Source organism: Aequorivita sp. CRS11, from assembly GCF_059693805.1.
Window position 1 is genome coordinate 288,357 of record NZ_JCATIG010000003.1, and the last position, 57,671, is coordinate 346,027.

The 57,671-nt window shown below is 37.2% G+C and carries 55 protein-coding genes and 1 tRNA gene (2 of these 56 cut by a window edge); 26 read left to right on the forward strand and 30 right to left on the reverse strand.

The features are described 5' to 3' along the window. A protein-coding gene (locus AC58DT_RS07290; RefSeq protein WP_497216210.1) for a DUF3871 family protein crosses the window boundary here: on the forward strand, positions 1-558 show its 3' portion. The gene continues 378 nt to the left of window position 1, outside the view; 558 of the gene's 936 nt are visible here — the last part of the coding sequence; its start codon lies off the left edge, out of view; the stop codon is at positions 556-558. Positions 559-591: 33 nt separating this feature from the next. Here the strand turns inward: AC58DT_RS07290 and AC58DT_RS07295 are convergent, their stop codons facing one another. The 7 genes from AC58DT_RS07295 to AC58DT_RS07325 form a co-directional block, all read right to left on the reverse strand. Continuing rightward, positions 592-1,731, reverse strand: a complete 1,140-nt coding sequence (locus AC58DT_RS07295) for a hypothetical protein (protein WP_497216211.1) — start codon at positions 1,729-1,731, stop codon at positions 592-594. A gap of 1 nt (position 1,732) precedes the next feature. Continuing rightward, a complete protein-coding gene (gapS4a, locus tag AC58DT_RS07300; RefSeq protein ID WP_497216212.1) occupies positions 1,733-2,671 on the reverse strand; it encodes a GapS4a family protein in 939 nt (312 codons plus the stop codon). Between the two features lie 70 nt (positions 2,672-2,741). Beyond that, positions 2,742-3,950: a GIY-YIG nuclease family protein gene (locus tag AC58DT_RS07305; protein ID WP_497216213.1), complete on the reverse strand. Its 1,209-nt coding sequence runs from the start codon at positions 3,948-3,950 to the stop codon at positions 2,742-2,744. Continuing rightward, positions 3,943-5,898, reverse strand: coding sequence for a DEAD/DEAH box helicase (locus AC58DT_RS07310; protein WP_497216214.1), 1,956 nt, complete (start codon positions 5,896-5,898; stop codon positions 3,943-3,945). Before AC58DT_RS07310 ends, AC58DT_RS07305 begins: the two co-directional genes overlap by 8 nt. A 2-nt stretch (positions 5,899-5,900) precedes the next feature. After that, positions 5,901-6,254 (reverse strand): hypothetical protein, encoded by a 354-nt coding sequence (locus AC58DT_RS07315; protein ID WP_497216215.1) that lies wholly within the window; start codon positions 6,252-6,254, stop codon positions 5,901-5,903. Then, positions 6,255-6,962: a hypothetical protein gene (locus AC58DT_RS07320; RefSeq protein WP_497216216.1), complete on the reverse strand. Its 708-nt coding sequence runs from the start codon at positions 6,960-6,962 to the stop codon at positions 6,255-6,257. Between the two features lies 1 nt (position 6,963). Then, positions 6,964-9,666, reverse strand: a complete 2,703-nt coding sequence (locus tag AC58DT_RS07325) for a class I SAM-dependent DNA methyltransferase (RefSeq protein WP_497216217.1) — start codon at positions 9,664-9,666, stop codon at positions 6,964-6,966. Positions 9,667-10,166: 500 nt separating this feature from the next. Between AC58DT_RS07325 and AC58DT_RS07330 the strand changes: the two genes are divergently transcribed. The 3 genes from AC58DT_RS07330 (at position 10,167) to AC58DT_RS07340 (ending at position 12,245) form a co-directional block, all read left to right on the forward strand. Further along, a complete protein-coding gene (locus tag AC58DT_RS07330; RefSeq protein WP_497216218.1) occupies positions 10,167-10,565 on the forward strand; it encodes a hypothetical protein in 399 nt (132 codons plus the stop codon). A gap of 76 nt (positions 10,566-10,641) precedes the next feature. Next, positions 10,642-11,076 (forward strand): JAB domain-containing protein, encoded by a 435-nt coding sequence (locus tag AC58DT_RS07335; protein ID WP_497216219.1) that lies wholly within the window; start codon positions 10,642-10,644, stop codon positions 11,074-11,076. 245 nt (positions 11,077-11,321) lie between these two features. After that, positions 11,322-12,245, forward strand: a complete 924-nt coding sequence (locus AC58DT_RS07340) for a hypothetical protein (RefSeq protein WP_497216220.1) — start codon at positions 11,322-11,324, stop codon at positions 12,243-12,245. On the opposite strand, the gene AC58DT_RS07345 is transcribed toward AC58DT_RS07340, so the two are convergent. Continuing rightward, complete coding sequence (locus AC58DT_RS07345) at positions 12,242-12,466, reverse strand: helix-turn-helix domain-containing protein (protein ID WP_497216221.1); 225 nt, start codon at positions 12,464-12,466, stop codon at positions 12,242-12,244. The genes AC58DT_RS07340 and AC58DT_RS07345 overlap by 4 nt on opposite strands. 83 nt (positions 12,467-12,549) lie before the next feature. On the opposite strand from AC58DT_RS07345, the gene AC58DT_RS07350 reads away from it, so the two are divergent. The 7 genes from AC58DT_RS07350 to AC58DT_RS07380 all read left to right on the forward strand — a co-directional run bounded on the left by AC58DT_RS07350 (position 12,550) and on the right by AC58DT_RS07380 (position 16,973). Then, positions 12,550-12,726, forward strand: a complete 177-nt coding sequence (locus AC58DT_RS07350) for a hypothetical protein (protein ID WP_497216222.1) — start codon at positions 12,550-12,552, stop codon at positions 12,724-12,726. Continuing rightward, a complete protein-coding gene (locus tag AC58DT_RS07355; protein WP_497216223.1) occupies positions 12,723-13,127 on the forward strand; it encodes a hypothetical protein in 405 nt (134 codons plus the stop codon). Before AC58DT_RS07350 ends, AC58DT_RS07355 begins: the two co-directional genes overlap by 4 nt. A 13-nt stretch (positions 13,128-13,140) precedes the next feature. Further along, positions 13,141-13,584 carry a hypothetical protein gene (locus AC58DT_RS07360; RefSeq protein WP_497216224.1) on the forward strand — a complete coding sequence of 148 codons (444 nt, stop codon included), beginning with the start codon at positions 13,141-13,143 and terminating at the stop codon, positions 13,582-13,584. 65 nt (positions 13,585-13,649) lie between these two features. Further along, positions 13,650-13,949, forward strand: coding sequence for a hypothetical protein (locus AC58DT_RS07365; RefSeq protein WP_497216225.1), 300 nt, complete (start codon positions 13,650-13,652; stop codon positions 13,947-13,949). A gap of 907 nt (positions 13,950-14,856) precedes the next feature. Then, complete coding sequence (locus AC58DT_RS07370) at positions 14,857-15,840, forward strand: DNA topoisomerase IB (RefSeq protein ID WP_497216226.1); 984 nt, start codon at positions 14,857-14,859, stop codon at positions 15,838-15,840. Positions 15,841-15,915: 75 nt separating this feature from the next. Further along, positions 15,916-15,987: transfer RNA gene (locus tag AC58DT_RS07375), tRNA-Arg, on the forward strand. Positions 15,988-16,097: 110 nt separating this feature from the next. Further along, positions 16,098-16,973 (forward strand): SdiA-regulated domain-containing protein, encoded by an 876-nt coding sequence (locus AC58DT_RS07380; protein WP_497216227.1) that lies wholly within the window; start codon positions 16,098-16,100, stop codon positions 16,971-16,973. 2 nt (positions 16,974-16,975) lie between these two features. Here AC58DT_RS07380 and AC58DT_RS07385 read toward each other — a convergent pair whose 3' ends face one another. Then, a complete protein-coding gene (locus tag AC58DT_RS07385) occupies positions 16,976-17,923 on the reverse strand; it encodes an NAD-dependent epimerase/dehydratase family protein (protein WP_497216228.1) in 948 nt (315 codons plus the stop codon). A gap of 142 nt (positions 17,924-18,065) precedes the next feature. On the opposite strand from AC58DT_RS07385, the gene AC58DT_RS07390 reads away from it, so the two are divergent. Next, on the forward strand, positions 18,066-18,632 hold the full coding sequence (locus AC58DT_RS07390) for a hypothetical protein (RefSeq protein WP_497216229.1): 567 nt from the start codon (positions 18,066-18,068) through the stop codon (positions 18,630-18,632). A gap of 75 nt (positions 18,633-18,707) precedes the next feature. Further along, positions 18,708-20,774 (forward strand): M13 family metallopeptidase, encoded by a 2,067-nt coding sequence (locus tag AC58DT_RS07395; protein WP_497216230.1) that lies wholly within the window; start codon positions 18,708-18,710, stop codon positions 20,772-20,774. Positions 20,775-20,823: 49 nt separating this feature from the next. On the opposite strand, the gene AC58DT_RS07400 is transcribed toward AC58DT_RS07395, so the two are convergent. Together AC58DT_RS07400 and AC58DT_RS07405 are read right to left on the reverse strand one after the other, a co-directional pair. Further along, on the reverse strand, positions 20,824-21,630 hold the full coding sequence (locus tag AC58DT_RS07400) for an NAD(P)H-binding protein (protein ID WP_497216231.1): 807 nt from the start codon (positions 21,628-21,630) through the stop codon (positions 20,824-20,826). Beyond that, a complete protein-coding gene (locus tag AC58DT_RS07405; RefSeq protein WP_497216232.1) occupies positions 21,623-23,989 on the reverse strand; it encodes a M28 family peptidase in 2,367 nt (788 codons plus the stop codon). Before AC58DT_RS07405 ends, AC58DT_RS07400 begins: the two co-directional genes overlap by 8 nt. A gap of 122 nt (positions 23,990-24,111) precedes the next feature. On the opposite strand from AC58DT_RS07405, the gene AC58DT_RS07410 reads away from it, so the two are divergent. Further along, positions 24,112-24,573 (forward strand): CBS domain-containing protein, encoded by a 462-nt coding sequence (locus tag AC58DT_RS07410; protein WP_497216233.1) that lies wholly within the window; start codon positions 24,112-24,114, stop codon positions 24,571-24,573. On the opposite strand, the gene AC58DT_RS07415 is transcribed toward AC58DT_RS07410, so the two are convergent. After that, the gene (locus tag AC58DT_RS07415; RefSeq protein WP_497216234.1) at positions 24,574-25,155 is read right to left on the reverse strand and encodes a TMEM175 family protein; all 582 of its coding nucleotides are present in this window, start codon (positions 25,153-25,155) and stop codon (positions 24,574-24,576) included. It lies immediately after the preceding gene. Positions 25,156-25,395: 240 nt separating this feature from the next. On the opposite strand from AC58DT_RS07415, the gene AC58DT_RS07420 reads away from it, so the two are divergent. The 4 genes from AC58DT_RS07420 to AC58DT_RS07435 all read left to right on the forward strand — a co-directional run bounded on the left by AC58DT_RS07420 (position 25,396) and on the right by AC58DT_RS07435 (position 29,501). Next, complete coding sequence (locus tag AC58DT_RS07420; RefSeq protein WP_497216235.1) at positions 25,396-25,734, forward strand: single-stranded DNA-binding protein; 339 nt, start codon at positions 25,396-25,398, stop codon at positions 25,732-25,734. Between the two features lie 74 nt (positions 25,735-25,808). Then, the gene (gene recQ / locus AC58DT_RS07425; RefSeq protein WP_497216236.1) at positions 25,809-27,893 is read left to right on the forward strand and encodes a DNA helicase RecQ; all 2,085 of its coding nucleotides are present in this window, start codon (positions 25,809-25,811) and stop codon (positions 27,891-27,893) included. A gap of 134 nt (positions 27,894-28,027) precedes the next feature. Continuing rightward, positions 28,028-29,269, forward strand: coding sequence for a peptidase U32 family protein (locus AC58DT_RS07430; protein WP_497216237.1), 1,242 nt, complete (start codon positions 28,028-28,030; stop codon positions 29,267-29,269). A 1-nt stretch (position 29,270) separates the two neighbouring features. Next, positions 29,271-29,501 (forward strand): ferredoxin, encoded by a 231-nt coding sequence (locus AC58DT_RS07435; protein ID WP_497216238.1) that lies wholly within the window; start codon positions 29,271-29,273, stop codon positions 29,499-29,501. Between the two features lie 4 nt (positions 29,502-29,505). Here the strand turns inward: AC58DT_RS07435 and AC58DT_RS07440 are convergent, their stop codons facing one another. The 3 genes from AC58DT_RS07440 to metG all read right to left on the reverse strand — a co-directional run bounded on the left by AC58DT_RS07440 (position 29,506) and on the right by metG (position 34,777). Beyond that, positions 29,506-30,399, reverse strand: coding sequence for a DMT family transporter (locus AC58DT_RS07440; protein ID WP_497216239.1), 894 nt, complete (start codon positions 30,397-30,399; stop codon positions 29,506-29,508). Positions 30,400-30,489: 90 nt separating this feature from the next. Then, positions 30,490-32,628 (reverse strand): Tex family protein, encoded by a 2,139-nt coding sequence (locus tag AC58DT_RS07445; RefSeq protein ID WP_497216240.1) that lies wholly within the window; start codon positions 32,626-32,628, stop codon positions 30,490-30,492. Between the two features lie 58 nt (positions 32,629-32,686). Next, the gene (gene metG, locus AC58DT_RS07450) at positions 32,687-34,777 is read right to left on the reverse strand and encodes a methionine--tRNA ligase (RefSeq protein ID WP_497216241.1); all 2,091 of its coding nucleotides are present in this window, start codon (positions 34,775-34,777) and stop codon (positions 32,687-32,689) included. A gap of 62 nt (positions 34,778-34,839) precedes the next feature. Here metG and AC58DT_RS07455 point away from each other — a divergent pair, with 62 nt between their 5' ends. After that, on the forward strand, positions 34,840-35,736 hold the full coding sequence (locus AC58DT_RS07455; protein ID WP_497216242.1) for a S66 peptidase family protein: 897 nt from the start codon (positions 34,840-34,842) through the stop codon (positions 35,734-35,736). 86 nt (positions 35,737-35,822) lie between these two features. Further along, positions 35,823-36,185, forward strand: a complete 363-nt coding sequence (locus AC58DT_RS07460; protein ID WP_497216243.1) for a YraN family protein — start codon at positions 35,823-35,825, stop codon at positions 36,183-36,185. Here the strand turns inward: AC58DT_RS07460 and AC58DT_RS07465 are convergent. Both AC58DT_RS07465 and mfd read right to left on the reverse strand, forming a co-directional pair. After that, on the reverse strand, positions 36,182-37,000 hold the full coding sequence (locus AC58DT_RS07465; protein ID WP_497216244.1) for a helix-turn-helix domain-containing protein: 819 nt from the start codon (positions 36,998-37,000) through the stop codon (positions 36,182-36,184). The two genes, AC58DT_RS07460 and AC58DT_RS07465, sit on opposite strands and share 4 nt — an antisense overlap. A 106-nt stretch (positions 37,001-37,106) precedes the next feature. Then, entirely contained in the window at positions 37,107-40,463 is a 3,357-nt protein-coding gene (mfd, locus tag AC58DT_RS07470) for a transcription-repair coupling factor (protein ID WP_497216245.1), read from the reverse strand. Between the two features lie 61 nt (positions 40,464-40,524). Here mfd and AC58DT_RS07475 point away from each other — a divergent pair, with 61 nt between their 5' ends. After that, positions 40,525-41,919, forward strand: coding sequence for a dihydrolipoyl dehydrogenase family protein (locus tag AC58DT_RS07475; protein WP_497216246.1), 1,395 nt, complete (start codon positions 40,525-40,527; stop codon positions 41,917-41,919). A gap of 30 nt (positions 41,920-41,949) precedes the next feature. On the opposite strand, the gene AC58DT_RS07480 is transcribed toward AC58DT_RS07475, so the two are convergent. The 5 genes from AC58DT_RS07480 to AC58DT_RS07500 are packed head-to-tail and all read right to left on the reverse strand — an operon-like array spanning position 41,950 to position 48,468. Continuing rightward, positions 41,950-42,753 carry a TspO-related membrane protein gene (locus AC58DT_RS07480; RefSeq protein ID WP_497216247.1) on the reverse strand — a complete coding sequence of 268 codons (804 nt, stop codon included), beginning with the start codon at positions 42,751-42,753 and terminating at the stop codon, positions 41,950-41,952. Positions 42,754-42,759: 6 nt separating this feature from the next. After that, on the reverse strand, positions 42,760-43,401 hold the full coding sequence (pdeM, locus tag AC58DT_RS07485) for a ligase-associated DNA damage response endonuclease PdeM (RefSeq protein ID WP_497216248.1): 642 nt from the start codon (positions 43,399-43,401) through the stop codon (positions 42,760-42,762). Beyond that, positions 43,398-45,857, reverse strand: coding sequence for a ligase-associated DNA damage response DEXH box helicase (locus AC58DT_RS07490; protein WP_497216249.1), 2,460 nt, complete (start codon positions 45,855-45,857; stop codon positions 43,398-43,400). Before AC58DT_RS07490 ends, pdeM begins: the two co-directional genes overlap by 4 nt. Continuing rightward, positions 45,854-47,446, reverse strand: a complete 1,593-nt coding sequence (locus tag AC58DT_RS07495; protein WP_497216250.1) for an ATP-dependent DNA ligase — start codon at positions 47,444-47,446, stop codon at positions 45,854-45,856. Before AC58DT_RS07495 ends, AC58DT_RS07490 begins: the two co-directional genes overlap by 4 nt. Continuing rightward, complete coding sequence (locus AC58DT_RS07500; protein ID WP_497216251.1) at positions 47,443-48,468, reverse strand: ligase-associated DNA damage response exonuclease; 1,026 nt, start codon at positions 48,466-48,468, stop codon at positions 47,443-47,445. Before AC58DT_RS07500 ends, AC58DT_RS07495 begins: the two co-directional genes overlap by 4 nt. A 176-nt stretch (positions 48,469-48,644) precedes the next feature. Between AC58DT_RS07500 and AC58DT_RS07505 the strand changes: the two genes are divergently transcribed. Then, positions 48,645-49,073 (forward strand): tellurite resistance TerB family protein, encoded by a 429-nt coding sequence (locus tag AC58DT_RS07505; protein ID WP_497216252.1) that lies wholly within the window; start codon positions 48,645-48,647, stop codon positions 49,071-49,073. 48 nt (positions 49,074-49,121) lie between these two features. Here the strand turns inward: AC58DT_RS07505 and fbp are convergent, their stop codons facing one another. Further along, positions 49,122-50,129: a class 1 fructose-bisphosphatase gene (gene fbp, locus AC58DT_RS07510; protein ID WP_497216253.1), complete on the reverse strand. Its 1,008-nt coding sequence runs from the start codon at positions 50,127-50,129 to the stop codon at positions 49,122-49,124. 89 nt (positions 50,130-50,218) lie between these two features. On the opposite strand from fbp, the gene AC58DT_RS07515 reads away from it, so the two are divergent. The 4 genes from AC58DT_RS07515 to AC58DT_RS07530 are packed head-to-tail and all read left to right on the forward strand — an operon-like array spanning position 50,219 to position 54,630. Further along, positions 50,219-50,689 carry a GNAT family N-acetyltransferase gene (locus AC58DT_RS07515; RefSeq protein ID WP_497216254.1) on the forward strand — a complete coding sequence of 157 codons (471 nt, stop codon included), beginning with the start codon at positions 50,219-50,221 and terminating at the stop codon, positions 50,687-50,689. 12 nt (positions 50,690-50,701) lie between these two features. Further along, a complete protein-coding gene (locus AC58DT_RS07520) occupies positions 50,702-51,958 on the forward strand; it encodes an aspartate kinase (protein WP_497216255.1) in 1,257 nt (418 codons plus the stop codon). 50 nt (positions 51,959-52,008) lie between these two features. Continuing rightward, entirely contained in the window at positions 52,009-53,859 is a 1,851-nt protein-coding gene (locus AC58DT_RS07525; protein ID WP_497216256.1) for a GNAT family N-acyltransferase, read from the forward strand. A 21-nt stretch (positions 53,860-53,880) separates the two neighbouring features. Further along, positions 53,881-54,630, forward strand: a complete 750-nt coding sequence (locus AC58DT_RS07530) for a DUF5995 family protein (protein ID WP_497216257.1) — start codon at positions 53,881-53,883, stop codon at positions 54,628-54,630. Positions 54,631-54,670: 40 nt separating this feature from the next. Here AC58DT_RS07530 and AC58DT_RS07535 read toward each other — a convergent pair whose 3' ends face one another. The 7 genes in view from AC58DT_RS07535 to AC58DT_RS07565 are tightly spaced (at most 58 nt apart) and all read right to left on the reverse strand, a layout consistent with a single transcriptional unit that may run on beyond the window. After that, on the reverse strand, positions 54,671-55,093 hold the full coding sequence (locus AC58DT_RS07535; protein WP_497216258.1) for a hypothetical protein: 423 nt from the start codon (positions 55,091-55,093) through the stop codon (positions 54,671-54,673). Positions 55,094-55,112: 19 nt separating this feature from the next. Further along, positions 55,113-55,529 carry a VOC family protein gene (locus tag AC58DT_RS07540; protein ID WP_497216259.1) on the reverse strand — a complete coding sequence of 139 codons (417 nt, stop codon included), beginning with the start codon at positions 55,527-55,529 and terminating at the stop codon, positions 55,113-55,115. A 58-nt stretch (positions 55,530-55,587) separates the two neighbouring features. Beyond that, positions 55,588-55,914, reverse strand: a complete 327-nt coding sequence (locus AC58DT_RS07545; protein ID WP_497216260.1) for a TM2 domain-containing protein — start codon at positions 55,912-55,914, stop codon at positions 55,588-55,590. Positions 55,915-55,958: 44 nt separating this feature from the next. Then, a complete protein-coding gene (locus AC58DT_RS07550) occupies positions 55,959-56,345 on the reverse strand; it encodes a VOC family protein (RefSeq protein WP_497216261.1) in 387 nt (128 codons plus the stop codon). Positions 56,346-56,352: 7 nt separating this feature from the next. Beyond that, positions 56,353-57,291, reverse strand: a complete 939-nt coding sequence (locus AC58DT_RS07555) for a 2-hydroxyacid dehydrogenase (RefSeq protein ID WP_497216262.1) — start codon at positions 57,289-57,291, stop codon at positions 56,353-56,355. A 3-nt stretch (positions 57,292-57,294) separates the two neighbouring features. Next, complete coding sequence (locus tag AC58DT_RS07560) at positions 57,295-57,660, reverse strand: cupin domain-containing protein (protein ID WP_497216263.1); 366 nt, start codon at positions 57,658-57,660, stop codon at positions 57,295-57,297. A gap of 2 nt (positions 57,661-57,662) precedes the next feature. Next, on the reverse strand, positions 57,663-57,671 hold the 3' end of the coding sequence (locus AC58DT_RS07565) for a hypothetical protein (RefSeq protein ID WP_497216264.1). It continues 504 nt past the right edge of the window; 9 of the gene's 513 nt are visible here — the last part of the coding sequence; its start codon lies off the right edge, out of view — the gene reads right to left on this strand; the stop codon is at positions 57,663-57,665.

The following is a 57,671-nucleotide window of genomic DNA, read 5'->3' on the forward strand; positions in this document are numbered from 1 at the left end:
CGTGCATACAATCAGGAGAATCTTTACAATAAAAAGTCTGTAGAGAAATTCAAGGTGTTCATTGGGTTCCAAAATATGGTATGCTGTAATCTGTGCATTAGTACAGATGGGTACTCTGCTGAAATGAGGGTAGGAAGTATGCAGGAATTGGCAGGAAAGGTTATGGAGCTAATCCAGAACTATGATGCTGGCAAGCATTTAAGAGAGATGGAAGAGCTAACCCAATATAACCTGACTGAAAGCCAATTTGCACAGTTAATTGGAAAATCAAGGTTGTATAACTATTTGCCCAAGGAACAAAAGGCTGAGGTTCCTCCATTACTTCTTAATGATGGGCAGGTGACAACCATTGCAAAGGACTATTATCAAGATGAAAGATTTTGTAAAAATACAGAAGGTAACATTAACCTTTGGAATGTTTATAATCTATTCACCTCAGCTAATAAGAGCAGTTATATTGACACCTTCAGTGATAGAAATGTAAATGCTTTTGAATTTGCAAATGGATTGGCACAAACTCTCAATGGTGATTCTAACTACCATTGGTTTTTGAGTTGAGTGAGGCCACCCTACTTAATTGTGGGGTGGTTTCTAATCTTTTTTTAAGGAATTGTATTGGAATGTTTTATGATTATCCACCTCTTGAAATATAGACTTTTCAATTTTAGTTTTCTTTGCAAATGCCCTGTAATTTCTATCTACAGAAATTTTCCCAATATAAAATTGAAATTCAGCATTTTCACTTTCATTAGAATTAAAATCAGGAAAAGCAAATTCAAGTTCGCAAATACCATTGCCTTCACTGTGAACAAATTCATACTGAACAATGATTGATAATAACCATATAGAATCTCTATATTTTTGTTTTGATAAAAGCATATGCTTTTGTAAGGACTTTCCTTTCAAATTTAAATTTTCAATATTCTTTAAGAATTCTCTTGCATCTTCGGGAATTTCCTCCTCTGGATCAGGGGATACAGTAATATCAACAATTTTTTTAAATTTTAGGAAACCTATATCATCCATAAATTTCATAAAAAATATAAATCTATTTATATTACTGAAGTGACCAAACATTATTCTTTCATAGCTGTCTTCTTTGTTTACTGTACCTATTTCTTTAAAATGTTTTTCTAATTTTAATTCTAACGAGTTAACTAGGTCTTGCGTTCCTTTAGAAGTATAAGTTTTGGTGCTACGCAAATGTAAATGACCATCATCTTTAAGCTCAATAATTAAACTGCCCTCATATTGCTTTTTTTTACTATTTATAGTTTCAATATTCGAATGTTCTTCAATTTTAAATTTAAGTTCTACTTTGTCAGTTCTACTATCAATTGGAACAAAACTTGGCACCCCAATTAGCTCAAATCCTGGGTTATATTTATATCTTTCATTAAGAATTTTATGAAGGTCTATTTCAGGTAAGTTTGCTAAAATATTTTTACTTCCTTGCCAAGGTATCTGGGTGGTCCTATATTTAAATCTTTCAATTTTAAATTTCTGTAATTCTCTAATTTCATCATATTCTTTAGGGCTTAGAAGACTTCTCATTAATGGTGGAATAGTATCTTCCTTGGTATATTTAGATAGAAAAATACCCTTAGATTTTATTACAGCTTTTAAATTATAATCTGTTAGTTCAGGCTTTACTAACATTGTCCTTAGAATTTCACCATTTGGCAGGTGAAACTCATAGTCTTTACTTGGCTTGTTTATTTCTTTTGTCATATTATAAATTTCTAAAATCTGCTTCTTGTCCTTCAATACTTATTAGTTTTGTAAAAATCTGGTCATCAAAATATGATTTAACTTTAGAAACTATATCTTGGTGGTCTTGATAATTATAATCAGGAAAAGTAATTGTTATCTGTTGTGAAGCTTGCAGTTTATCAAAATTTTTAGCTAAGCTCATAACTTGAATTAAAGCCTCTTCAGAAATACCTTCCCTACAAGCTAAATGGAATATTGTCGAGCCGTTCTTTTCATATCTTAATGGCAATATTCCATATGCGAAAAATTCCATAGGCATAATTTTTCCAAAATTCTCATTATGTTGAGCATTATAATTTAATCCAGTAGAAGGATAAACAAACTGATATGAATCGTCACTTAATAATTTTATTCTCTCTAAACTTTGAAGGATAAACTGTAGCCTCGCACTATCCACAATAATAATTTCATCAAATTGTAATTGTAATGATTCAAGTTGGGATTTGGAAAGCTCATCTAAAATGTCACTTGTTTTTGAATCATTATGGCTGGAAAACCAAAATAGAACCCCAATTATTCTGGTTCTTTTTACATTTTTAGCATTACTTTGTATTTCAGTGATAATTGGTGAAAATTTGAAACATTCGATGCCTGTAGCTATGTCGATAAAATATTTTTTGAATGTTCCTCGAGGGTATTTTGGATATGGATTTTTTGAATGTTTTACTGATATGAAGCCAAACTCTAAAGTTTCTTCATCCAAAGGTGTTCTATAATGTACCAGACCATCTATACCGTGAGTACTGGGATTGTTATCTCTTAATACATGGTGCTCCTCTTTATTTATACAATTAATATTGATATTCTCTCTGTAATTAGGAAACCCCAAAAAGTCTTTAAATAAGGTATCTATAATTTTTTCCCCATCTTTTCCAATTTTACTTGATAATTCCCCCATTTAATTTTTTTTTAATATTATAATAATAAATGTAAATTTTCTGAAATCTTTTTTGTCATCTAAAATAAAACTATTTCAAAGCTATAGTTTTACTATTAGTATCATATTTATAATTCAATATATTTTCATTTAGGATTAACTGAACAGCTTCCTCTATTACTTTAAAAGGAACAACAAACCATTCTCTAGGGTTAATTCTTTGCCCTTGGACATTAGTGAACTCAATATCTAAACAGGCACTTGCAAAGAATCTATGCAAGAGCATTTCTAACCTATCTGCATTTCTATTATAAACTTTGTAAGTGGCTACCTTATGTACATCAGAGAAAAAGTAAGTAGCTTCATTTTTAGCATTTTTTATTCTATCATCAACAGATGCACTAGAAAAACCTATTTTGTATAAATCTTTTATTTTTGAAATTTCTGAATGTGTAGATTTGGATTTCAGAATATAAATCCAACCAGTTTGAACATCTTCTTCTTTAACTAACCCGGTATTAACAAATAATTCATTTTCACTCTCCTCAATAGTGTTAGTTACTAGCTTCCCGCTTTTTTGTATTTGTTTACCTAAAGACCTATAAAGCATATTGCTATATGTACCATTCTCAAAAATTGTTTTAGTTCTCCCTTCTAGCCTAACTCTATTTCCAGATTTTAGTTCCACTTCAGATTCTTCAAGACTTGCAGCCTCTAAATAAAGAAGAATGCCATCCATAATATAATAGTTTCCTATATGAAGATTTTTTTCAATGTTTTTAAATGGTTTAATAGTTCTTTTACCTTCTTTAATTTCTTTATGCACCTTTTGAAACATTGCTTCATAAGGCTTAAAGTCTTTCTCTTTTAAGGGTTTTCTTTGAGCAACAAAGTCTGTCTCTGCTCTATTTTCTTTATTAGGAATATGTTTATATTTAAAAATAGAAAGGTCCTTATCAGTATCTAACAAGCCTAAATCATCATCATTCAATATTTCATCTAAGCTTAGCTTATCCATTTCTACATACCCTAGCAAATTATGTCTATCAAAAGGCTTAACTACTTTTTTCTTTGTCTCATCCTGCCTAAAATTTTTAAGTTTTGCCAATAAGCCATATTCTGTCATAGTTGAGGTGCTAGGCTCTCTGTGGTTTTTGTCAAAAAAAGTATTTATCTCTTCAAATGAATCAATAAGCCTATCCTCTTCAGATTTTATATTTGAAGTTTTTGCTTTTGAATCTAACAATCCAAATTCATCATCATTAAAGATGTCATCTAATGTTGGCTTCTTTTTACTCATTTAACATTTTTTGACGTTTCAATTCTCTTAAATATACAATGGCTTCTGCCATCCTTTTTTCTTTATAATCAAAAGCTTGTAGGTTTGGCTGTTCACCAGTTTTAGCAATAAACTCTTTTATCTTTGGCCATAACAAAATAGCCTCTTCCTCTGTCATTTCAATTTTGATAGATTGTATATGTTCATCAATCAATCTAAGGGTTTGAGCAGTAACAGATTTAGATAATATTTCAAAAGCTTTTTGAAATGGATTTACTGCATCAATAAGGTCAATATGAATATCATCTATATTAATAAAGCTATTCGCAGTTCTTATAAATTTTTTCCCTCCTTGTTCTTCTATGGTGCTGTTTTTTATTACAGAATCTACTACTACATGTTGTCTTACAGCCTCAACATCATCCTCATCTAAATCTGGATAAACCTCCCTGATTATTTTTGGAATGAGTATGGTATTTATAGTTTCTGGGTCTAGATTTCCAGGCATTGCTTTAAGCATTTGGTCATCTTGTAATATTCTAGCCTTTAAGTCATTTAAATCAGTTTCAATAATATCTTTAGCTCTTTTAGAAGTGGGTAATTTAAACCCTCTTATTCTAATAGTGTTCTCATCATCCTCACTTTCATCTTCATCGTCTCTTTTCAATTTAAAATTAAAGTTTGGAGCTAAAACCTGTTCCATTAACAAAGAAGCTGTAATAGCTTTTAGCATATTATTCACCGCTACCTTTACATCATCATTTTCTGCCTCTGGTTCTGCTACTAAATTGGTAAATTGAGCGTGGGTTTTATTATTGCTATCTCTGGTTGCTCTACCAATAATTTGTATAATTTCAGTCAATGAACCTCTATAACCAATAGTTAAAGCGTGCTCACAGTATGGCCAGTCAAAACCTTCCTTTGCCATACCTAGAGCAATTATAATATCTATATCATCAGGAGATTTAATCTCTCTTAAATAACTCGCTATTTTCTCTCTGGATTTTGGGTCATCGTTTACTAAATCTGCTACTTTAAGTATCTTATTAGCTTTTTTACTTTTTATATATAAAACACCAGTTTTTTCATCTTGATATTCAATTGTTCCAATAGCATCAATAATATGTCCAACCTCTTCATACTTTTCTTTTGAAGATTCTGCCGAATTAACGCTAGGTATATGGATTATTGTTTTTTTATCTAGGTCTAGAATTTCTTCTAAAGCAGAAATATCTTTGTCAAATGGTTTTTTAAAATATCTGCCTGTATAAAAATGATAGCCAATACCTAAAGATTTTAAAAATTCATAACCATTTAGCTGTTGATAATAATTGTAGGTTATTTTAGTGAATTTCGCTTCATCTTCTGGCATTAATACAGGAATATTATCACCTCTAAAATAAGAGCCTGTCATAGCAATGATATGTGCATTGGATTTAGCCATAATACTTTTCAAGACCTCTCCCAATCTATTATCCAATTCAGCAGAAACGTGATGAAATTCATCTATAGCTATTAAAGTATTGTCCAACTTCTTTTCATCCAATCCTTGAAAAGCAAAACGTAAAGTAGCGTGAGTGCATATTAAAATCTTTTCATCTGAATCTAAAAATTCTAAAAAGGCAGTTACTTTACTTTTTTCTGGACCAGGTGTACATAGATTATATCTAGGATTGGGATTCCAATCTGTATAAAAGCCATATTTTTTTAATTTTGTAGTTCCAAAGGAAGCACCAATAGCCTTTTCTGGAACAGCTACAATTACTTTTTTGATGCCTTGTTTATTTAGTTTTTCTAAAGCAATAAACATTAAGGCTCTGGATTTACCAGAAGCTGGTGGAGCTTTGATTAATAAATACTGTGCAGTATTGGCAGCAAATGCTTTTTCTTGCATTTCACGCATACCTAAAGCATTTGTTTTTTTGCTGTTTCCAGTTTGTTGATATTGTACATTTACTAAATCTGGCATAATTAATCTTTAAATTCCTTTACTAATTTCAATTCTATAATACAGGTATAAATTTCTCCATCTTCAACCCACTTGCCTATTAAAATTGCTTGAGAAGGATTATCATAAAGAGACATATTTACTGAACCTTTAAACTTTTTATCATCAATATATTTGAAAGAACCGGCAAAAGAAATTCCATCACTTGTCTTTAATTTTATTTCACTATCAGGATAATCATTGGGGTTTGTATGGTCAATTTTAAATATTCCATCCTTTAGAATTGCTCTTCTAATATTTGCCTTTGACACTCCATCAGCATCTTCTTGTTTGTAATATCCACTTATCCAAAAGATTTCTCCAATATATCTTTTCATCTATCTTGTATAAATTAATTTATAATAATTGGGTTTGGTTTTAGGTAATTTAGTAACTATGTTTTTTAAATCATTTTGCAAATACAAATAGTCATAATAAAAATCTTCAATTCCATATTTTAGATGTTCTTCAGTTAGTATAGTATCCAATGTAACATTTGGAAATTCTTTTTGTAACTGAGCTAAATAGTATTCTTTTTCATACCTAAGCTCCTTTGCAAATTCTCTCAACGTTATTTCACTTTTTAGAAAAACTCTTTTTAATTTTAATAAATGATAATGTGAGTCTGGATGCTTTTTTATTTTAGTTAAACCTTTTTTTGGCTTTATTTGTTCAAGAATATTAGCTTGATAATTTTTATTTTTCCAATTGGAAATTGATAATTTTATTTTTTTTTCTAAAGCCTTTTTTTTCTGAACATTGTTTTTTCCTTTTTTCTTCTTTATGCCCTGTTTAATAGGTTTTTTTGAATGGCTTATATTTGATTTTGATACATTGAAATCTAAAACATTCATAATGTTTTTTGGACCATTATAAATATCTTCTCCAAAATGATTTTCAAGCTTTTTAAATAAAAAAAGTAATTTGTTTTTATCCTTTAAATTATATTTTAAACAGTATTTGAGTTTAAATTCGTCAAATTGAACTTTTGTAATTTTAGATTGATTTAAAAATGTTTCTATGTCGTCTTTAAAACCAAAATCCATTTTATGCTTTTTTTATCTTTCTTGTTTTCTTCTGTTTGGCAAATAGTGTGTCTTTTTTTGTCATTTCCTCATAGAATTTAAAAAGGTATTCTAATCTATCTGTATCATTTTTAAATTCTTGTATTCTATAACATTGTTCAATAGCCTTATCTAGCTCTTGATGAGCATTCTTTAATCCTTTTGGCATAGTATCTGGATTGTATAACCAAGCAATTGTTTTACCAGTGTGTTTAGCTCTCTCATCCAGAATATCAAAGACATATTGATTTAATATCTCTTTTTGTTTATTGTTAATATCCGGGAATGGAAAAGTATTGTAACACAATTTAGCTGAATATCTTAACCTCTCTTCTAATTTACCTCCAACAGCTCTCACCCAGACCATATGCATTCTACTTGTTAATACAGAGAACAACCAAGGCTTTGCTCTATAAACTGCCATAGCCGAATTTGATATTACTGTGTTTTCATCTAAAAACCCAATTGGAATATAATCCCTTCTTTCTGATGTTGTTGCTGGAATTATTATAGAGTCCGTTTTTTCGTGAGCTGAGAAATAATAATGATTGGGAGTTTTAGCTTTTTCTCTGGTACTCTTTTCTGTACTTTTTTCCCTATGAATTTTCACTTTTTCAAGTCTATTTTTTATTTCATTGATTTTTATGGCTTCCTCTAACTCATTGTCATCTATCCAAAGTGTATATCTCTTATCCCCTCTAATGAAATCCGCCCCACCCATATAGTTTTTAATCCATTTTTCTGCTTGCTTATATTTTTTTATCAATTCTTCTTTTTCTTCTTCATTTAAAAGCAGATTTCCTCCATCATTTGGCATATTTCCAAATCGCATTTCAGGAAATGAAGAAAGTGGTTTACTCCTACCAAATACAACAATATTGGATGCATCAATTAAATAAGGATTTATATTTTTAGCTTCTTTTTTAAACTTATTTATATATAAGTATTTGCTTTTATTGGATACATTTCTCAGCCCAACAATAATTACTGTCACACCAGCATTTCCTTTAGCATTATTAGTCCATTTGAAGGATTGGTGCGCAAAGTCTATTTCAATTTGGCCAGAAAGTACTCTGCACCAAGTTGATGCGACTTGGTCTCCTTGACATAAAGAATTTGTTGATACAAATGCGCATTTAGCATTAAAACTATTAATGTAATTGGCGCCCTTAAAAAACCAGGCAGATATATAGTCCAAACTTTTATACTTTGTTCTAAACACAAGTTTTAAATCATCTTTTTGCTCTTGATGTTGCTTTCTGCTACCATAATATGGAGGATTACCAATTATATAAACCTCATCAGCTAAATCTATTGGGCAGACAACTTCCCAATCTTTTCTGAGAGCATTTCCTTGAATAATTTTTCCTGCTTCCTTTAAAGGTAATATGGGTTCAGATTTACCATAATCAAATAGCTGTTCTTCAAATATCCTGTTCATTTGATGCTCTGCCAACCATAGTGCCAGTATTGCCATTTCGTGAGCAAAATCATCTAGCTCAATACCATAAAATTGGGATAAGCGAATTTGTGTAAATACAATTTCAGGATTAGGGGTTAAGTCTATTATCTGCTTTAAAATTTTCATTTCTAAAACCCTTATTTCCTTGTAAGTTATAATTAAGAAGTTGCCACTACCACAGGCAGGGTCAAAAAATTTAATTTTTGATATTCTATTAATTAACCTTCTTAATTCTGTAATATTATTTTCGTTTTTCTCAAAGTCTGCATAAAATTCATCTAAAAATAGAGGCTTGATAAGCTTTAGAATATTAGGAACAGAAGTATAATGCATTCCTAAATCACTACGGTAGTCATCTATAACTACAGCCTGAATCATAGAGCCAAAAATATCTGGGTTTATATCCTTCCAGTCTAAATCTCCTAGTTCTACTAATACTTTTCTAGCCTTAAATGAAAATATAGGGGAATCAATAGGGTCTTTGAATAAACCTCCATTAACATAGGGGAATTTTGTTAAGTAATCTGGAAATCCATTTGACTTTTGTGTATTTAATCTTTTAAATAGGAGATTTAAAAAAATATGAGTGTCCTTGCCATTTGTGTTGGTGTGTTGGGCTAAGGTATTAGTGAAGATACTTTCTTCTTCAAATATTTCTGTATCCTCAGCAAAAAAGCAGAATAATAAACGAGATAAGAATATGTTGAGGTTGTGAATACTCTCTTTTGATTTATAGATTTCGGGATTTTCCTCTCTTAAATAATCATAAAGCAAAGCCATTTTATAGGCTGCATCTCTATCAGCTTTATTATCGTTGCTTGAATTATAAACCTCACTGCCAGCAAGAGGTAAGAAAAAATCGAAATGATTTGCTAGCTCAGTTAATTTAATATCTAAACTTCTACCCTTTTTTAAATCTTTACCTACAATTTGTTTAAAATCAGTAAGTATTGCAAATCTTGGCTTGTGCTTTAAGATTCTATCCTCTTTTGTAAGACTGTCAATAGAACTTAAAAGTTTGTCAGGTGCTTCAGTTTTAAAGAATATTTTTTTTTTGTAAAGAACCTCTCCATCTACTTTAGACAAATTAAAATCACCTTTTTTTAATCTTGTAGTTACAGATTTTGAAGTTCCATAAGCAATTAATAAATCATAGATAAAATCTTCTTTAGAAAAATTGTTGAGAAGTGTTTCAATATTCTTCTGTATTTCTTTTGAATTCATTTGCTTATTAATTACTTAAACTTCAAAGTTTAAAAATAGCCATTTTATTATGTTTTTTTAACAGAAAAAATTTATAAAAATTTCAGTCTTTTCAATATTACATATACGCGAGTGTCCTTATAAACACCCCCTGGTCTTTTCCAAAAGGGAAGCACTCCCCATCTAATACCAATAGTTGCCTTTTTTTTGGGCAGGGATATTATAATGTAAACTGATAAGCAATCTAGGACATTAAAATTGATATAAATTCAAACTTAAATTCAATTGGTTCAGATGTTTTGAGTACTACTAAACATTCTTGCAGTTTTAAAATTGGATGGCTCAATCCACCCCCTCACTCACACCCAAGCAAGCCTCACTAAATACCCTTGCCAATGTGTGCAGATTAAACCAATCTGTACCTGATATTATTTTGACAATATTCAATCCAAGGTGATAGTTGAGGTTGAGCAGTCGTGTCAATTTATTCAGGTTTTATATCAACTTAAAAATTTTATACAATGGTTAGAATTATTGGATTTAAACAAAGAGAAAAAGAGGATGGTACACCATTCTTCATTTTGGAACTTCAAGGAGGTATTGAAATGGTAAAAAGCCAAGAAACCTCTCAATTTTATGCCACAGCTAAAAAGGCATTTATTACCAGCACTTTTGATGAGCAGACCTGTAAAGCTCTAATTGGAACTGAAATGCCTGGTTCCATAGCCAAACAGGAAGTAGAACCTTATACCTATGTGGTTAAGGAAACTGGTGAAGAACTTATCCTACATCATAGATATGTGTATGTTCCAGATAATGGGCAGGGCACTCAAGATGATGAGCTAGCAGACCAATTAAAGGGAGATACTTCTGTATTTTCCAGAAATGGAGTTTCACAATTTGCTGAACAGGCAATTTAATTTTAAATCTGTCCCTTTTTGACTTTTTACTATATAGGTGCTGGGTCATTTTGGGACGGATTTTAGTTTTCAAGTTATGAAAGTATCAGAAATTAAAGTGTCCTATTCCAATACAGGAGGTAAGAAGATTAAGGTCAATAATAGTGACACAGCTAGGCAGGTAGCTTTGTCCCATTGGGATATGAGCATAATAGAGTTTCAAGAAGAAGTGAAGGTAATATTGATGAATAGAGCCAATGTGGTGTTAGGAATTTATGAATTAAGTAAAGGAGGCAGTTCAGGTTCAGTAGTGGACATAAAGATTATTCTTAGTGTAGCACTTAAAACCCATTCTTCCTCACTTATAATAGTACATAACCATCCATCTGGGAATTTACAGCCAAGTGAAACAGACAAGAGATTGACCAAAAGGTTGAAAAGTGCCTGTGAAGTGGTTGACTTGGTATTATTGGACCACTTAATTGTTACAAAAGAATCCTTTTACAGTTTTAAGGACAATGATTTATTGTAATTACCTGCACTTGTGAATGTGCACTAAAAGTACCAAAAAGGGCTAATCATCAATCTATACCTTCAGTAGTAGATATAATATTATAGCCAAAACTGATTGTTAGGTTATGCTATTAGCCCTTTAAATTAATTTTTCAATGGAATACTTATCTAATCTAGATTGGTGGGGTAAGTTACTGGCTGTACTTACCTAATAGCTAAAATGGTATTTGAAAAATTATTAAATTGCCTTAAACATTTACACTTGTGGCAATAATTACAAAATATGTATTTGAGAAGTTGGTAAATAATATCAATACTGAGGATATACTCAAGAATTGGACACAAGAAAAATTTGAAAAAGAAGTATATGATAAATACAATTTGTACTATTTTTTTAACAATTTAGAAAAGAGCAGATTATACATCTACAAAAATCTTTTACAGAATAAAAATTTATCAGTATATACTTTTATAGAAGAGCAAGCAGATTCCAGACATTTTGTTTTTTTAACTGGGGGAAAACATAAGTATCACCTAGATTTCAAATGTCCCTCCATTAAAGCAAAGTATAATTATTTTATTGTTACTCCTGAAATTGAAGGTGAAAGAGAAGATTTGTTGGAAACATATCGCGGATGGTTTAAAACAATGAAATTTAGAGAGCAATATGAAGAGGGAAAAATTTCGAATGGCACTATTCTAAGTTCATATAATAAAGTATTTGCCAAAACACATTCTTTAAAAAAACTAAATGATTTTAATTTCGTAGAGGAATCTAAACTTTCTGGGCTTGGCTACACTACTGAGTATTTTGATTTAAATGATTTTGAAATTAAAATGCAACAGTTAATCAATGATAGAGCTCTGTTGTGCAATAATAAGACTATGAGAGCTATTGCTCGATTAGATTATCTACTATATAAAGAGGAAGAAAGGGCTATTGAAATATTTAAGGAAAGAGCCATAAAGTCAGAAAGTTTTACAGAATCATTTTTAGAAAATTATGGATTTGTAAACCTAAAAAAATTTTGGAAACAACATTTATCTATTAAGCATCAAATTGCGGAGCTATTAAAATCATATTTTAGATGGACCTACAATTTTAATGATTTAGCATTTGATTATATTGAATTAGAAGACTTTGGATTAGTTTGTTGTAAATATTGCGAAAAACTTAGACCAGTTTAATTAACTAGTACTAACTTATCTAATGAAACTTCCAGTGCTTCTGCAATCCTATGTAGAGTATAAATGGTTGGATTAGTCCTTCCAGATTCTATTCTTGAAATATTTGTAGTATCAATTGTGCCTTTTATTTTTCCAGCCAAATCAACCTGTGAGTAGCCTTTTGAGATTCTAATTTCCTGTACTCTTTTACCTATAATTTTCAGTAAATCACCTTTTTCCATTCTTGACATATTTGACAAGTCAAGGAATGGGTTATATTTGTTTTGTTTAATGTCATATATGGCAAGTTTTAAAATCTATTTTTATGAATACAATTAAAAAAATAGGGTTTTCCCTAGTAGTAATAATTATTGCATTGATATTTCAATCTATTTTAAGCCAAAATGGAGGTACATCTTCTGCTGGCATTAGATTAATACCTGGAGCTATACTTATATTAGGATTAATAATTGTGTGGACACGCAAAAATCAAAAAGTATGACTTACATTATAGTTGCAATTATTGGATTTATAGCTTTTTATCTTTTTTCAAGGAACAAAGAAGAAAAAACTACTTTAGAGCAAGAGACTTTTGGGAAAAAGTTTAAAATATTAGTTGATACCCTTGGAAATAATCTTTGGGGTGGACAACAGTTTATTTTGATGAAAAAAAGTGATAGGCAATATTTTATTCAAAAAAGTAAATTACCAGATAATGAAAGCCATATTTATATTGTTTATAGACCAAATACATTGAATCTGGATTTTTATGAAAAAGTTGCAGGAATAACTGTCAAATACTCTAAAACTTATAATATTTCTATTTCCACTTCAGAAAAGCAAGCAGAAATAGCCAAAGATTTTGCAACAAATGTTAGGCTATTTGGAAAGATGGAATATTGATGAACATTGCAGAATGAATTTAGAAGAAATAAATAATTTCCTAAATGAACAAAAAAATTACTTTTTAGAAGTTGCGCAAACAAATGAATGCAGAAAATGGTCAAAATGGATAGCTAGCAATGAAACACCTTTTACCTGTGTATGCCCTGTCAGAAATGAAGATTGCATATTTGCAGAAACCTATTATAAGTTAGCCCAAGTAGCTTCATTAGCTAATTTTGAAAAGGATTGTGAAGAATCAGTCTTGGATTTTCAGATAATTAAGGATGATGATACTTTGTTGAAAGATTGGATAGAACACTTTGAAGACCTGTACTTAAAGATTTCCAGTTTTAAAAATACTATCACAATTACAATTTCCCCAGAGCCTTATGAAAAGCTGAAAATCAATATTAATTTTCCAACTGTTGTTGAAGATTTTAAAGCTATATATTCTGAAACTATGGAGAACACTTAAAACTAATTAATTATTAACCCGCCTAACCACCAAATTAATAGGTGGTTTTTTTATACCCATTAATTATGAAAACAGATTTTATACCCTTTAAGATTGGGATGGAGTATGAAAATTGGGAGTTTGATTTAGAGCCAGTAGAAAATACTTTGGAATATGACAAATACATCTACTTCAAAAATGATATTACTACACTATTTGGATTTAAAGTATCAAGGATATTTCTGTATTTTAGTTGGGATATTTTGGTTAAGGTTGAAATCTATATCTTTGCCAAAACATTAGGGGAAAAATCAAAAATTCCCAAAAAGTTCATAGTTCAACGGGTGGATGCAAATACTATCAAATTAAGTTTGGGTCAAACATAGGTCAAACATTTGGGGATAATATGTGTAAATATCTGAAAAGTTGGGAAAGATGTAATCCTTGAAAAGCCCTATGGATACTAAGATTAGCTAAAAAATGAAAAAAAGTGAAAAACCTTTTTTTCGGTCTGTTAATCAGAGGGTCCTTGGTTCGAGCCCAAGAGGAGGAGCAAAACAGACCAGTCTTTAATTAGGCTGGTTTTTTTGTTTTAGGTTAAGTGTATCGGGCGAGAAGTTTATCCTGAGTAAGCGACCCTAGGAACGCATCGAAGGAAGCCCAAGAGGAGGCGCAAAAAGCCCAGCAGTTATGTTGGGCTTTTTTTGCTTTTTATATCGAATATCGTATATACATATTGCATTCAGAAAAATTGTCCTCGTTCTATATTGGTTACACTTCTACACCTATTGGCATTCGAGATGCATATCAAAAAAATGAAGAGTTCAACCTACATAGGAAATCAGAAAAGAAACCAGAGAGAGTCCAGAGGTTACTGGACAGATACGTAAAACAATATGTAAATTAACACAACTATCTGTTAATCAACCCCTATAACTATTAATGAAACTTATCAGGGCCATGGGATAATCAAAAAATAAATAGTAAATTACGTTTTTCCCTTGACTTTGGCAGCCGTAGTTGCGTATATTAGCACCACTGCACTGGTGTTGGCAATTCCTTTTCTTCATCCAACCCAACCTTTCTATGCCGACCGTATGCCGACTCTATGCCGATTCTATGCCGACTCTATGCCGATTGTATGCCGACCCTAAGGCGACTATAAGTTATGGATATTCCATAGGTACTCCCACGCTATTACATACTTATCACAGGGAAATCCTTTCTTAATAGATTCTTAAAGAGTTAAATACTGAAATGGATTTCTCTTAATTTTAAAACCAAAAAATTGCCATGTACAAAAGAAAAAAACACGGTAGAGGCTTTACTTATAAAGATGAAAAGGGTAAAACCATCAGAGATAAAGAAACTCGCAATTGGATAAAGTCCCTCGTCATCCCGCCGGCTTGGACTGATGTAGAAATAAGTGAAGACCAAAACGCAGACCTTTTGGTCACAGGCAGGGATGACAAGGACCGCAAACAATACATTTATCACCCTAAATACACCGAGCGACAAAATGCCAAAAAATTCGATCGGATTATAGATTTTGCCAACCAATTGGAGCATATGCGGCGTGTTACCGGCCAGCATTTACGCAAACGAAAGCTAAATCGTGAAAAAGTCTTGGCCACAATGGTCCGCCTCTTGGAATCGGCTTTTTTTCGGCCGGGCAGTGAGGCGTATTCCAAAGAAAACGCAACCTACGGCTTAACCACCATGCGCAGTAAGCACCTTACCATAAACGGCAATGAGCTCATATTTTCCTACAACGGAAAATCTGGGCAAGAACAGGAAAAGCACGTGGTTGATAAAAAACTCGCTAAAATTGTTCAAGAAATTGATGATATGCCAGGTTATGAGATTTTTAAATACCTTGATGAGGAAAACAATATTATAGATGTAAAGAGCGATGACCTAAATAGCTACATACAAGAAGTAATGGGGGAAGAATTTTCTTCAAAAGATTTTAGAACCTGGGCAGGTACAATGATTGCCGCCATTGCTCTGGATGAGCTCGGGGTAGTTGAAGAGGAAGATCAAAAATTATTGGACAAGAATATTAAAGAAGCCGTAAACAGGGTCTCTGAAACCTTGGGCAACACTCCCGCCGTGGCGCGAAGCAGCTATATTGACCCTCGCGTAATTGAGGATTATACCGAAGGCCGCACTTTAAGGTATTTCAAAAAGGAAATAACCCAATTGCTTAAAAAAGCAGAAAATTTGTCAAAAGAAGAAATTGGAGTACTATGCATGCTTCGCAATCGCCTAAAGTAGAAATAGTGTATGGCTACTGATTAAATTACTTTCAGCAATCATCTTAAAATAGTTAAATTTGGGGATTTACACTATGGCCTCATAGTTCAATGGATAGAATAGAAGTTTCCTAAACTTTAGATCCAAGTTCGATTCTTGGTGAGGCTACAACAATATTTGTCTGCTCCAACTCAAAACAGCGAATCAATTTTTTTATAAAAATTTTAAGGAACACCAATTATTATTTCATTTAATTTATGTGCTTATACTGAAAAATCATGAATGAAAACAGACTTGCTTTTATAATAATTGTTGGGGTTCTCGCTTTTGTAGGAATTCTATGGTACGCTTTTGAAAATCCTGCGCTTAATCCCCGTTTGGAAAACGAAAGCTATACTATTGTACGAAAGTGGGATATGCCCATAGAATTAAATGAAATTTCTGGTATAAGGTGGATTTCCGAAGATAAAATTGCTGCCGTGCAGGACGAAGAAGGAATAATTTTTATATATAATTTAAAAACGAACCTTGTTGAAAAAAAAATATCCTTTGGGAAATCTGGCGACTATGAAGCAATAACCACCACAGACAGCACTGCATATGTTATGGAAAGCAGCGGCCTTCTCTTTGAAGTTGAAAATTACCTCAGTAACAATTTTGAAACAATCGAATATCAACTCCCCTTCTCTGGAAGAAATAATATGGAATCGGTAGTGGCCGATACATCCAACAATCGCTTACTTTTCGCGGTAAAGGACATTGACCCCAATAGTAAAGATTATAAGGGAATTTATTCTTTTGACCTCGAAACCAAAAAATCCAATTCCTTGCCAGTATTGAAAATTCCTTTGGACGCCCCAATTTTTAAATCAAAAGATGCAGATGACGATATAGACCTCTTTTCAAATTTTTTCCCTTCAGACATTGCTATTCACCCAAAAACAGGGCATTTCTATGTTTTGGAAGGAAAAAATCCGCAAGTGTTGATAATGGACAGCAACGGGAAGCTTCTAAAATTGCATAAGTTGTATGAGGAGTCATTTCCCCAGCCTGAGGGAATTACTTTCGCCTCAGATGGCACCCTATACATTTCAAACGAAGGAAAAAGTGGAACCGCTAATATTTTGGAAGTAATATTTGACGAGGATAAATAATCCTAATACCTATCCTTTAAATTGGTGAGCATTATTTCGGTCATTTCATCCAAGGAAATTTCGCTTTTCCAACCCCAATCTTCCCGTGCTTCGCTATCATCGATACTTTGTGGCCAACTATCTGCAATAGCTTGTCTAAAATCGGGATCATAACTTATTTTAAATTCGGGGATATGCTTTTGGATGCTTTCGGTAATTTCCTCAGGATTAAAACTCATGGCAGAGAGATTGTACGAGCTTCTAATTTTTATCTTTTCTTTTTCAGTCTCCATAATATTAACGGTTGCTTTTATGGCATCATCCATAAACATCATGGGCAAAGTTGTTTCATCATTTAGGAAACAGATATACTTTTTGTGCTTTAATGCTTTGTGGTAAATATCTACCGCATAATCTGTAGTGCCGCCGCCAGGCAGGGTTTTATAACTGATAAGCCCTGGATAACGAATGCTGCGAACATCCACTCCGTAACGATTGTAATAATATTCGCACCAGCGTTCTCCCGTTTGCTTGCTAATTCCGTACACCGTAGTGGGTTCCATCACCGTGCGCTGTGGCGTGTCCGTTTTTGGAGTGGAGGGTCCAAAAACAGCAATGCTGGAAGGCCAAAATATCTTTTCAATTTTTTTGTCTTTGGCTAAATTCAATACGTGAAAAAGTGAATTCATATTCAGGTTCCAACCTTTCATAGGAAACTTTTCCGCCGTAGCGGAAAGCATCGCCGCCATTAAATAAACGTCTGTTATCTCGTGGCGTATTACCACCTCTTCCACAGCGTTGTAATCCATTGCGTCCAAAATTTCAAAAGGGCCGCTCTTCATCAACTCCTCTTCGCCCTCCCGAATGTCACTGGCTATTACTTTATGGCTTCCAAATTTATTACGAAGGTATAGCGTTAATTCCGTCCCTATTTGGCCGCAGGCGCCTATTATCAAAATTCGCTTTTTCATATGTTTGCTGATTCAAAAAATGAAGTGTAAATATACATATTATCAATGCTTTCAACACCTAAAAATTTTATGTACCATTTGGTTAATAACCAGTATCTTTGTGCCTCTTTTATTCTTTATGAAGTTTTTTATTCCCCTTTTAATGTTTGTCGGTTTTGTTTTTTCCTGCGGAAATGCTTCCGAAGAAAACCAAAAACAAACGCCAACCAATGATGCCTCCATAATTTTTGGAGACAAAAACTACAATTTTCCCACACTTTCGCCTCCAGCAAAAGAACAGGCCGTACGTTGGGGAGTTTTGGAAGATTTTTTAGCCGAAGCGCAAAATGCAAACGGCAGCAATTACCAAGACTTGCGCAACCGTTCCGAACGTTTAAAGGAATATGCAGATTCACTTTTCAGCAACGTCCCCGATACGCTAAACACCAAACCTATCCACAGCCGATTGATGGTACTGAAAACCCGCTCTGCCCTACTTTTTCAGGCGTCCCACCAAGCTACTATTGATTCGTTAAAGGTGCAGCAATCTTTGGAAGAAATGAATGGAGCCGTAAAAAATCTGATTGTTCAACTAAACGAAAAGTTTCAAAAGGACAAAATAGATTTCACAAGAAAGGAAGACGAAGAAAACGAACTGAAAAAACAACAACGCTACAAAGATTCAATCATAAATTTGGAACTTCAGGATAAAAAAAACAAGAAAGTGTAACAAACACAAAGTAAAAGCAACTTATGCTTTCAGCATACTATTAAATCAACAAATACTTTAATCTAAAACCATAAAATGAAGACTAATTTTTTAAAACCCGTTGTGGCCTTTGCAGTTGTTGCCGTAGCCGCAACCGCTTGTAAGGAAAAAACCGAAGTGGCCGTTGCAGACACTGAACCACACGGTATTATCCTCGCAAATATGGACACCACCGTAAGTCCAAAAGATGATTTCTACAATTACGTGAACGGAAACTGGATGAAAAACAATGAAATTCCAGATGATGAAACCAGTTGGGCCGGATTCACAATTCTACGCAAAAAAACCAGCAAGGACATGCTGAACATTTTGGCAAAAGCAAAGGAAAGCGGCAAATACGCCCCCGAAACCGATCAAGCCAAAGCCCTGATGATTTATGAATCAAAATTAGACTCTGTTGCAAGGGACAAAGCTGGTATTGAACCTTTAAAACCTACACTAGAAAAGATTGCTGCCATGAATAGCATGGAAGATTTTCAAAAATTAATGGCTGAAGAAGCCGTTGCGGTTTCACAACCATTTTTGGGTCTTGCAGCATTTTCAAACCCTAACAATAGCGCTATTAACTCTGCCTATATCACGCCAGGCGGTTTAGGGCTGCCAGATCGCGATTTTTACACCAATACAGATCCTGCTTCGGTAAAAATCCGCGAGCAATATGTAGATCATATTACAAGAATGCTTCAATTTTTGGGTGATTCGGAAGAAGCTGCACGCAAGCAGGCTGAAACTATTCTAGCTTTTGAAACTAAGCTAGCCACTCCAAGACTGGATAAGGTTGCAAGCCGCGATTTCAGAAATTTCAACAACCCAAGAAGTATTACCGAATTGCAAAAAATGCTTCCGCAAATTCAATGGGAACAGGCATTTGAGCAAATGGACATCAACAAACAACTGGACACTGTTATCGTGATGCAACCAAAATATATGGAAACATTAAAACAAATGTTTTCAAAACCAGATTTTGATACTTGGAGAACCGTAATGCGTTGGTCTACTTTGAACAATTCCGCTGGAATGTTGACCACAGAAATTGAGAAAGCCAATTTTGATTTTTATGCTACCACATTAAACGGAACCAAAAAACAAAAACCTGCTGACGAACGTGCCCTTGCCACCGTTAACGGAAGTGTAGGTGAAGCTTTGGGCAAACTTTATGTAGATGAAATGTTCCCGCCAGAAGCAAAGGCGAAGGCAGAATCCATGATTGAAAATGTGATTGCAGCTTACAAAGACCGAATTAATGCTTTGGAATGGATGAGCGACAGTACAAAGGTTAAGGCCATTGAAAAACTTAACAAATTCACCGTAAAAGTGGGTTATCCAGACAAGTGGAAAGATTACTCTTCTATGGAGGTGAAACCAGGTAACACCTATTATGACAATATGGTAGCCGTGCAAACTTGGAACCTTAAAGACAACCTTGAAAAAATAGACGAGCCTGTAGACCGTACCGAATGGGGCATGAGCCCACAAACAGTGAATGCGTATTTCAATCCTTTCAATAATGAAATCGTTTTTCCAGCAGCTATTCTTCAACCGCCTTTCTATGACTACAAGGCAGATGAAGCTGTAAACTACGGTGGTATTGGCGCAGTAATAGGCCACGAAATTTCACATGCTTTTGATGACAGCGGTTCGCGTTTTGACGCAAACGGAAACCTGGTAAATTGGTGGACCGAAACCGATCTTAAAAACTTCACCGAACGCGGCAATAAACTTGCCGAGCAATACAGCAATGTGGAAGTTTTGGATAGCGTTTTCATTAACGGACACTTTACCTTGGGTGAAAATATCGGTGACCTTGGTGGGGTGCTTGGCGCTTACGATGGCTTGCAACGTTTTTATAAAGAAAACGGTCGCCCAGATAACATTGACGGGTTAACACCAGAGCAACGTTTCTTTATGAGTTGGGCCACGGTTTGGCGCACCAAATCTCGCGACGAAGCATTGCGTAACCAAGTAAAAACAGATCCGCATTCTCCGGGTATGGTTCGTGCTACACAACCTTTGCTAAACATTGATGCGTTTTACGAAGCTTTTGATATTAAGGAAGGCGACCCTATGTACCTTGCCCCAGAAGATAGGGTACGTATTTGGTAGTTTTAAAGTATTTTATTGAAATGAAAAGGAGCTGTAACAGGCTCCTTTTTTATATAGACGTTTTGAAAGAATAATTTAAAACCGTTTTCAAATTTTCAGAATCCACCTGTTTAAAAATTTCATTTGAGTCGGCTTCAGCGAAAGTTGGTGGCTCTAATCCAAGTTCTTTTGCTTTTTGAAAGTAGTAGTCAGATTTTTTTGGGTGGCTTGGGTTTACGGCATTAAAGACTTTTCCGAAGGCATCCTGTTTTAAAATTTCAACCAAGATGTTAATACAATCATCCCGATGAATCAAATTTACGGGGGCGCTGCCATCTGCCAAATCCTTTCGCCCCGCCAAATATTTTACAGGATTTCTACTGCCACCAAGCAATCCGCCAAAACGTACCACCGTAGTCTGCAGCCCTTCAGCATTCAGAAACAATTCTTCTACCTGTCGCAGTTGCTTTCCGGCAATGGTTTCGGGTTTGGGTTCATCGTGCTCTGTCACCCTACCCTGCGAATCATCGTAAACCGAAGTGCTGCTCACCAAAACCACTTTAGAAACCGAAGCTTCCGTTATTGCAGCCAGCAAATGTGCCATTTTCAAAACATAATCTGCGCCAGTATTCTTCCGAAGCCCGGGCGGAATCATAATAAGCAAACAATCCACATTGTTCAGCAGGGCTTGCACTTCACCCTCGATTCCATTTTCCGAAATTTCCACGGGATAGGCATCAAAGCCGTTTTGCTGCAGTAAAGTAGCTTTTTCAATAGAAGTTACCGAACCCTTTACGGTGTAGCCCAATGTTGCCAAGCGATAGGCCAAAGGTTGCCCAAGCCATCCCAAACCCGCAATTGCAATTGTTTTATTCATACATCAACCTATTTTGTAGATTAGTCTGAAATGTATCAATAACTTTCACTCTTAAGGAATCTACTGAAAAAGTCCGCTTTACCGCAACGGCATCGGTGATTACAAAGGGTTTCGGCATAGTGTAATCGGGTCGTTTTGATATATTAAATTGATCATCTCCCATCAAATCAAAGGAATATTCCATCACCTTAAAGGTTACTGGAGTTCCCTTTGTCGCTGAAAAATGAACTTTCAGGGAATCATTTTCGGAAACGTAATAATTAATAAGCGCACTATTTTTTGTTCCCCGATAGTTTTTTGAAATACTGGAAGCGGGCATTTCCTTTCCGTTGAAAGTCAAAGATTGAAATGTGGCGTTTTCGGCATATAAATCAATTTTGTTCACCTTTCGTTTTGGAACGATGGTAAACTTCACATCCCGAAGATTTTCAACCAGCGTATCTGCCTCCAAAATCACTTCAAAATCGGGAATGGTTTTTAGCGGAGCTTCCTTCGCAAAGCTAAAATCGGTTCCGTATTTATTATAGGATGCTTCCCCCAAAATCTTGGATGCATCTTCAGGCCTTTCACCCAAATATTGTTGTGTCCATGCGTCAATTTCTTTGTCATAGGTAAGCCAATAGGTCTTGTCAATATCTGCATCTTTATAATAAATAAGGCTATTCGGTTTTTTTCGCTCTGCTGAAAAATCACTTTTAAAATGTGCCTTTATGAAGAAGAATGTCGCGAACAGTATACATACAACCGAAAGTAAACCTTTCAATTTATAATATCCAAAAACAGGCCAGAGCAATGCAAAAAGCAGAACAGTGAAAACGCAGCTTATTACCAGCATTTTAAGCCCCAACCCAACTGGGAAAAACTGAATGAGGGGCGCAAATATAAACAAGGCGGGCGCCGCCAAAAATACCATTGCCAAAAGACTAGGTCTTTCCTGCCGCAGCATCACAAAAAACGATACCAACCCAAAAAATACTGGGATTATAAAAAAAGCGGCTCCTTTTAGGACTATAAAAACAGCTAGATTTATTAAAAGCCAAAACAGCAATGGCGCAACATAATATGAAGGTTCATTGAATTTATTGGTGAATTTATTATAAATCGCAAACGTAATTGCCAACGAGAGAAAAACGAAAAAAGCAATATACCAATGTCCATTATAGGTGAAACCTTGCTGGATTTCTAGATACTGCGGATAGAGCACCAAAATCAATTTCCAACCAAAGAAGCCCATAATTCCACATAGAATCAAGGAAAGCAAAAAAGGAACGAAACCCTTCGCCATCACTTTTCCGCTCAATTTTCTTTTGTGGAGTCCGTAAAAAATTAGGAAGAGAAATAGTAAAGTAACTAAAATAAGCATCGGTAAAATCCATGAAAAGGGATAACTTACCATTTTTATTAACGGAAGATTTACATAAACATCGTCCGTCTCAGCTTTCAATTTTGAAAGATCAGTGTTTGCAAAATATTGCAGTAATGGAAGCAAATAGCTGCCTTGATGGGCTAGGCTATTTCGGCTTAGATTATAAAATGTGTCGTTTGCAGTGTGATAATTAAAATGGCTGTCAATAAAGGCGAAGAAAAAACTGGGTATATCTCCGTCTTCCCTAAAAACAGTGGAATCTGTATCGTTCGGAAGCATTTTATAAACGCTGTACATCAATGAGGAAGCAACCGGAAAATCTGGATTGGCCGCTATAAATTCCTTAACCAATTTTGAGTTTCCGCCGTTGGTTTCCAAAATCATATTACTGGGGCCGCTGCTGCCGCGGGCTTCAAAGTTGAGAACCAAACCCACGTTTTTTGCGCAAGGATGTTCATTCACAAAAAGTTTTGCACCATCCAGTCCAATTTCCTCCGCATCGGAAAAAAGAATGATGATGTCGTTTTTAGGCTGCGCCCGTGAAGCCAAATAAGCGCGCACGCTTTCCAGAATAGTAACCACCCCGCTTCCGGCATCGCTGGCACCGAAGGAGGGAACGAGTGCACTATCGTAATGTGAAAGTAATAAAAGCGCTTTCCCATCTTCTGAGCCTTTTATTCGGGCAAGAATATTTATAGGTTTATCAAGCGTTTTCGATTCCGGATTTAAGCTAAATCCCTTTTGAATGTGGGCTTCCAGACCCAATTTCCCCAATTCCGAAATTAAGGCCCTCCGTACTTCTGCATGTCCATCGGATCCTAAATAATGTGGTTTTTTTGAAATTTCGCTTAAAGGCTGCAACGCCCTATCTACTGAAAATTCAGTAGCTGGAGCAGTTTCATCTCCAGAGTATTGCGGTGCCAATCCATAAAAGGAATAAAAGACCATTGCAACTATTAGCAGAAGCGAAAGAATGGCACCGAATTTTTTCATGGTTGGGAAGTTTAGGTGGTTAAAAATACGATTTTAATCTAAAGGAATTTTTTATCGTTATCGATACATTTCTGCGGTTTGATAAAATTGTTTATCTTAGAAGTTCGCAAAAATTTGATACTATGGGAATTAAAAGTTTTATGGGCAGACGGGCCAAGCCCCAAAAAGGTTCTTCGGAAAAAATAAAGGTTTCAGACTATATGACGCGCAACCTCACTACTTTTAAACCTGAGCAATCGGTGCTTGAGGTAATTGAAATTCTTCTAAAGAAAAAAATCTCCGGAGGCCCCGTTGTAAATGATAAAAATGAATTGGTGGGCATTATTTCCGAAGGTGACTGTATGAAACAGCTTAGTGACTGCCGCTACCACAACCACCCCATGGAAGATGTGAAAGTGGAACAACACATGATTACAAATGTTGATACCATTGATGGCGAAATGAACGTACTAGATGCTGCCAATAAGTTTTTGGAGTCAAAACACAGGCGCTTCCCGATTATTGAAAACGGAAAATTGGTGGGACAGATTAGCCAACGCGATGTACTAACGGCTGCAATGAAATTAAAAGGCCAAACCTGGTAACTATTTCTTTTCCTTAAAAATTATCTCAATCCGCTTATCGGGAATTAACCACATAAGCGCAACTAAAATGTATAGCGCTCCCGCAATCCAAGTGCTGTAAAAGGAAACTATGATTGCTATTATGTAAATTATTGGTGATGCTTTTCCTTTTAAATCTTTTCCCAAAGCTTTAGCCAAAAGTGAATCTTTTCCTTGTACAGACAATATTCTATTCTGAAGAATAAAATAGGCCACAGCTGCCATTAAAAGTACTGCCCCATATAATGCCACGGGTAGTTCAGAAAAATGGTTTTCTCCCATCCAGCCGGTAACAAAAGGAATTAACGAAAGCCAAAACAACAGATGTAAGTTTGCCCAAAGAATTCCGCCGCTCACTTTTTCAACCGCATGCATCATGTGGTGATGGTTGTTCCAATAAATTCCGATATAAATAAAACTTAGAATGTAACTTAAAAACACTGGCAGCAATGGTGCCAAATCATTCCATTCAGTTCCGTGGGGCACTTTCAGCTCCAATACCATAATGGTAATTATTATGGCTAGCACACCATCGCTAAATGCTTCCAATCTGTTGCTGTTCATAAGTCAAATTTGTTAAAAATTACTCTTCAATAGTTGAAAGTACGAAAATTTAAATCAAGAACCATTATTTGTAAACTATTGATTTACAAAACCATATCCGTTTTCAAACGCTTACAAACAACTATAAACGAAAGTAAGCGATTAACAACCAACTAGAATTTGGAGTCCGAGGTAAGTTTGTCCTGTCGAATAAAATGAACTTCGATAGTATCAATTGTTTAACATTAAAATTTAGAAATCATGAACGCACTTAGAAACAAAGTACAGTTGATTGGAAGATTGGGCCAAGACCCAGAAATCGTAACCTTTGCCGATGGCAATAAAATTGCAAAATTTTCAATGGCCACAGATGACAGTTACAAAGACAAAGACGGTAAAAAAGTAGAACACACTTACTGGCACAATGTTGTTGTGAAAAGGCCAGGCCTTGTAAACGTAGTTGAAAACTATATTACCAAAGGCAAAGAAATAGTTATTGAAGGGAAACTTACCAATCGTACTTGGGACGATAAGGAAGGCAACAAACACTATATAACCGAAGTATTTTGCAACGAGCTAGTCATGCTGGGGAGTAAATAAATGACTGGCTAACCAAACCCCTGCTTTAAGTGGGGGTTTATTTTTTTAAAGTATGAATCGTTATTTTTACAAAAATGGAAACAACTACCCAGCAAAGCAAATTCGATTTGCTCAAAACACATTTCGGCTACGAGCAATTTCTTCCAAATCAGGAAGAAATTATAAATAATGTTTTAGATCAAAAAGACACCATTGCCATTATGCCCACCGGCGGCGGTAAATCGTTGTGTTTTCAATTGCCGGCTTTGGCTTTGGAAGGAACTACGATAGTCATTTCACCACTAATTGCTTTGATGAAAGATCAAGTGGATGCATTAAAAGCAAATGGTATTTCCGCAGAATTTTTCAATAGTTCCCAACCTTATGAAGAACAGCAGCAGGTTTTAAAAAATCTCCAAAATGAAAATTTAAAACTTTTGTACGTTGCGCCCGAAAGTCTGCCGCAGTTAAACTTTATTCTGAATTCAATAAAAGTTAGTCTTTTTGCCGTTGACGAAGCGCATTGTATTTCCAGTTGGGGTCACGATTTTCGACCAGCATATACACAACTGAAAAGCCTGAAAGAGCAATTTCCAAATGTGCCGTTAATTGCCTTGACCGCAACCGCAGACCGAGCCACTCGGGAAGATATTGCAACACAACTCTCCATGCCTGAAGCCAAAACTTTTATAGCCTCTTTTGATAGACCCAATTTATATTTAGACGTTCGCCCCGGACAAAATCGCAACAAGCAGATTATAGATTTTCTGAAAAACCATTCTGATGAAAGCGGAATCATATATTGTTTAAGTAGAAAAAGTACCGAAAAACTGGCAACAACTTTAAAAACCAAAGGTTACAAAGCTGAAGCCTATCACGCTGGCATGACTTCCGAAGAAAGAAATACGGTTCAAGATAATTTTTTGAACGACCGGACGCCAATTATTGTTGCAACAATTGCTTTTGGAATGGGCATAGACAAAAGCAATGTGCGTTGGGTAATCCACTATAATATGCCCAAAAATATTGATGGTTATTATCAAGAAATCGGCCGGAGCGGACGTGATGGCCTGCCAGCGCATACCATACTTTTTTACAGTTTTGCCGACGTAATCATGCTTCGGAAATTTGCCGAAGGCTCTGAGACAGAAACCTATCAATTGGCAAAACTAGAACGGATGCAACAATTTGCAGAAGCGCTGAGTTGTAGAAGAAAAGCTTTGCTCGGTTATTTTGGGGAACACATAACCGAAGATTGCGGTAACTGTGACATCTGTAAAACCCCTCCCAAATATTTTGACGGAACTTTAATCGCGCAAAAAGTATGCTCTGCCGTTGCACGATTGCAGGAGCAGGAGGCATTGGGAATGGTTTTGGATGTACTCCGAGGTTCACAAAATGCACAAGTTTACGACAAAGGATATCAGAAAATCAAAACCTTCGGCGCCGCTAAAGATATTTCGTGGCGCGACTTGCAGCAGTATGTCATTCAACTTTTAAATCAAGGCGTTTTACAAATTTATTTTCACGAAAACGGTCGTTTATTGCTGACACCTTTCGCTAAAAAGGTTTTATTTGAAGGAAAAAAAGTGAGGTTGGCAAACATCATTCAAGAAGTGGAAAAAGTAAATACCGAACGGGCTCCACGAAAACGCGCCGAGCTTTTCGACAAACTTCGCGAATTGCGCCTAAAACTGGCACAAGAAATTAATAAACCTGCTTTTGTGGTTTTCAGTGACGCTACTTTGGAAGACATGGAATATAAGAAACCAAGAACCCGTGAAGAATTTGCAGAGATTTCAGGAGTCGGTGAAGCAAAATTAGAAAAATATGCAGCTGATTTTCTAAAAGTAATCAATCGACATTTAGATAATTTGGAGAGTGGTCTGCCAACCCACGAACGAAGCTATAAAATGTTTATGGAAGAAAACCTTTCTCCTTCACAAATTGCCGAAAAACGTGGGCTTTCATTAGATTCGGTTTATGGACATTTCATAAAAATGCATCAACTTGGTGAAGCTTTTGACTTTTCACAATTTATTTCTTCCGAAGAAATTCAGCAAATAAAAAATGCTGAAAAAACACTTGAAAATCCCGAAGCCCTAAAACCGTATTTCGAATATTTTGAGGAGAAAATGCCTTATTGGAAGATAAAACTCGGTCTTTACCTAAGAAACTGAAATTATATCAAAGACAAATTTGCGAAATATTGTTTGTTTAATATAAATTTCAAATTCTTTCAAAACCTAACAAATATCATACTTTGTAAAAAAAGCAAATCCGACTTTTGTAGTCATTTTCAATTTTTAAGCAAATGACTACTTCCGGAAAAATAGAATTAATGGCCCCTGCGGGCAATTTTGAATCGTTGCAAGCTGCCTTGGACAACGGTGCTGATTCAGTATATTTTGGTGTGGAACAATTGAACATGCGTGCCCGCGCAAGTATAAATTTCACTATTGCCGATCTTTCTGAAATCGCCAAAAGATGTAAAAAGAAAGGCGTCCGCACTTATCTTACCCTAAATACGATTATTTACGATCACGACCTATCGTTGATCAAAACCTTATTAGATGCCGCAAAAGCTGTGGGATTGACCGCCGTGATTGCAATGGATCAGGCTGTGATTGCCTACGCCCGACAGATTGGAATGGAAATTCACATTTCAACCCAAATAAATATTACAAACATTGAAACGGTAAAATTTTACGCACTCTTTGCAGATACTATGGTGATGAGCCGAGAATTAAGCCTTCGACAAATAAAGAAGATAACCGAACAAATAGAAAAAGAACAGGTTAAAGGTCCTTCGGGGAATTTGGTTGAAGTTGAAATTTTTGGCCACGGTGCGCTTTGCATGGCGGTTTCGGGTAAATGCTATTTAAGTTTACATTCTCACAATTCATCGGCAAACCGTGGAGCGTGTAAGCAGAATTGCAGAAAAAAATACACGGTAATAGACCAGGAAACGGGTTTTGAAATTGAATTGGACAACGAATATATGATGTCGCCCAAAGACCTTTGCACGGTGGATTTTTTGGATAAAGTGATTGAAACTGGGGTAAAAGTTTTAAAAATTGAAGGTCGCGGTCGTGCGCCAGAATATGTTGCCACCGTTACCAAAACCTATCGCGAAGCTATTGACGCCTTTTACAACGGCACATATTCCGAAGAAAAAGTGGAAGATTGGATGGCGGAACTTGCAAAGGTTTATAACCGCGGATTTTGGGGCGGTTATTATTTGGGGCAAAAATTGGGCGAATGGAGCAATACTGAAGGCTCACAGGCCACACAGAAGAAAGTATATATTGGCAAGGGCGTCCATTATTTCCCAAAAACCAAAATTGCAGAATTCAAAATTGAAGCCTACGATTTAAACTTAGGCGATAAAATCTTGATAACCGGACCCACCACTGGCGCAAAGGAATTTGATCTTTCAGAAATGCTTGTAAATGATGAGTCGCTCTCAACAGCAAAAAAGGGCGATTCCTGCACCATCCCGACACCTTTCCGAGTACGTCCTTCAGATAAATTGTACAAAATTGTAGCTTCATAAAATGGTTGTTGTAACACTGCAAAGAAACAAATGTATTGGTTGCAATTACTGCGTAGAACTGGCGCCAAAATATTTCCGGATGTCAAAAAAAGACGGAAAGTGTGTCCTGCTCCATTCCGAAGAAAAGCGTGGGTTTTTTACTTTGAAAATTGCAGATAATGGAGAGTTTGAAACCTGTGAACAAGCCGCAAAGGCTTGCCCTGTTAAAATTATTTCAACAAAATTGATTTAATTTTTCAAACTATTTCTTCGCTGTTTTTATTTTTTCCGAAGAAAGGAATTGGCCTATTGTAGAAAGTAATCCGAATGCCTAATAAAAGAATAACTCCGCCCAAAATCATTTGTAAACTTACTTCTTCCCCTATAAAAAGCCACGCCAAAATAGTAGTCAAAACCGCCTGTCCCAAAAGGCTAACAGAAACCCGTGTGGCCCGCATATGTTTGGTTGCATAGCCCAAAAGTAGCCACGCCATTAACTGGCAAACTACGCCCTGAACCACCAAAACAAACCATCCCATATTGCTGAATCCTGAAAATGGTTGCCCAATAAAATAACTCAAGATTGCTAAGAAAATAGCCGACGAAAGTGTGCTGATGGTTATAAATGGTAATACTTCCACTTCGTAAAGCACATATTTGCTGAGCAACATATAAACGGCATAAAACACTCCAGAAAGAATTGCAAAAATAAAGGCCAGGTCAAAATCTAGTTCTAAGAAAAATCCAAAACCAACCAATGTTACCATTCCGAAAATGGCAATTGCCGTGCCTATCCAAAAATTGACCGTTGGTTTATTTTTTAAGAAAAAAAATGCCCCAACGCCAACCCATACTGGTGAAAGATTGGTGAGTAAAGTAGCTTGCGTTGCTGTAGATTCTTGGATCGCGATGTTCCAAACAGCAACATCTCCAGCGAAAATTGCACCGCAAAGAACGGTTAGCAAGAAAATCTTCAAAGATTGAATTCTCATTTTTCCACTTAAAACCGTAAAAGGAACCAGCAAAGCAGCGGCAATCGCCATTCTATAAAACGCCGAAATAACACCCGGCGACAAGCTGAGTTTTACCAAAATGGGGAAAATGGAAATACAAACTATTCCAATGACAAGGGCAATTCGGGGCTTTGTCATAAAAGTGAAATTGAGAAGATTAAAATAAAAGCCGCAAAATTAGACTTTAAAAGCTATCTTTTGATGACTTAAGTCAATATTAAAGAATAATTAACGCGTTTCTAAATGGTGCAGTTTTAGTTGAATGCGTTTTCTTTCCACATCTACATCAAGCACTTTTACAACAATTTGTTGGTGCAAATGAACGTGCTCGTTTACATCCTTCACAAAAGAATCTGAAAGATTTGAAACGTGAATCAAGCCACTTTCTTTTATTCCAATATCAACAAAACAGCCGAAATTGGTAATGTTGTTTACGATTCCTGGCAATAGCTGCCCTTCTCGTAAATCGGTAATGTTCTTTATATTTTGGTTGAAAGTGAAGACTTTTGCCTCTTCGCGAATGTCCAATCCGGGTTTTTCCAGTTCTTTGATAATATCTTTTAAAGTTGGAAGCCCGATTTTTTCTGAAATATATTTTTCGAGATTTATTTTTTGAAGAAGCGCTTTATTTCCAATCAATTCCGAAACTTTTACTTTTTCATCCTTTGCCATTTTTGAAACGACCGCATAACTCTCCGGATGCACTGAAGAATCGTCCAGTGGATTTTCGCCATTTTTAATTCTGAGGAATCCAGCTGCCTGTTCAAAAGCTTTACCGCCCAAACGCGGTACATTTTTTATTCCTTCCCTTGAAGAAAAAGCGCCGTTTTCTTCACGATAATTCACCACATTTTCAGCCAGTTTTGGACCAATTCCCGAAACATAACTCAACAGCGGAACGCTTGCCGTATTTATATTTACGCCAACGGAATTCACACACAATTCCACCGAAGTATCCAAAGAACTCTTCAATTTAGTTTGATCCACATCGTGTTGATATTGCCCAACGCCAATGGATTTTGCATCAATCTTCACCAATTCAGCCAAAGGATCCTGCAAACGGCGACCGATGGAAACCGCGCCACGCACGGTAACATCGTAATTCGGAAATTCATCGCGTGCAATTTTTGAAGCGGAATAAATAGATGCGCCAGCTTCGCTCACAACAAAAACCTGTATTGCATTTTTAAATTGGATTCGCTTTATAAACTGTTCCGTTTCGCGGGAAGCCGTTCCGTTTCCTATTGCAATTGCTTCAATTTTATGGGCATCTGCCAGCGAGCTTATCTTTTTCATTGCAGTTGAAGTATCGCTTTTTGGCGGATGCGGAAAGATGGTTTCGTTATGTTGCAAATTTCCTTGGGCATCGAGACAAACCACTTTGCAACCACTTCTAAACCCAGGATCAATAGCCAAAACCCGTTTTTCCCCCAAAGGAGAACCCAACAAAAGTTGCTTTAAGTTTTTGGCAAAAACGTTGATTGCAGTTTCATCTGCCTTTTCCTTTGCAGCGGAAAGCGTTTCGTTTGAAAGTGCCGGAAACAAAAGGCGTTTGTAACTATCTTCAATCGCAAGTTTTACTTGTTTTGAAGCAGCATTATTAGCTTTTATAATTCTCTCTTCAATTTTAAACAATGCTTTTTCGTCATCAATCTCAATTTTTTGGCGAATAAATCCTTCCGAAGTTGCGCGAAGAATTGCCAACAATCTATGCGACGGAATTCTATTTAAAGCTTCGTTCCAATCAAAATAATCGCGGAATTTCTGCGCTTTTTCGTCTTCTTCAAACTTCTTTACCACTTTGGTTGAAATCACGGCAAAACGCTCCAATTGATTCCGAAGCATATTCCGAATATCGATGCGTTCGTTGATCCATTCCGCAATAATGTGGCGTGCGCCTTCCAAGGCTTCCTCTTCGGAATTTACTTCGCCTTTTATATATTTTAAAGCAATTGATGATATATCGGAAGCATTTTGGGACATTATAATTTTCGCCAATGGTTCCAAACCGTTTTCGCGTGCGGTATCAGCCTTTGTTTTGCGCTTCTTTTTATAAGGCAAATACAAATCTTCCAAAGCGATTAAATCTGTGGTTTCCTCTATTTTTTTCTGAAGTTCCGCAGTCAATACTCCCTGCTCTTCCAAAGATTTTAGAATGGTAGTTTTCCTCTTTTCAAGTGCTTCAAATTGCTCCTTAAATTTTACAATTTCGCCAATTTGAACTTCATCCAAATTTCCCGTCAATTCTTTTCTGTAGCGTGAAATGAACGGAATGGTGCAGTCTTCATTTAAAAGCTTGACTGTGTTTTCAACACTTTTTTTAGGGAGCTGGGTTTGGGAGGTTATATAGGCTACTAATGTTTTCAATAGGGTATGTATGTTTAATGTCGCCCGCAGATCGCGCAGATTTTCGCAGATTTTTTTGTTAGTTTATTGTCGCCCCATTCTCAACCCCATCTTCCCCAGGATTTACAAAAACAAGTTTTCCCTCAGCATTTTCAGTCATCAAAATCATCCCTTGGCTTTCAAACCCGCGAAGGGCTCTCGGCGCAAGGTTTGCCAAAACAGTAACTTTTTTACCGATGATTTCCTCTGGTTTAAAACTTTCCGCAATACCGGAAACAATGGTACGAACGTCAATTCCCGTATCAACTTTCAACACTAAAAGTTTGTCAGCTTTCGGCATTTTTTCGGCTTTAATTATGGTTCCAACGCGCATATCGAGTTTAGCGAAATCGTCGTATTGAATCGTTTCTTTTTGAGGCGTTACTTGCGAGGTTTCACCCGAAGCAATCTGTTCTTTATTCTCTTTATTATCCATTTTGGTTTGTTTCAATTTTTCTAATTGTGCTTCAATCTGCTCATCTTCTATTTTGCTGAAAAGCAATTCGGCTTTTCCAATTTTATGCCCTGGTTTTACGAGTTCTGATTTTGAAGAAACATCGTTCCACCCTTCGACTGCGTTCAGGGTGACATTGAGCATATTCTTTAATTTTTCCGAAGTAAACGGCAAAAACGGTTCGCTTAATACTGCCAAAGCCGATGCAATTTGCAGTGCAACATACATTACCGTTTTGGTGCGCTCCTCGTCGGTTTTTATAGTTTTCCACGGTTCCTCGTCGGCTAAATATTTGTTTCCGAGGCGTGCCACGTTCATCAATTCTGCCTGTGCTTCGCGAAAACGGTAACGCTCCAACGAACTTGCAATTACGGCAGGATATGCTTTTAACTCGCTTAAAACCTGTTCATCAATTTCTGAAAAAGTTGAAGGTTCGGGAATAATTCCTTCGTAATATTTATCGGTTAAAACCATTACACGGTTTATGAAATTTCCAAAAATAGCAACCAATTCATTATTATTTCGGGCTTGAAAATCTGCCCATGTAAAATCGTTATCCTTTGTTTCCGGGGCATTTGAGGTTAAAGTGTATCGCAACACATCCTGCTGGTTCGGAAAATCCTCCAAATATTCGTGCAACCAAACCGCCCAATTTTTACTGGTTGAAATTTTATTGCCTTCCAAATTCAAAAATTCATTTGCGGGAACGTTTTCGGGAAGTATGTAACTTCCCTCCGCTTTCAGCATTGCAGGGAAAATGATGCAGTGGAAAACGATGTTGTCTTTCCCAATAAAGTGAAGCATTTTGGTGTTTTCGTCCTTCCAATAATCTTCCCAATTTTTACCTTCGCGCTCCGCCCATTCTTTTGTTGAGGAAATGTAGCCGATTGGTGCATCAAACCAAACATAAAGTACTTTCCCGTCTGCTCCTTCAACCGGCACGGGAATTCCCCAATCGAGATCTCGTGTAACAGCGCGTGGACGCAAACCGTCGTCAATCCAACTTTTGCACTGGCCATAAACGTTTGTTTTCCAATCTTTTTTATGATCAACGAGTATCCATTTTTTTAAAAAATCTTCATATTCGTTTAAAGGCAAAAACCAATGCTTTGTTTCTTTTAGAATAGGTACATTTCCCGAAATGGCACTTTTCGGATTAATTAATTCTGTAGCATTTAAACTTGAACCACATTTTTCACATTGGTCGCCATAGGCTTCCTCATTGCCACATTTTGGACAGGTTCCTGTGATATATCGGTCTGCTAAAAACTGATTGGCTTCTTCATCATATAATTGTTCGGTAATTTCTTCAGTAAATTTTCCTTCTTCATATAATTTTTTGAAAAATTCTGAAGCTGTTTTATGATGGATTTCCGCAGAAGTACGCGAATAGTTATCAAAGGAAATCCCGAAATCTTCAAAAGATTTTTTGATAATGGCGTGATATTTATCTACCACTTGTTGCGGCGTAATGCCTTCTTTTTTCGCTTTTATTGTAATGGGCACACCGTGTTCATCGCTGCCGCAAATAAAGACAACATCCTTATTTTGAAGTCGTTGGTAACGTGCGTAAATATCCGCAGGCACGTAAACGCCCGCTAAATGGCCTATGTGAACGGGTCCGTTTGTATATGGTAAAGCGGCGGTAATTGTATACCTGTTTGGGTTTTGATCCATAATTTTTTTTGAGACGACAAAAGTACATATAAATGTAGTAATTTGTGATTTTAATTAGATTCATGATTACACCAAACAGACTTGAAAAAGGCGACACGGTTGGCATAGTTTCCACCGCGCGGAAAATTTCAAAAAAAGAATTAAAGCCCGTACTTCAATTACTTGAACGTTGGGGTTTGAAAGCAGTGTTAGGGAAAACAATTGGAGCCGAAGAAAACCAGTTTGCAGGCAGTGACGAATTGCGCGCTTCAGATTTTCAGCAAATGCTGGATGATCCAAATATTAAAGCAATTTGGTGTGCCCGTGGCGGTTACGGAACGGTTCGAATTATCGATAAACTTGACTTTTCGGCTTTCAAAAAAAATCCGAAATGGATTGTTGGGTACAGTGATGTTACGGTTTTACACTCGCACATCCACAATTTTGGAATTGAAACCTTGCACGCGCAGATGTGTTTGGAGATTGAAAATAAAACAGAGGAAGCCAGGGAATCCATTCGGAAAGTTTTGTTTGGGGAGGAATATAGTATTGAAATGAAATGGACAGATTCCTTCGCGCCGTTCGGAATTTTGAAAGGCGAATTAGTTGGTGGCAACCTTTCGGTTTTATATTCATTAATAGGAAGTAATTCTGAAATGAAAACCGATGGCAAAATTCTTTTCATCGAAGATTTGGACGAAATGCTTTATCACGTGGATAGAATGATGATGAATTTAAAACGAAGTGGTTATCTGAAAAATCCGAAAGGCCTTATCATTGGGGGAATGACGGAGATGAAAGACAATAAAGTGTACTTCGGAAAAACCGCTGAGGAGATTATTGCGGATTTGGTAAAAGAATACGAGTATCCAGTTATTTTAAATTTTCCGGCAGGGCATATCGCGGATAATCGGGCTTTGATTATGGGAAGGGAAGTTGAATTGAAAATTGCAGACAATCAAATAACTTTGAAGTTTTAAGAAATTACAATTGTCAAATTCCAAAATGCCAAATTCGACTATTCGTTTTTGGAATTTGGTGCTTGAAATTTGGTATTTTTAAAGTTATGGCAACGCACAACGAACTCGGAAAAATAGGGGAAGAAATAGCCGCGCAATATTTGCTTCGCAACGGTTATAAAATCCTGCGCCGAAATTTCTATTTTGACAAAGCCGAAATAGACATCATCGCCCAAAAGGAAGAAGGCACAGTTGTCATGGTGGAAGTAAAAACACGAAATAGCTCATTTTTTGGTAACCCGCAAGATTTCGTAACCAAAAACAAAATCAAACTTTTGGTAAAAGCAGCCAATGAATATATCGTTTCAAATGAGCTTGATGTGGAAGTTCGCTTTGATATTATTGCGGTTTTAAAGAACCAAAAAATGGAACAACTTCAGCATTTTGAAAATGCTTTTTATCATTTTTAATTTTCGGAATTACGAGAATCTCTTTCTTTTTTTATAAACTCTTCAATTTTATAGAGTAAAATAATCTGTAAAATCATAGCAGGAATTAAAAAGGCAAGCCCCAACCATGCCATAAAAACCAATACAAACAATATCCCGCTCACAACTTCAAAACCACCGGCTATTCCTGGGATCTTACCAAAGGGATTTTCCAATCGCATCACGGCCAAACCAAAAATAATACCGCCAATTCCACAGAAAATTGATTGTATAGTTATAACATATTCGGTGTAAAATGGTTCAAAGTAGAGTGAAGCCATATCGTACCCGTAAAATAAAATTGTTGTGCCAATTAAAAAGAAAGCACCTATTTTCAACAAATAATTATTGAAAATTTTGCCGCTCAAAACAAAACCCCATAAAAAATAAATATAGGCCAGCATCACTATAAATTTCATACTGATGTATGCGGCTTTTGGAATTATCAATTCATCTTCCTGAAATCGGGCATAGTCCACGGCAAATTCCACAAAACCGGAAAGGAAATAAATGATACCGCAAATCCAAGCCAGTTTTATGTAAAAAATAGAAAAGCCAACCTCTTTTAAATTGAAATTTTCAAAAGGGGAAGCTTCGGATTCTTGCAAGTTTTCCAAATCTTCGCCCAACGCATTTAAAATTGTTTTCAATGTAAAACTTCGGGGCGTTACTTCGCCAGCTTCAATACGTTGAATGGTCCGCACATTTATGTTGCATTGTTCCACAAGTTCCTCTTGCGTAAAGCCTTTTTGTTTACGAAGTTCTAAAATTTTTCGGCCGAGTTCTGGTTGTTTCATTTTTTCTGAATTGATGAAGCAATAGTACGATGGCAGTAAAGATAGTGCAATATTTTCAAGTGAATTTCACCCGACATTTACCCGACATTCGTTGATTTTAAAGGGGTTATTCGCTAAAGGGCTCCAAAGCCCGAAGTGCTTTATCTACGGAAGAAATACCTTCAAAAGTAAGCAACAACCGCAAGCCATTTCGGGTTTGTTTTTCCTTCATCGTTACTTTTTGGGGATGGGTTTGTACGTATTGCAGCACTTTGGTAAAAGCTGCGCTTTGGTAAAAAGCACTCTGCTGGTCTGCCACAAAATAACCGATCATTTTTTTCTGTTTCATCACAAGGCGTTCAAGGCCCATTGAAATTGCAATCCATTTTATGCGAACGCTGTTCAGCAAATCTTCCGCTTCCTTTGGCATTTCCCCAAAACGGTCCAGCAACTCCTTTTCAAATTTCTGAAGTTCGGCCTCGTTTTTTAGCTCGTTCAATTTTGTGTAAAGATTGAGTCTTTCGGTAATATTATTCACGTAATCATCAGGAAACAGCAATTCGAAATCGGTATCGATTGTCATTTCTTTTACGAAATTCTTCTTCGGCCCTTCCGTTTCTTCATAAAGATTTTTAAACTCTTTGTCTTTCAGTTCCTCAATGGCTTCGGCAAGAATTTTTTGATAGGTTTCAAAACCCATTTCGTTGATAAACCCGCTCTGTTCGCCGCCCAGTAAATCTCCCGCGCCACGGATTTCCAAATCCTTCATCGCAATGTTTATCCCGCTGCCCAATTCTGAAAATTGTTCCAAAGCGGTGATTCGTTTTCGCGCTTCGTCCGTCATTGCTGAATATTCCGGAGTGATGAAATAACAGAATGCTTTTTTATTGCTTCGGCCCACGCGGCCGCGCATTTGGTGCAAATCTGAAAGTCCAAAATTATTGGCGTTGTTGATGAAAATAGTATTCGCATTCGGAACGTCCAGTCCGCTTTCAATAATTGTGGTCGAAACTAAAACATCGAATTCATTGTTCATAAACCGAAGCATCAAATCTTCCAGTTTTTTGCCGTCCATCTGCCCGTGACCGATCCCTATTTTCGCATCGGGCACCAAACGTTGGAGCATTCCGGCGACTTCTTTTATATTTTCTATTCTATTGTGAACAAAGAAAACTTGTCCGCCGCGCGAAATTTCATAGCGAACGGCATCGCGAATGCTTTCTTCCCCAAAACGGATGACGTGCGTTTCCACAGGATAGCGGTTGGGTGGCGGTGTAGTGATAACCGAAAGATCACGCGCGGCCATCAAACTGAACTGCAACGTACGCGGAATGGGCGTTGCGGTTAACGTCAACGTATCCACATTTTCTTTGATAGTTTTCAATTTATCCTTTACGGCAACTCCAAACTTCTGTTCTTCATCAATAATTAAAAGACCCAAGTCCTTAAATTCAACCGATTTGTTAACCAATTGATGTGTGCCAATAACGATATCGAGTTTGCCGTTTTTCAATTCCTCCAAAACGGTTTTTCGTTCTTTTGCTGTGCGGAAACGGTTGAGATAATCAACTTTTACGGGCATATCAGCCAAACGTTCGGAAAAAGTTTTAAAATGCTGAAACGCCAAAACGGTGGTCGGCACCAAAACGGCGACTTGTTTTCCGTTATCCACCGCTTTAAAAGCCGCGCGAATAGCGACTTCCGTTTTTCCGAAACCTACGTCGCCACAGACTAAACGATCCATCGGGCGCTCGTTTTCCATATCTTTTTTAACGTCTTCGGTTGCCGTACTTTGGTCTGGGGTATCTTCATAAATGAAGGAGGATTCCAATTCTGCCTGCAAATAGCTATCGGGCTCGAATGCGAAACCTTTCAGCGTGCGTCGTTTTGCGTATAATTCAATTAAATTAAAAGCAATTTCCTTTACACGGGTCTTGGTTTTTTGCTTCAGCTTTTTCCACGCATCGCTACCTAATTTGTATATTTTGGGCTCCTTTCCATCCTTGCCGTTGTATTTTGAAATCTTGTGCAACGAGTGAATGCTGAGATACAAAATATCGCGCTCACCGTAAAAAAGTTTGATGGCTTCCTGCATTTTTCCTTCCACTTCAATTTTCTGCAATCCGCCAAATTTCCCAATTCCGTGGTCAATATGCGTTACGTAATCGCCCACTTCCAGATTGGTAATTTCCTTTAAAGTGATCGCCTGCTTTTTGGCGTAACCGTTTTTCAGTTGAAATTTATGGTAACGCTCAAAAATTTGATGATCGGTATAGCAAACTAGTTTTAAATCGTCATCAATAAAGCCTTGAAACAGCGGAAAAACAATAGTTTCAAACTGTTCCACATTTTGTTGGGCATCTTCAAAAATGTCGTGAAAACGCTTTGCCTGTTGCTCGCTACTGCAGAAAATGTAGTTTTTATAACCTTTTTCGGTGTTTTCATTCAGGTTTTCAATCAGTAAATTGAACTGTTTGTTGAACGACGGTTGTGGTTTAGTTGAAAACGAAAGCCCACCCCCAGCCCCTCCCGAGAGGAGGGGAGCTTTGTTGTTTTTTAAATGAACCGTTGTAAATTCGGAAAGTTGTGCTTTCAACAATTCCGAAGTACAGAAAAGTTCCGAAGGCTTTGCGCGTTTTATTTCAGAATCGATTGCATTAAAAGCTTCAGTTGCTTTTTTGAAAAGGTTATCAATTGCGCTACTAAAAAGTTCTTCATTTTTTAGAAAAACCACGGTTTTGGATGCGATATATTTCAGAAAACTTTCTCGGTTTTCATCCACCATTTTATTTTCCACATTTGGAATGATGGAAACCTTTTTCACTTGTTCCAAAGAAAGCTGCGTTTCTACATCAAAGGTCCGAATGCTGTCAACCTCATCGCCAAAAAATTCAATTCGGTACGGTTCGTCATTGCTGAAACTAAATACATCCAAAATTCCACCCCGCACTGAAAATTCGCCTGGTTCGGTAACAAAATCGGTACGTTTGAAGCGGTATTCAAACAAAACCTCGTTTACAAAATCGATGGAAAGTTGGTCGTTTACTGCAATTTTCAGCGTGTTTCGTTCCAATTCCTTTCGGGTTACGACCTTCTCAAAAAGCGCTTCGGGATAGGTTACGATCAGCGCTGGTTTTTTTCGGGAATTTATCCGGTTTAAAACCTCGCTTCGCAGCAAAACATTGGCATTGTCGGTCTCCTCAATTTGATATGGCCGTCTATAACTTCCAGGATAGAAAAGCACATTTTGGTCGCCCAACAGATTTTCGAGATCGTTTAAATGGTAAGCCGCTTCTTCCTTATCGTTAAAAATTAAAAGAAAAGGCAATTCCGAAGTAGAAAAAGTTTCAGCAATTACAAGTGAAAGGGATGAGCCAACGAGCCCAGAAACTTGAATTTTATTTTCGGATGAAGCAATAGTTTCCCCCAGTTTTCGTGTTTGCGAAGACCGTGAATAAAGCGAAGTAACGAGTGTTTTGCTCATCGGGACGGCAAAGATAGTACGCTTTATTATTTTTCAAACTGCAAAATTCAACTTTATCATTTTGCTAACACAAATAACTTGGGCGTTTCTCTATTTTCGGTTTATGGCTATAAAAGAATACGATGTTTTTGTAATAGGAACCGGAACCGCCGGAAAAACTGTGGCGTATGATTGCGCTGCGGAAGGAATGAAAGTAGCGATTGCGGACAACCGCGAATTTGGCGGAACCTGCCCAAATAGAGGTTGCGACCCGAAAAAAGTTTTGGTGGGAATTACGGAGGCGATGCAACTAGCTACAAATTTAAGAGGAAAAGGAATTGTTTCCATCCCAAAAATTGATTGGGCAGCGCTTCAGAAGTTTAAGTCAACATTTACAGATGCTGTACCTGCTTCCACGGAAAAGAAATTGAAAGAAGCAGGAATTGAATTGTACCATCAATCGCCAAAATTTCTTAATGAAAACACACTTTCGGTGGAAGGAAAAACCTTAAAGGCGAAAAAGATTGTAATTGCGACCGGCCAAAAACCCATGGAGCTGAAAATCCCTGGAAGGGAACATTTAATGGTCAGCGACGATTTTTTGGAATTGGAAGAACTGCCCGAAAGCATCGTCTTTGTTGGCGCGGGCTATATCGGGATGGAGTTTGCCCACATTGCCGCGCGCTGCGGCGCAAAAGTTACGGTAATTGAGTTTGAGGATCGTCCGCTCAGGCCTTTTGAAGCCGATATCGTTTCGCACCTCACAAAAGCTTCGGAAGAACTTGGGATCAAATTTATTTTCAACGCAAAGGTTTCCGAAGTGGAAAAACTTCAGAAAAACATTCGCGTTTCTTATGAAAAGAATGGTAAAACCGAATCCGTTGTCGCCCGAATGGTTTTCAATACCGCCGGCCGCGTGCCATCCATCGACGAGCTGGATTTGGAAAAAGCAAATGTCGCGTTTGAAAAAAGCGGGATTTCGGTGAACGAATTTCTTCAGAATACAACCAATAAATCTGTCTATGCCTGTGGCGATGTTTCGGCAAGTGGGGCGTTACCATTAACGCCAACTACATCCCAGGAAGCTCGGATAGTTTCGTTGAATATCAGAAATGGAAACCACACAAAAATGGATTTTCCGCCAGTACCATCGGTTGTTTTCACCATTCCACAAGTTGCAGCAATCGGTTTGACTGAGGAAGAGGCAAAGGAAAAAGGTTATGATTTTGTAGTGGAATATAAAAGCGTCCCGAAATGGTTCAATGCAAAACGCATTAATGACGACGTTTACGCCTATAAAACGATCGTGGACAAAAAACGAAATATTGTTTTGGGCGCGCATATAATCGCTTCCGAAGCCGGAGAAATGATCAATCTATTCGTGCTGGCAATGTGCGGAAAACTGACTACTGAGAATATTAAGGCAATGATTTTTGCTTATCCCACTTGGGGAAATGATATTAAGGGGATGGTTTAGGAGAAATTCCCAAAAATTCAAATTCCAAAATTACTTTTTAGAATTGAGATGTTCCCTTAATTTAATATTGGGGCTTGTAGCTCTATTTTTAAACCCGTGGTAACTGCTGCTTACAAACAAAACTGCGGCCACTGCAATCGCTACATAGGCAACGGTTTTGCTCACGTTCCAATTGGCTACTGCTATTGCCGCCAAGGCCCACACTCCTACTAATGCAAATTCACGCATATTTCTTCGCCACGTTACTACTAAGTTTATTATTCCAGCAATGATAATCATCGTTACCGCCCACGAAACTTCACTATAGCCCCAGGCGTTCCACTCAATACTCGTTAAATAGGCCGCTACATTTGCGATGCTCGCCACGGTAACCCAGCCGCTGTAAAACACGAAAGGCCACCAAAGAAAAGCAATAACGGAAATTGGCGCATCCCAAAGTTCCATCCGGTTGTTCAACACGATTTTTAACAGTGAAAAGAGCAACACGAAAATAGCAAGGATGGAATATTCCATATATCCGTAAAGCCAAAAAGTAATCCACATAATATTGGCGAGGCAGGAAAGCACAAACCACCAGCCCGTTTTTAAAATAAAGTCATCATCGCGCACTTTGGTGAAGAGGCTTCGGCTTTGATAAATTACAAATCCTAAAAGCATTAAATAAATAAGTCCCCAAATTGAGAATGCGTATCCAGCGGGAGTGAAAAGGTTTTTAGAGGAATTTGAAATTTCGCCAATAGTAGTATTATTCATCGCTCCTGTATTGGATAGATAATTGACAAATACAGTTGTCACGAAGGCGATAATGTTTGCTATTTGTAATGTCTTCTTCATAATAAATTAGTTTTTTGAAACACAAATTACTTCGCCTTCCACAATGGCAAAAACGGCATCTTTTTCCGAAGGCGTTAAAATATGTTTCCCTGTAAAGTTACCAAAAGCGGGCAAAATAAGTTGGTTTTCTGTTTTATAAAAACACGGTAGTTTTAAAAATTGACGACCAATACCTTTCATTCTAATTCCTGGATGTATGTGGCCCGAAAAGTTGAAAGTTCCTTTAATTTCGCTTGGGTGATGGGTTAAATGAAAACCATCCAATAACACTTCATCAAAAACTTTTACACCTAAATCTTCGTAAAGATATTTTGGAATGATGTCGTGATTCCCTGAAATAAGAACTATTTCGGCTTTGGTATATTCTACCCATTTTTCAAAATCCTGCCATTCTTCATTCAGCTTACTATGAAAAAGATCACCCAAAAAACAGATGGTTTCAGGTTGAAATTGATTACTGATTTCGGTAAGTTTCTCAAGGTTTTTAAAAGCTGCATTTGCGGGAACGGGAGCGCCGTGTTTTCTGAAATGAACCACTTTTCCCAAATGCACATCTGCAATCAAGAGTGTTTTTTTTTCTTCCCAATAGATGGCTCCGCTAGGGTGAAGAAGAAATGTGTTATGTTTTATTGATATTTTTTGAATCATTTCATTAATTGAAGTGTCATTTTTTTTATTCTATCCGCCAGTTTTTCTGAAGAAAGTTTTTCGCGAAGTCTATCTGTAATAATCGGAAAGCTGAAAGGCGTTGCTTTTTCGCACTGTTTCCAAATTATTTTTTGTGAATTGATACGTTCCAAAGCCAATCGCAATCTGCCTTCTTCCAGTTGATGTTCAAAAGTTTCCCGATAGGCCTGAAGGTACAAAAGATTGTCCGGCTCATAATCTCTAAAAACATCAAAAAGCAATTGACTGTTGCTTTGCAAATGCTTCGTTTTAATCACTTTGTTTGGATATCCCTGAAAAACCATCCCGCTGATAACCGCTATATCTCGAAATTTTCTGCGTGCCAATTCCGTAGCATTCAAGCTTTTTTGAAGATCGTCAAAAAGAAATTCCGAAGAAAAAAGATTGTTGTCAATCACATTTTGAATATTCAAAAATTGGTCGCTCAATAGTTCAAAACCATAATCGTTATACGCCAGTGAAAAGGTAATCGGCGACAACAAACTAATTCTATACGCCAGCAAACTACTCATCGCTTCGTGCACAAAACGCCCTTCAAACGGATAAAAAAGGGTGTGATAGCCTTCGCGGGTTTTGAAGGTTTCAATTAAAAATTCATTTTCACCGGGCACGATACTTTCGCGTTCCTGTCTGTCAAAAATTTGGCTCAATGCCTTTAATTCAGGTGTATTCCGTTTGTGGTCGGCTTCACTTTGCAATTCTTCCCGAAGAATTTTACTCATTTGTGAAGAAAGCGGCAACCGCCCACCCATAAAACTGACAACTTTCGCAGAACGTTTGCCTGATTTCCGAACCTGTGCTACCATCTGCCTAAGTCTGACCAATTCCAGTGTTCGTCCTGCAAAAACAAAAGTGTCGCCCGGCTTCATTTTGCTTATAAACCATTCTTCAATCGTACCGATAAATCCCCCAGAAACGTACTTAACGAGCATCATACTATCGCTCACTATTGTGCCGATGCTCAAACGATGCATCATCGCGATTTGCCTGCTTTCCACTTTAAATAGACCTTCATCCGTGACTTCCACTTTTTTATATTCATCGTACGCTTGCAAACTTTGACTTCCTAAAGTGATAAAATTGAGGCACCAATTCCATTGCTCGTCCGTAATTCCTTGAAAACAAAAAGTGTTTTTTACTTCTGAAAAAATTTCCTTTGGAAAAAATCCATTGCTTATTGCAAGCGTTACCAAATATTGAATAAGTACGTCAAAACTTAACAAATAAGGGATTCTATCTTCAACAACATCTTCTTTTACCGCTCTTTTTAATGCCGAAGCTTCCACCAATTCCAAGGCATGCGTAGGCAAAAAATAAATCACCGAAGGCTCTCCCGGGCGGTGATTGCTTCTCCCTGCCCGTTGCAGAAATTTTGCAATTCCCTTCGGTCCGCCGATTTGAATTATGGTTTCCACAGGTGCAAAATCCACTCCCAAATCCAAACTTGAAGTCGCAACAACCGCGGTCAACGATTCGTTGCGGATAGCCTGCTCCACCCAAAGCCTTGTTTCTTTCCCAATGCTGCCGTGGTGCATCGCAATTTCACCTGCAAATTCAGGATGTTTTTCAAGGATTTTTTGAAACCAAATTTCGCACTGTCCGCGTGTATTGGTGAAAATAAGCGTGGTTTTACTGTTGTTTATTATTGGAATGATTTCTTCCAAAAGATGCAAACCTAAATGTCCGCGCCACGGAAAGGTTTCCATTTTTTTTGGAATGATTGAGCGGACTTCAATTCTCTTTTTCTCCTTTGCTTTGATTAAAACAGCATTTTTTCGGAATTCAGAATCCATCCCCAACAGTACATCTTGCGCTTCCTCGAGATTCCCAATTGTGGCAGAGATTCCCCAAATTCGAAGTTTTGGCGAAACAGTTTTTAAGCGTGAAAGTGCGAGTTCCATTTGCACACCACGCTTGCTTCCCAAAAGTTCGTGCCATTCGTCAACTACAATTGCAGTTAGGGTTTTAAAGGTTTTATCATACCCTTTTGAAGCGAGTAAAAGCATTAAACTTTCAGGTGTGGTAATCAACAAATCGGGCATTTGGCGTTTTTGTTTTGCCCGTTCGCTTTGGGACGTATCGCCCGTGCGGATTCCCACCGTCAATCCTATTCCCAAATCATCCGCAAAACGCTGCGCCGCTTGCTGAATTTCTACGGAAAGTGCTCGCAAAGGTGTAATCCAAATTGCCTTCAATCCTTTTTTGTGTTTCGTTTTATAATCGGGGTTTTCCTTTAAATATTGAAGTACAATCGGTACCCAAAGCGCATAGGTTTTCCCACTACCCGTTGGAGCGTTTAAAAGGCCGTGCTTACCATCGAGAAATGCTTTCCAGGTTTTTCTTTGGAACGTAAATGACTTCCAATTTTTTGATTGAAACCAATCCTCGGCTATGGAAATGAGTTCGGCTTGTTTCATTTTGGGATTAGTGCTTTAAGATCATCCAGAGTATTGGCTTCGGAAATTGGTTTATCTTTTCGCCAACGAAGAATCCGCGGAAATCGCGTGGCAATCCCACTTTTATGACGACTGCTTTCTGCAATTCCTTCAAAAGCAATTTCAAAAACGTGATGCGGAGTTACGCTCCGCACGGGACCAAAACGCTCTAAGGTATTTCGTTTTATCCAATTATCTACTTGTCTAAATTCCGCATCCGTTAATCCGGAGTAAGCTTTTGCGAATGTTACCAATTCGCCGTCATTCCACAGTGCGAATGTATAATCTGTGTACAGATTTGCACGTCTTCCGTGGCCACGCATGGCATAGGTTAAAACCGCATCAATTGTAAACGGATCGATTTTCCATTTCCACCAATCACCTTTTTTTCTTCCAACTAAGTATGGTGAATTCTTTCGTTTCAACATCAAACCTTCGCTTCTTTTTTCCCGGGAAAGATCGCGCTCGGCAGCAGCTTCTTCCCAGGTTTCAAACTGCATTGTTTCGCTTAAATAAATTCCAATTTCTTCGGAATTTATCTTTTGAATCAATCCATCTAAAATTTTTCTCCGCTCCGAAAAAGGTTTTTGTCGAATATCTTCGCCCCGCCATTCCAACAAATCGTACGCATTCAGAATTACTGGGGTTTTTTTTAGCAGTGCTTTGGAAATATTTTTTCTTCCAATGCGGGTTTGAAGTGTATTGAAGTTTTGAATTTCTCCATCTGAAAAAGGAAGGATTTCACCGTCAATCACAGTTCCATTGGGAATTACTTTTAGGAAATTTTGAAACTCGGGATATTTATCGGTTACCAATTCCTCACCCCTTGACCACACAAAAACCTCATCATTCCGGATTATTACTTGGCTACGAATGCCATCCCATTTATGCTCGAAGCTCCAATCTGAAATGGGCCCCAAATCCTCCTGAAAATCATCCTCCACCGCATACGCCAAGTAAAACGGATACGGTTTGCTGAGATAATCTTCTTCATTTTGTTCGAGAATTAGTTTTTTATAGGTTGTTTTTTCGGGGGTCCAATCACCCATTAATTTATAGGCCAAAATATCTTCATCAATTCCGGTAGCTTTTGAAAGCGCGCGCGTCATTAACTTTTGGCTTACGCCAATTCTAAAACTTCCGGTAAGAATTTTATTGAAAACGAAACGTTCAAAATAATTAAGCGCCAACCAATTGTCGTGCAGATATTTCTTTTTTTCTTCTTCGGGAAGCGTTCGGAGTTCAATGATTTCTGAAACAAATTCTGAAAGTGATTTCTCGGAATATTCTTCCGAAGTTGGTAAAATTAGTGCAATCGTTTCCGCCAAATCGCCTACAATATGATAGCTTTCCTCAAATAGCCAAAGCGGAATTCCACTGATTTCCGTAGCCCAAAGTCGTAAAAGGGTAGTATTCACAGGACGTTTTGGACGTCGGTGCGAAAGTATAGCAATAGTCCAAAGTTTATCTTCATCATTTGCATTTTGAAAATAGGCCGTGAGCGCCGCTACCTTTTCATTGGTTTTGTTCGTGCTATCGAGTTTTTTTATGAGTTGGGCAAAATCTTTCATACATTTTCCTCCTCTTCCTTTTTCATCGTTTCGCTTCCTTCTTCTTCGTATTGGGTTTTTTCGGTTCGGGCGTCGTAGCCTAATTCTTCCCTTAAATAGCGCGCAAAAATATCTATATATCCATGGGTGGCGATTACTTTTTCGCAACCCGTAGCTTCGATTGCCGAAAGCAAACCGTCCCAATCAGCGTGATCGCTTAATACAAATCCGCGGTCAATAGCTCTTCTTCTTCTTGCACCGCGAAAAGTCATCCAACCGCTTGCGGAAGCTGTTACATAAGGCACAAACCTTCTAATCCAAGTGCTGCCATGGGCGCTGGGTGGTGCAACTATTATGTTTCCTTTTATTTCTTCTTTTGAAGTATCGCGCGTTATTAACTTAGTTTCGGGGAGTTTATAGTTTGCCCGAACTACTTCAGTCATATTTTCAACCGCGCCGTGGGTGTAGATTTTTCCGATGGAAGTATCGAGATGCTTCAGCAAACGCTGGGCTTTTCCCAAACTGTATCCAAACAGAATGGAAGTTCTGCCATCACTTTTATTGGTTGCCCACCAATCGTTTATATCCTTAAAAACTTCCGCTTGCGGCTCCCATTTAAAAGCGGGCAAACCAAAAGTGCATTCCGTTATAAATGTGTGGCATTTTACAGGTTCGTAAATTTCTGCTAAGCCGTCATCTTCGGTTTTGAAGTCACCTGTGAAAACCCAGACTTCGCCTTTATATTCCACTCGAACCTGTGATGAAGCCATAATATGGCCGGCAGGATGCAGGGAAAATTTCACGCCATTAATTGTAAAAGTTTCGTTCCATTTTTTTCCAGTTACTGAAATGTCCCCCAAACGATGCTTAATAATAGGTACATTATTATTTTGTGTAATGTATTGTTTGTGGCCCCAACGGCTATGATCTGCGTGGCCGTGGGTAACGATGCATTTATCCACCGGGCGCCATGCATCTATATAAACGTCTGCTTTCTGGCAATAAATTCCTTTGTCGTTAAAAACGAGTAATGGTTGTTTCATTTTTTTTTTCAATAGCAATTTAAAAATAGTGAAAGCTTGTTATGCTTCGCACAGAATTAAGAAAAGTTTAGGTTGAAATGCTTTTAGGATTAAATGAAGAAAACCTTAACAGATTGCTTTGCTTTGCTCGCAATTGTCGTTTACAAGTTTTATATTTGCAGTATAAAAACCAAATTATGTCATTTACAGATTTATTCGAAAGCGGGGAGCATTCCCGAAATTTGGGGCATTTTGCTTCTATTGCAAACATGGCTTCCATTGATGGGGAAATAGGTGCGGAAGAAGAAAAAATGCTAAAGCGTTTTGCGCGAAAATTGGATATTGAACAAGAAGAATATGATGCGGTGCTGAAAAATCCTTCAAAATATCCTATCAATCCACCAAATTCTTCCGAAAGACGTTTGGAACGTATGCACGATTTGTTCCAAATTATTTTTGCTGACCATGAAATAGACGACCACGAGCGTTTTTTAATTGAAAAATACGCAATCGGTCTTGGTTATACTGCTGAGCTTGCCCAAGATTTAATTAAAAGATCAATTGCAATATACAGTGGTGGTTTAAGCCTTGAGGATTACCGTTATTTACTAAATAGAAAAGACTAACTCTTTTTTGAAGGAACAAGAAACCCGTGGTGAAAGCTTCGGGTTTTTTTATTTTGCATTTCTCATAAATTCTTCCGCCTTTTCTACCATTTCGGTAGTCCCGCTGAAAAATGGCACCCGCTGATGCAAAGTGGTTGGTTGAATTTCCAAAATTCTTTGAAAGCCATTGCTGGCCTTTCCTCCCGCCTGTTCGGCAATCATCGCCATGGGGTTACATTCGTACAACAGTCTTAGTTTCCCTTTTGGATCTTTTGAAGTACTGGGATAAATATAAATACCACCTTTAATCATGTTTCGATGGAAATCTGAAACCAATGAACCTATGTAACGTGACGTATAAGGACGATCTTCCTCTTCTTTTTGACAATATTTTATGTAATCTTTTACTCCTTGGGGAAAGTGGACGTAATTTCCTTCATTAACTGAATAAATATTTCCTTTGTCCGGGAACTTCATGTTCGGGTGTGAAAGGTAGTACGTTCCAATTGCGGGATTTAACGTAAACCCGTTTACGCCGTGGCCCGTAGTATAAACTATCATTGTTGAAGTACCGTAGACAATGTAACCAGCAGCTACCTGGTTTATGCCCGGTTGAAGAAAATCTTCAATCGTTACAGGAGTTCCCGAAGGTGTAATTCTTCTGAAAATAGAAAAAATAGTACCTACCGAAACATTCACATCTATATTGGAAGAACCGTCCAGCGGATCCATCAACACCACATATTTGTTGTCGTTCTTTTCGTTTCTGCCCTTTATAGTTATAAAATCGTCCTCTTCCTCGCTTGCAATTCCACATACAATCTCACGGTTTGTAAGCGTATTTATAAATACCTCGTTGGCAAAAACATCCAGTTTTTGCTGGTCTTCGCCCTGAACATTCATATCTCCGGCCGTACCTAAAATATCAACCAATCCGGCTTTGTTTACTTTATGGTTTACCACTTTTGCCGCCAAACGAATTGAATTTATTAATCGTGAAAGCTCACCGGAAGAGTACTTGAATTCGCTTTGATTTTCAATTATAAACTCGCCAAGCGATTGATTTATTTTTGCCATGGGGTTGAAGGTATCCTGAATTTGAAGCAAATATCGGGATTTTTAAGAAATTGAACCGATATTTGCAACGCTAATTAATTTTCAAAATTATGAAAGTAAGACAAGCCGTAAACGAAGATATGCCACAAGTTTTGGAACTCATAAAAGAGTTAGCCATTTTTGAAAAGGAACCCGATGCAGTTGAAGTTACAGTGCAGGATTTGGAACGCGAAGGTTTCGGTGAAAACCCAATTTTTACTTGCTTTGTTGCAGAATCTGACGATGAAATTGTTGGTGCGGCCTTGATATATTTCCGCTTTTCAACTTGGAAGGGCAGGACGCTCCATTTGGAAGATTTAATTGTAAAGGAAGCCCAGCGCGGCAAGGGAATAGGTGAGGCACTCTACAAACAAGTGATGCAGTTTGCTTATGACCGCGGCCTAAAGCGCGTTGCTTGGGATGTTTTGGACTGGAACAAAGGCGCAATCCGTTTTTATGAACGAAGCGGCGCCAATATCGTGAAAGATTGGCGCGTAGTACATATGGATGAAAAGGGCCTGAAAAATTATATAAATTCATAAAATAAATTCTGGATGAAAATCTTCAAGTTTGGTGGTGCGTCCACTAAAGATGCCGATAGCGTAAAAAATGTGATTTCGGTAATTTCCCAAACGGGAGAAAAAAACTTAGTTATCGTGGTTTCTGCAATGGGGAAAACTACCAATGCGCTGGAAGAAGTTATAAAAGATTATTTTTCGGAATCGGGTGATGTAAAAAATGCTTTACGGGCTGTTTATGACTTTCATTACGAAATTTTGAAAGGCCTGTTTTCTTCTACCTCGCATCCTGCTTTTATTGATTTGGACAAGACTTTTAAAGAGTTGAAGCGCTTTTTGGAAACCAACAAATCCAAAAACCATGCTTTTGTTTACGACCAAGTTGTTTCCTTCGGAGAAATTATTTCTTCAAAGATAGTCTCAGCATACTTTTCCGAACACGGAATACACAATACGTGGCTCGATGTGCGCCAATGCATAAAAACTGATGCAAATTACCGCGATGCGAACGTGGATTGGGAGAAAACCCAGGAGAATATTTCTGAAAAAGTCAGCAAAACAGGAATTACCCTAACCCAAGGTTTTTTGGGTTCGGAAACCTCGAATAACTTTACCACGACGCTTGGCAGAGAGGGTAGTGATTACACCGCGGCAATTTTTGCCTATTGTTTGAATGCTGAAAATGTAACTATTTGGAAGGACGTGCCCGGCGTTTTAAATGCTGACCCACGTTATTTTTCGGAAACTATGTTGCTAAATCACATTAGTTATCGAGAAGCAATTGAGCTTGCTTTTTACGGCGCCTCGGTAATTCACCCGAAAACGCTTCAGCCGTTGCAGCGAAAGGAAATTCCACTTTTTGTGAAATCATTTTTAAACCCAACCGCTCCCGGAACCTGCGTGGGTAAAGGCGTAACACTCGATCCACAAACTTCGTGTTTTATCTTGAAAAAAGGATTGGTGCTCATTTCACTTTCTTCGTTGGACTTTTCTTTTATGATGGAAGATAACATTGGCGACGTTTTTAAATGGCTCCACAAATACAAAATGAAGGTTGAAATGATCCAAAACTCAGCCATCAGTTTTTCGGTGTGCGTGAACGACAAATTCAACAATTTGGAGGCATTGCTCGCAAAACTTCGGGAAAAATTCAGTGTAAAATGGAACGAAAACGTTGCGCTGTACACCATCCGGCATTTTAACCCCACTGAAGTAAAGGCACTTGCGGAAAATAAAAATGTGCTTTTGAAGCAGGAAAGCAAGGAGACGGTGCAGTTGGTTATTAAGGAATAGTATCGTTTGCATTCGTTATATTTGTTGAACACAAACAACCAAAATATTTCATGGGATTAGTCAATGCTAAGGAAGTTGCAAAAGCAATAAACGTCGATAAATTTGGCTTTCTGGGCACGTTTATGGGCTGGTCATTGATGAAGGTTTTAAACATTACCACCCTCAACAAAATTTACGACAAAAAAAAGCATTTAAAAGATCTCGATTTTATCAATGCACTTATTGAGGAGTTTGAAATCAAGTTTGAAATTCCGGAGGAAGACCTGCGAAGAATACCAAAAACAGGAGCTTTTATAACTATTTCAAACCACCCATTGGGCGGAATTGACGGAATTCTTCTTTTAAAATTACTGCTGGAGCATCGTCCCGATTTTAAGATAGTGGCCAATTTCCTTTTGCACAGAATTGAACCACTGAAACCTTACGTAATGCCCGTAAATCCTTTTGAGGACAGAAAGGATGTAAAATCGAGTATTATCGGTTTTAAATCTGCGCTGAAACATTTGCAGGAAGGCCATCCCTTGGGAATTTTCCCCGCAGGAGAGGTTTCAACATATAGAGACGGAAAATTATTGGTTGATAAGCCTTGGGAAGAAGCTGCGATGAAGTTGGTAAAAAAAGCCGAAGTGCCCGTGGTGCCTATCTATTTTCACGCTAAGAACAGCAAGCTTTTCTATCGCTTAGCCAAAATGAGCGATACGCTTCGCACTGCCAAGTTGCCTTCGGAATTGCTCACGCAAAAGGAGCGTTTGATAAAAGTTAGGATTGGAAACGCAATTTCTGTGGAAGACCAAAAGGAACACGAGTCACTTCCTGTATTTACCGAATTTCTTCGGAAGAAAACTTATATGCTTTCCAATGCTTTTCAGAAGAAAAAGTTATTGGACAACATCCCGAAAACGCTGAAATTTCCAAAGCCTCCGAAGAAAATTGCCGGACCGATTCCACTAAAAGCTATAGAAGCAGAAATAGAAAAGTTGCGCGAAAACGATAAGCGACTGCTGGTCAGCAAAAATTATGAAGTGTTTTTGGCCGAGGCAAATTCAGTTCCGTACATTTTGCAGGAAATAGGGAGGCTACGCGAAATCACCTTCCGCGAAGTGGGCGAAGGCACCAATAATAGTACGGATCTCGACAAATTTGACAGTTACTACCACCATATGTTTCTGTGGGACAACGATGCTCAAAAAATGGCGGGAGCATACCGCATGGGCTTAGGGTCCGAGATTTTTCCGCGTTTTGGGATTGACGGTTTTTATCTTCAAGATTTGTTTCGCTTTGAACCTGAATTATATGAAATGATGAGTAAATCCATCGAGATGGGGCGTGCTTTCATAATTAAGGAATACCAATTGCGTCCAATGCCATTATTTTTGCTTTGGAAAGGAATTGTACACACAACGCTTCGTTACCCAGAGCACCGTTATTTAATTGGCGGCGTGAGCATCAGCAATAAATTTTCGGAATTCTCTAAAGGGTTGATGATTGAGTTCATGAAATCGAACTATTACGATCCCTATGTGGCGCAATACATCAATCCGAAGAAGGAATACAAGGTAAAATTGAAGGATGCCGATAAGGATTTCATTTTTGACGAAAGTGAGGCAGACTTAAACAAATTTGACAAAATAATTGATGAAGTAGAGCCGGGAAGTCTTCGTTTGCCCGTTCTTATTAAAAAGTATATCAAACAAAACGCAAAAGTTGTTGCCTTCAATGTTGATCCGCTTTTCAATAATGCAGTGGATGGGTTAATGTATATTCGTATTGCAGATTTACCGGAGAGTACTGTAAAGCCAGTGATGGAGGAGTTTCAGGCAGAACTTGAAAAGAAATATTCTGATAAAAATGGGGACAGTGCCGATGCGGAAAATTCAAACGAAAAAGTAAATCCTGATTAATTCATTTTAAAATTGTTCAATATGGCCGCAAAAACTATTGATGAAGTTATAGCACGGTTGGACAATATTATCGACGCCGAATGTGCCAACAATTCCTGTATGGCGTATTTTCCTATTCTGTATCAAAAAGTTACTATTCGCATTAAAGAGGGAATTCTAAATAATGAATTTGAAAACAACGAGCGAATGGAAAAGCTGGATGTGCTTTTTGCCAATAGATATATTGAAGCATATGAACGTTTGAGCGCAAACAAACCTTTTACTCAAAGTTGGAAAAAAGCCTTTGATGCAGCAAAAAAAGGAAATTTGTTAATAATGCAACATTTGCTATTGGGTATAAATGCGCACATCAATTTAGACCTCGGAATTGCCGTGGTAGAAACCGTTGGGGATAACGGCGAGTTGATGGATTTTGAAAACGATTTTAATAAAATCAATGAAATTCTGGGTTCGATGATTGCATATGTGGAGACGAAGATAATTTCTGTTTCGCCCTTATTCGGTTTGCTTGACAGATTTGGAAAAGGGCGTGAAGACAAGTTGGTAAGTTTCAGCATTAATGTAGCAAGGGATGGAGCTTGGCTTTTTGCCAATCAATATCATTTTTCCCACAATAAAAATGAGGAGCTAAAAACACGTGATATTATAATTGCGACTCTTGCTGAAAAACTGATTTATCAAAAAAGCTGGATTTTGAAATATTTGGTTAAAACCATTTATTTCTTTGAACAGAAAGACGTGCCTCAAATTGTGGCGGTACTTAAGCAATAGGGAAGTGCAAAAAGCCCCTCAAAACACCAAAACTTTTAATTTAATTGCAGTCAATTTTTGCCACTTCTGTATCTAAGCCCGATTCGGGATTGTCTCCCGTTATAATGGCTTTATCGTCTTTGAGAACTATCGTTACTTCGGCTGTTTCTTCAATACCTTCTTGCATATACCGATAGGTAGCGTTGATAGTTTTATTTTCTATAGTTCCAGTCAATGTACCGTTGCGTTGATCTTCTAAGGCAGGCAACCAATTGTAATTACCCGTTACCGAATCTCCTTTTATTTGAAGGTCAAGATTAAGGACATCAATATTTTCGGTACTATCGGGAAAGGGATATTCATTTCGGAAGCATAATTGCTCGGTAGCAACTTCAACATTTTCCGAAGAGATATCTTCATTTTTTGGATTTTTGCAACTTACGCAAAGCAACAGTGCGGCAAGGATGGAAAGGATAATTCTCATAGCTTTATTTTTTTGAATTTTACTTTTCTGAAAAAGGATTATAGCTTCCAAAGCTCCAAATATTTCCTTCGGGGTCTTTGCAGCTATAACCACGACCCCCGTAGTCTTCGTCCTTAATGTCCATTACTATTTCGGCACCATTTGCCTTTGCGTTTTTGTAATGTTCATCAACATTCTCGATTATAAAATAAGGCGTTTGGGTATTGTAGCCTTCAAGATTTTTGGGAAGGTTCAGCATTTTACCAAATGCGCTGTCGGGATTGAATGGATTTACCATTATCAAAGCCTTTCCCAATACTAGTTGTGCGTGAAATATTTTGCCGTTGTCGTCTTTATAAACACCGTGTTCCTTAAAACCGAACGCCTTTTTTAAAAATGAAACCGCAGCGTTTGCATCGCTGTAAATTAAATTGGGTATTGCGCCGTGCTCGCTCATTCTATTTTCATTAAAATTTTAAAAAAGGCCTTTGAAAAATCCAAAGGCCTTTTAACTTTTAAAACCACCCTTTTTTACTAACTTGATAGGTTTGGTAAAATTCCTCATCACTTTTGGTTAGGTAAATTATGCCTTCAATCAAACCTATTATGCTACCGATACCGCAAGTTACCACGGTTATAACTATTTGAATAATCCCTTCTTGGGTATATCCTAAAATGAATTTATGAATCCCAAATCCACCTAATACGATAGCAAGTATTCCTGCCAAAATCTTTTTATTTTCCTGGTTCTGATGGGGTTGAGTTTGGTTCCAGCTTTCATTCGCGGTATTTCGTGATTGCTGTTGGGTACTGTCGTAGCCTGTGTTCTGTTGTTCTTCCATAATATTGATTAGTTGGTTTTTATGTGATTTAAATGTATAAAAAATTATAGAAATGCACTATCAACGGGTTCCCAAAGTTCAATTTTATTTCCATCGGGATCTAGTATCCATCCAAACTTTCCATAATCATAAGTCTCCATTTCCCCTACAATTGTTACACCTTCCTCTTTTAAGATTTTCAGTAATTCATCCAGGTTTTCCACACGGTAGTTAACCATGAACTCCTTTTCACTTGGCGAAAAATAGTTGGTATCTGCCTTAAAAGGGCTCCATTGTGTAGAGCATTTGTTGCCATTTTCGTCCTGCCACCAAAAGGTGCAACCGTAATTATCGGTGTTCAATCCCAAATGGTTTTTGTACCAATCTTTTGTTTTATCGGGGTCGTTCGTTTTAAAAAATATACCACCAATGCCCGTAACTCTTTTTTTCATTTTATGTTTATTTGAAATGTTTAATAATCTTATCAGCAATTACCATTGCCAGTTTTTCTTTGCTTTCAACCGTCCATCCAGCAATATGCGGACTTAAAATTACCTTGTCCATTGCGAAAAGTTCCTTTAAGGAATTTGGCAGATTGTCTGAATCAAAAAGCGTTTCAAATGAAAGTTTTTCATATTCCAATACGTCGAGCCCGGCACCGAGAACTTTTCCACTTTTTAATGCTGAAACCAAATCGGCCGTTACCACACTTTTACCGCGTGCGGTATTTATGAGCCAAAAGGGTTTTGAAAACGAATTGATAAATTCTGAATTCACCATTTTATCCGTCAACGGCGTCCACGGGGTGTGAAGGCTCAAAACATCAGCGCTTTGCTGAAGTTCATCCAATGAAACTTGCATTGCGTTTTCATCACCCACATTTTCTTTTATGTCAAAACAAATTACTTCGCAATCAAAACCTTTCAATTTTTTTGCGAACGCTTTCCCCATATTACCGTAACCGATGATTCCAACAGTTTTTCCGTCCAGCTCTATCCCTCGGTTGGCCTCACGGTTCCACAGGCCATTTTTAACCTCTCTGTCGGCTTTATTTAAGTTGTTGAACAACGAAAGAAGCATTCCCAACGCATGCTCACCAACGGCGTTTCTATTGCCTTCGGGAGCGGCAATTAATTTAATGCCCTGATTTCCGGCGTAATCTGTATCTATGCTTTCCAAACCCGCGCCAACACGTGCAATAAATTTCAGGTTTTTGGCAGCATCGAGAAATTCTTTATCAATATTGAAGCGGCTTCTTATTACAATGCCATCATAATTTGAAATGATTTCTTCAACTTCAACTTTTGGGGATTTGTAATTTTCTTCATTTGAAAATCCGGCTTCCCGCAGCATTTTCAATAATAAAGGATGGTTGCTATCGAGATGGAGAATTTTCATTCTTTAGATTTTAGGATATTCGACAACAGTTTTTTCAGAAGATACATTGCCAGTATGTTTTGTGGAAAGTTTTTCAAAAAGAAGTACATGCACCTCTTTGCCATTTTGCGTTTTTGGGTAATGCTCCACGCCTTTGGGAACAACGATTATTTCGCCTTCGGAAACTATTTCAACCTTATCGCGAAAGTGCATTTCCAAAGTTCCTTTTTGCACAAAAAATAGTTCGTCCTCTTTTTCGTGTTTGTGCCAAACAAATTCATCTTTCAATTTAGCCAAAAGTACCTGCATATCGTCTACAATTGCTATTTGATGCGGATGCCAGTGCTTTTTGAAGGTTGAAAACTTATCTTTAAGTTTGATAGTTTCCATAACTATTCGTG

Coding starts and splice junctions, on each gene's coding strand:
- AC58DT_RS07295 (WP_497216211.1), bottom strand. CDS start 1,731: ATGACAAAAGAAATAAACAAGCCAAGTAAAGACTATGAGTTTCACCTG.
- gapS4a (WP_497216212.1), bottom strand. CDS start 2,671: ATGGGGGAATTATCAAGTAAAATTGGAAAAGATGGGGAAAAAATTATA.
- AC58DT_RS07305 (WP_497216213.1), bottom strand. CDS start 3,950: ATGAGTAAAAAGAAGCCAACATTAGATGACATCTTTAATGATGATGAA.
- AC58DT_RS07310 (WP_497216214.1), bottom strand. CDS start 5,898: ATGCCAGATTTAGTAAATGTACAATATCAACAAACTGGAAACAGCAAA.
- AC58DT_RS07315 (WP_497216215.1), bottom strand. CDS start 6,254: ATGAAAAGATATATTGGAGAAATCTTTTGGATAAGTGGATATTACAAA.
- AC58DT_RS07320 (WP_497216216.1), bottom strand. CDS start 6,962: ATGGATTTTGGTTTTAAAGACGACATAGAAACATTTTTAAATCAATCT.
- AC58DT_RS07325 (WP_497216217.1), bottom strand. CDS start 9,666: ATGAATTCAAAAGAAATACAGAAGAATATTGAAACACTTCTCAACAAT.
- AC58DT_RS07330 (WP_497216218.1), top strand. CDS start 10,167: ATGGTTAGAATTATTGGATTTAAACAAAGAGAAAAAGAGGATGGTACA.
- AC58DT_RS07335 (WP_497216219.1), top strand. CDS start 10,642: ATGAAAGTATCAGAAATTAAAGTGTCCTATTCCAATACAGGAGGTAAG.
- AC58DT_RS07345 (WP_497216221.1), bottom strand. CDS start 12,466: ATGGAAAAAGGTGATTTACTGAAAATTATAGGTAAAAGAGTACAGGAA.
- AC58DT_RS07350 (WP_497216222.1), top strand. CDS start 12,550: ATGAATACAATTAAAAAAATAGGGTTTTCCCTAGTAGTAATAATTATT.
- AC58DT_RS07355 (WP_497216223.1), top strand. CDS start 12,723: ATGACTTACATTATAGTTGCAATTATTGGATTTATAGCTTTTTATCTT.
- AC58DT_RS07360 (WP_497216224.1), top strand. CDS start 13,141: ATGAATTTAGAAGAAATAAATAATTTCCTAAATGAACAAAAAAATTAC.
- AC58DT_RS07365 (WP_497216225.1), top strand. CDS start 13,650: ATGAAAACAGATTTTATACCCTTTAAGATTGGGATGGAGTATGAAAAT.
- AC58DT_RS07370 (WP_497216226.1), top strand. CDS start 14,857: ATGTACAAAAGAAAAAAACACGGTAGAGGCTTTACTTATAAAGATGAA.
- AC58DT_RS07380 (WP_497216227.1), top strand. CDS start 16,098: ATGAATGAAAACAGACTTGCTTTTATAATAATTGTTGGGGTTCTCGCT.
- AC58DT_RS07385 (WP_497216228.1), bottom strand. CDS start 17,923: ATGAAAAAGCGAATTTTGATAATAGGCGCCTGCGGCCAAATAGGGACG.
- AC58DT_RS07390 (WP_497216229.1), top strand. CDS start 18,066: ATGTTTGTCGGTTTTGTTTTTTCCTGCGGAAATGCTTCCGAAGAAAAC.
- AC58DT_RS07395 (WP_497216230.1), top strand. CDS start 18,708: ATGAAGACTAATTTTTTAAAACCCGTTGTGGCCTTTGCAGTTGTTGCC.
- AC58DT_RS07400 (WP_497216231.1), bottom strand. CDS start 21,630: ATGAATAAAACAATTGCAATTGCGGGTTTGGGATGGCTTGGGCAACCT.
- AC58DT_RS07405 (WP_497216232.1), bottom strand. CDS start 23,989: ATGAAAAAATTCGGTGCCATTCTTTCGCTTCTGCTAATAGTTGCAATG.
- AC58DT_RS07410 (WP_497216233.1), top strand. CDS start 24,112: ATGGGAATTAAAAGTTTTATGGGCAGACGGGCCAAGCCCCAAAAAGGT.
- AC58DT_RS07415 (WP_497216234.1), bottom strand. CDS start 25,155: ATGAACAGCAACAGATTGGAAGCATTTAGCGATGGTGTGCTAGCCATA.
- AC58DT_RS07420 (WP_497216235.1), top strand. CDS start 25,396: ATGAACGCACTTAGAAACAAAGTACAGTTGATTGGAAGATTGGGCCAA.
- recQ (WP_497216236.1), top strand. CDS start 25,809: ATGGAAACAACTACCCAGCAAAGCAAATTCGATTTGCTCAAAACACAT.
- AC58DT_RS07430 (WP_497216237.1), top strand. CDS start 28,028: ATGACTACTTCCGGAAAAATAGAATTAATGGCCCCTGCGGGCAATTTT.
- AC58DT_RS07435 (WP_497216238.1), top strand. CDS start 29,271: ATGGTTGTTGTAACACTGCAAAGAAACAAATGTATTGGTTGCAATTAC.
- AC58DT_RS07440 (WP_497216239.1), bottom strand. CDS start 30,399: ATGACAAAGCCCCGAATTGCCCTTGTCATTGGAATAGTTTGTATTTCC.
- metG (WP_497216241.1), bottom strand. CDS start 34,777: ATGGATCAAAACCCAAACAGGTATACAATTACCGCCGCTTTACCATAT.
- AC58DT_RS07455 (WP_497216242.1), top strand. CDS start 34,840: ATGATTACACCAAACAGACTTGAAAAAGGCGACACGGTTGGCATAGTT.
- AC58DT_RS07460 (WP_497216243.1), top strand. CDS start 35,823: ATGGCAACGCACAACGAACTCGGAAAAATAGGGGAAGAAATAGCCGCG.
- AC58DT_RS07465 (WP_497216244.1), bottom strand. CDS start 37,000: ATGAAACAACCAGAACTCGGCCGAAAAATTTTAGAACTTCGTAAACAA.
- mfd (WP_497216245.1), bottom strand. CDS start 40,463: ATGAGCAAAACACTCGTTACTTCGCTTTATTCACGGTCTTCGCAAACA.
- AC58DT_RS07480 (WP_497216247.1), bottom strand. CDS start 42,753: ATGAAGAAGACATTACAAATAGCAAACATTATCGCCTTCGTGACAACT.
- pdeM (WP_497216248.1), bottom strand. CDS start 43,401: ATGATTCAAAAAATATCAATAAAACATAACACATTTCTTCTTCACCCT.
- AC58DT_RS07490 (WP_497216249.1), bottom strand. CDS start 45,857: ATGAAACAAGCCGAACTCATTTCCATAGCCGAGGATTGGTTTCAATCA.
- AC58DT_RS07495 (WP_497216250.1), bottom strand. CDS start 47,446: ATGAAAGATTTTGCCCAACTCATAAAAAAACTCGATAGCACGAACAAA.
- AC58DT_RS07500 (WP_497216251.1), bottom strand. CDS start 48,468: ATGAAACAACCATTACTCGTTTTTAACGACAAAGGAATTTATTGCCAG.
- AC58DT_RS07505 (WP_497216252.1), top strand. CDS start 48,645: ATGTCATTTACAGATTTATTCGAAAGCGGGGAGCATTCCCGAAATTTG.
- fbp (WP_497216253.1), bottom strand. CDS start 50,129: ATGGCAAAAATAAATCAATCGCTTGGCGAGTTTATAATTGAAAATCAA.
- AC58DT_RS07515 (WP_497216254.1), top strand. CDS start 50,219: ATGAAAGTAAGACAAGCCGTAAACGAAGATATGCCACAAGTTTTGGAA.
- AC58DT_RS07520 (WP_497216255.1), top strand. CDS start 50,702: ATGAAAATCTTCAAGTTTGGTGGTGCGTCCACTAAAGATGCCGATAGC.
- AC58DT_RS07525 (WP_497216256.1), top strand. CDS start 52,009: ATGGGATTAGTCAATGCTAAGGAAGTTGCAAAAGCAATAAACGTCGAT.
- AC58DT_RS07530 (WP_497216257.1), top strand. CDS start 53,881: ATGGCCGCAAAAACTATTGATGAAGTTATAGCACGGTTGGACAATATT.
- AC58DT_RS07535 (WP_497216258.1), bottom strand. CDS start 55,093: ATGAGAATTATCCTTTCCATCCTTGCCGCACTGTTGCTTTGCGTAAGT.
- AC58DT_RS07540 (WP_497216259.1), bottom strand. CDS start 55,529: ATGAGCGAGCACGGCGCAATACCCAATTTAATTTACAGCGATGCAAAC.
- AC58DT_RS07545 (WP_497216260.1), bottom strand. CDS start 55,914: ATGGAAGAACAACAGAACACAGGCTACGACAGTACCCAACAGCAATCA.
- AC58DT_RS07550 (WP_497216261.1), bottom strand. CDS start 56,345: ATGAAAAAAAGAGTTACGGGCATTGGTGGTATATTTTTTAAAACGAAC.
- AC58DT_RS07555 (WP_497216262.1), bottom strand. CDS start 57,291: ATGAAAATTCTCCATCTCGATAGCAACCATCCTTTATTATTGAAAATG.
- AC58DT_RS07560 (WP_497216263.1), bottom strand. CDS start 57,660: ATGGAAACTATCAAACTTAAAGATAAGTTTTCAACCTTCAAAAAGCAC.